Consider the following 45,979-nt stretch of genomic DNA (forward strand, 5'->3'; position numbering starts at 1 on the left):
GGCGGACGCACGGCTGCCTTCGGTCAGGCCATAGCGCTGCAGCCTGCCGGCATCATCATCGATGGCTTCGATGCAGTCGAGCAGGCCCCGGCTCTGGAACAGGCAAAGGCCGCCAAGATCCCGTTGGTCGCCTGGCATGCCGGCCCGGTCATCGGTCCCGATGACAAGAACGGCCTCTTTGCCAATGTCAGCACCGATGCGATGGAAGTCTCGAAAGCGGCTGCCGACTGGGCCTTTGCCGATGCCAAGGGCAAGCCAGGCGTGATCATCTTCACGGACTCCACCTATGCGATCGCCATCGCCAAGGCGGACAGGATGAAGCAGGAGATCGAACGGCTAGGCGGCAAGGTGCTCGAATATGTCGATACGCCGATCGCCGAGACCTCGCAGCGCATGCCCCAGCTAACCACCTCGCTCCTGCAGAAATATGGCGATAGCTGGACCCATTCGCTTGCGATCAACGACCTCTATTTCGACTTCATGGGCCCGTCGCTCGCTTCCGCCGGCAAGAGCGGCACCGATGCGCCGATCAATGTCGCCGCCGGCGACGGCTCGCAATCGGCCTATGAACGCATCCGCGCCGGTCAATTCCAGAAGGTCACGGTGGCCGAACCGCTCAATCTCCAGGGCTGGCAATTGGTCGACGAACTCAATCGTGCTTTCGCCGGTGAAAAATGGTCCGGTTACCTCTCGCCGCTGCATGTGGTGACGGCAGACAATATCCAGTCCGACGGCGGTCCGAAGAATACGTTTGATCCGGATAACGGCTACAAGGATCAATACAAGAAGATCTGGGGCAAATGATCCCTTCTTGAAGTTGAGAACAGCGCGGCCTTCGGGCCGCGCTCAGCCTGCCGATAAGCCCCGGCGTCGACAGCAGAACCAACGGCTCTGCATACGACAAGAGTTTCGAACCCTTTGATGATATCAGCCTTCGATGAAAATGAGCGCCGGTGTTTCGAGCAGTGTGCGGACGCGCTGCACGAAGGTCGCCGCATCCCAGCCGTCAACAATGCGATGATCGAAGCTGGATGACAGATTCATCATCTTGCGCGGCACGAACTGCGTGCCGTCCCAGACCGGCCGTGTGGCGATCTTGTTGACGCCGATAATCGCCACCTCCGGATGATTGATAATAGGCGTGGAGACGATCCCGCCGAGCGCGCCGAGCGAGCTGATGGTGATCGTCGAGCCGGAAAGCTCTTCACGCGTTGCAGTGCCCGAGCGCGCCGCCTCTGCCAGCCGGTTCATCTCAGCGGCGCAATCCCAGATACCGCGTGCTTCCGCATGCCGCATGACAGGCACGGTCAAACCCGCCGGCGTCTGTGTTGCGATACCCATATGGACCGCGCCATAGCGTGTGACGATGCCGGCTTCGTCGTCAAAAGTGGCGTTGACATTGGGCTGCTCGGAAATGGCCTTCACCACGGCCTGTACCAGGAAAGGCAGAACCGTGAGTTTCGGATGATCCGCCTTGCGGTCAGCGTTCATGATGGCACGCAACTCCTCGAGCGAGGTCATGTCCACCTCCTCCACATAGGTAATGTGAGGAATACGCGAGGCGGAAAGTGCCATTTTCTCGGCGATCCGGCGGCGCAGCCCGGTCAACTTGATCTCTTCGGTCGCAGTCTTCTGGGTAAGGCCGCCCATTGACATCGTGGGAGCGGCTCCGTGGTTCAAAAGTTGCTCGATATCCTCTCGCAGGATACGGCCCGCTGGTCCGGTCCCCTGCACTTGTGCGAGGTCGATGCCGCTTTCCTTGGCGAAGAGCCGCACCGGGGGTGCGGCAAGCGGCTTTTCGGTCCGCGGCGTCACAGGATCCGACACTGTTGGAGCAAGCTTCGGAAATTCCGCCGTCGACACTTCGGCAGTCGTCTGTGCGATCTCTGCGGACCGAGCCCCGCCGGCATCTCCGGTCGTTTCGATCCGCACCAGCGGAGCCCTCACCGCGATACGCTCTCCGACCTCACCGGCAAGCCAGGTGACGATGCCGTTGACGGGAGACGGGATTTCTACGGTGGCCTTGTCCGTCATGACGGCGACAATCACCATGTCCTCGCGAACGGGATCTCCTGGCTTCACGAACCACTCGACCAGCTCGGCCTCGGCGACTCCCTCCCCCACATCAGGCATCTCGATGACAAATTCGCTCATGGCTCAAGCCCCCATGACTTCGGCAAGCGCCCGCCCGAGACGGCCAGGACCTGGGAAGTAATCCCACTCCTGCGCATGCGGATAGGGCGTGTCCCAGCCGGCAACGCGCACGACTGGCGCCTCCAGATGGTAAAAGCAATATTCCTGCACCAGCGCGACGACCTCGGCGCCAAAGCCCGAAGTCAGCGTTGCCTCATGCACGACGACACATCGCCCTGTCTTCCGGACCGAATTGATGATCGTATCCAGATCAAGCGGCAGCAGACTTCGGAGGTCGATCACTTCGGCATCAATGTCGACATCCTCGGCCGCGGCGAGCGCCACATGCACCATCGTACCATAGGCGATCACAGTCACCGCCGAGCCTGCGCGCCGGATCTCAGCCTTGCCGATAGGTATCGTATAGTGGCCGTCAGGCACCTCTCCGAGATCATGTTTAGACCAAGGCGTCACAGGCCGCTCGTGATGGCCGTCAAAGGGGCCGTTATAGAGCCGCTTCGGCTCCAGGAACATTACCGGATCCGGATCTTCGATCGCAGCAATCAGCAGGCCTTTGGCGTCATAGGGATTGGATGGCACGATCACCTTTAGCCCGGAGACATGGGTGAAGAGCGCCTCCGGGCTCTGACTGTGCGTCTGGCCGCCAAAGATGCCGCCGCCTGTCGGCATGCGCACGACGATCGGACAGGTAAAATCGCCGTTGGAACGGTAGCGGATACGAGCCGCCTCCTGGGTTAGCTGGTCATAGGCCGGATACATGTAATCGGCGAACTGGATCTCGACACAGGGCTTCAGGCCATAGGCGGCCATACCGATCGCCGTGCCGACGATGCCCGACTCGCTTATCGGCGTGTCGAAGCAGCGCGTCTTGCCATATTTTGCCTGAAGCCCCTGCGTGCATCGGAAAACGCCACCGAAATAGCCTACATCCTCACCAAAAACGACGACATTGTCATCCTGCGCCATCGAAACGTCCATGGCGCTACGCACCGCCTCGATCATCGTCATCCTGGCCATTCTCAGTACCCTGCCTTCTGCCGCTGGCGCCGGATGTGCGGCGGCATCTCGGCATAGACGCCTTCGAAAATGTCCCGAACCGAAGGCTTGCCGCCGGCATGCAATGTGCCGTGCTGCTCCGCCTGGCGCTGCGCCTCCATTACCTCGTCCATGATTTCAGCTTCTGCCTGCACATGCCGCTCCTCAGACCATTTGCCCCGGACGATCAGATGTTTCTTCAACCTCAGTACGGGATCGCCAAGTGGCCAGGCCTCCGATTCCGTCTTCGGACGATAAGCATTCGGATCGTCCGAGGTCGAATGCGCCCCGACACGATACGTCACATATTCGATCAGCGTCGGCCCGAGATTGCGCCGGGCACGCTCAGCTGCCCAGCAGGCAACGGCATGGACGGCGAGATAGTCGTTTCCATCGACCCGCAGCGCGGGAATGCCGAAGCCGAGGCCGCGGGCGGCGAATGTGCCGGAGCCGCCGCGCGCGATACCCTGAAAGGTAGAGATCGCCCACTGATTGTTGACGATGTTGAGAATGACAGGTGCCTTATAAGTCGAGGCGAAGACGAGCGCTGAATGGAAATCCGATTCCGCCGTCGAGCCATCGCCGATCCAGCCCGCGGCGATGCGACTGTCATTCTTGATTGCCGAGGCCATGGCCCAGCCCACGGCCTGCACATACTGAGTGGCGAGGTTGCCGGAGATGGTAAAGAATCCGTGCTCCTTGGAGGAATACATGATCGGTAGCTGCCGCCCGTGCAGGGGATCGCTCTCGTTCGAGTAGATCTGATTCATCATTTCGACCATCGGATAATCGTCGGCAATCAGAAGGCCTGCCTGACGATAGGTCGGAAAATTCATGTCTCCCTTCTTGAGCGCCTTGCGGAAAGCACAACTGACAGCCTCCTCGCCGAGATGCTGCATGTAGAAGGACGTCTTGCCCTGCCGCTGAGCCATCAGCATGCGGGCGTCGAATGCGCGCAGCTTCATCATGTTGCGAAGGCCGGTCAGCAACTCCTCATCGGAGAGCGTGCCAGCCCAGGGACCGACCGCCTCGCCCTCGCGGTTCAGTACGCGGATGATGGAATAGGCAAGATCACGGATCTCCTCGGATGCGACATCTACTTCCGGCCGCGGCACGGAACCGGCTTTGGCGATCTTGACGTTGGAAAAGTCTGGCTGGCCGCCCGGGCGGACGGCGGGTTCGGGGACATGCAGAGCCAATTGAGAAGAATCCACCATATCTAGTCTTTCCTCCTGCGCCGACCTTGCTCCTCTCCTCCAGAAGCGGGGCCGCATGTGGTTCTCACAGATTGCGGGCGATCACCATGCGCTGCACGTCGCTCGTTCCTTCATAGATTTGACAGATGCGCACATCGCGATAGATGCGCTCGACCGGGTAATCGGCCATGTAGCCATAGCCGCCATGTATCTGGATGGCGTCGGAGCAGACGCGCTCCGCCATTTCCGAGGCAAAGAGCTTCGCCATCGAGGCTTCCGACAGGCAGGGCAGCCCGGCTTCCCTTAAGGAGGCGGCGTGAAAAACGAGTTGCCGGGCCGCCTCGATCCGCACCTTCATGTCGGCAAGGCGGAATGCGACAGCCTGATGTTCGATGATCGCCTTGCCGAAGGCCGTGCGCTCGCGAGCATAGTCGCGCGCCGCCTCAAAGGCCGCCCGCGCCATGCCGACGGCCTGAGCCGCAATGCCGATCCGGCCGCCCTCGAGATTGGCGAGTGCTATGCGGTAGCCTTCGCCTTCTGAACCGAGCCTCAACTCGATCGGAACGTGTACGCCATTGAATGCGATCTGGCAGGTGTCAGATGAATGCAGCCCAAGCTTTTCCTCTACGCGGATCACCTCATAGCCTGCGATGTCCGTCGGAACGATGAAGGCAGTGATGCCTTTTTTGCCGGCATCAGGGTCGGTAACGGCAAAGACGATGATGACATGGCCGTTCTTGCCCGAGGTGATGAATTGCTTGGCCCCATCAAGTACATAGTGATCGCCATCGCGCCTTGCCCGGGTCTTCAGGTTCGAGGCATCAGAGCCAGCCTGAGGCTCGGTGAGCGCAAAGCCGCCAATCCATTCGCCGCTCGCCAGTTTCGGCAGGAAGCGCTGCCGTTGCTCCTCGGTACCGAACTTCAAGATCGGCACGCAGCCGACCGAGCTATGCACGCTCATGATCGTGGAGCACGTGCCGTCACCTGCGGCAATCTCCTCAAGCGCCATGGCATAGGCGACGACACCCGCATCCGACCCGCCATAGGCTTCCGGTACCAGCATGCCGAGCAAACCCAGTTCGCCCATCTCCTTCAGTTCTTCGCGCGGGAAGAGATGCTCCCGATCACGCTTGGCTGCGCCTGGCGCCAGGCGCTCGCGGGCAAAGTCGCGGGCAAGATCGCGAATCTGCTGCTGGAGTTCGGAAAAGATCATCTGTTCCTTCCCTTTCCGCTCGCGCTGCTTGGTTGCGACAGCGGTCGCCTGTTGTAGCCGCCACGGGTCTTATCAAGGAGATAGGGCGCTTTCGTCGTGCTTTCCATGCCCCCGCAACGACAACCGAGGCGAACATTTCGTTGACCTTGGTGGCTCACGTGGATTGCCAAGAGTTCCGGAATCCTCCGGCGGGAGGGAGCAGTTCTTCCCCAAACGGATTGGGACCGCAATCGATTGCGTGCAATTCAACGGTTCCGCAATACCTTCAGGCGTTGCTCTTTTTCGGCGAGCCTATCAGCAAGAATTTATCGGCTGCTGTCGCGTACAATCAGTTCGGGCGAGATCCTGACATCGACGCCCTCGTTGCCATCAAGGATATCGAGGATCAAACGTGCGGTCTTTTCTCCGATTTCCCGTGCGAAGGCATTGATCGTGGTCAGCGTGGGTACGCAGACTTCGCCGATCTCGTAATTGCCGAACCCGCCAATCGCAAAACGTTCCGGGACGGGAACGCCCAAACGACGACACTCGGTCAGCGCGCCATAGGCCGCAAGGTCGGACACGCAGACGACCGCCTCAGTATCCGGATAGGTTTCGATCAATTTCGCCATAGCATTGGCGCCTTCGCGCATCGAAATGGGCGGCAGGCCGGCGGCGATCAGGCGCGATGCATCAAGCCCATGCGCTTGCATGGCGGCAGAGAAGCCGATCCGTCGTTCGCTACCACGCGTATCGCGCCCGACATCACCGCCGATGAAAGCGATGCGGCGATAGCCGACGCGGACGAAATGATCCACCATATCGCGAACGGCACCGGCGTTGGAAAATCCGACGTAATGGTCGATCGGTTCGGCGGGAATATCCCAGGTCTCGATCACGGGGATATTGATCGTTTCCAACAGACGTCGCCCGCGTTCCGTATGCTTGCCGCCGGTTACGACAATCGCCTGTGGCTTGCGGCGCAAGAGCTGCTCGATGAGCCGCTCCTCCTCCTGCGTGTTGTAGTTCGTATACCCCAGCAGGATCTGCATATCGCGCGCGGCCAGCGTATCGGAAAGTCCGCCGACGGTATCGGCGAAATTGGCGTTGTTGATCGAAGGAATCGTAACCGCGACGAAACCGGACTTCTGTGAGCGCAGGTTGGAGGCTGTGCTGTCGAAAACGTAACCGAGATCCTCGGCAGCCTGGAGGATAGCCTCTCTTCTCTCCTTACTGATCAGACTGTCGGCCTTGAATGCACGCGACACCGTCATCGGGGAAACCCCCGTCACGCGGGCTACGTCTGCCATGGTCGGCGGTTTGCGATTTTTGCTCATCTATGGCCCGTGTTATCGTTACCATGAGAGTAATATGCCTTTACTTCGGATGGCAAGAGGAACCCTTCGCCATCCTGAAATGAAAATGCGGAGCCTTTCGGCTCCGCACCCAACATCGTCAGCGCAGAATGAGTTCAGAGCACGAATTCGTGGGCGACCGTGACATGGTGATGAATACGCCCTTCAAAGAAACGGGACAGGACGGCTTCCGTCGCCGCGCGGGCTTCCGCACGAACAGGGCTCGCGAGCGCGGCTTCCACCGTAGCCAAGTCCGGATAGTTGACCGCGAGAATCATCGGGTATTCCGGTGCACCTTCGTCTCGTGCTTCGGCGAAGGTCACCCGCACATCGAGAGCACCGGGAAATTGCTTCCATTTCGGCAGGATGGTCTCCATCACCGCGTCGCGAAATGCGGCCGCCTCTCCGTCCTTAACCTTGCCTTCGAATAATGCGTATCGGGTAATCATTCGGCGATCTCCTTGTTCGGCCCCTTGAAAAATTCCATCAATGCGGCCTGGTCCTCGCCGCCGAGGCCGGCTGCCGTCAGCATGCGGTGCACTTCAGCGCAGACGGCCGTCAGCGGCATGGCGGTGTTGGTGCGCCGGGCGAGATCCTGCGCACCGTTCAGATCCTTGACCATGTTGTCGATGCGGCCTGTCCGGCGGTAGTCCTTGGCGACGTAACGCGGCATGTATTCCTGGAGAATGGCGCTGTCGGCTCGTCCCCCTTTCAGCGCCTGCGGGATCTTGGCAGCATCAACGCCGGCATCGAGCGCCAGTTGGGTTGCTTCCGCGACAGCGAGAAAGTTCAGGGCGCAGAGCACCTGGTTAATCAGTTTCGTGGTCTGGCCGGCGCCGGGCGGGCCCATATGGGTGTAGTTCGAGGCGACATGCCGAAGCACCTCATGCGCATCCTTAACGTCCTCATCACGGCCGCCGGCCATCAGTGTCAATTCGCCGATCAGAGCCTTTGGCGCACCGCCGGAGAGCGGGCTATCCACCCATCGCAGACCCTTTTCTTGCGCGTCCGCGGCCAGCGCCTTGGTCGCATCGGGATCGATGGAGGACATGTCGATAATCAGCGTTCCGGGCTTGGCGCCCTCGGCAACGCCGCCGGGGCCGAAGACCGCGGCACGCACGATCCGTGGCGAGTTCAAGCTGAGAATGACATAGTCCGATACCGAAGCCGCTATGGCAGCGCTCACCGCGGCACTGGCTCCCTTGGCAGTGAGTGCGGCCACCTTTTCCTTGTCGAGATCGAAGACCGTCAGATGATTTCCCGTCTCCACAAGTCGCGCACCGATGGCTCCGCCCATCGCGCCTGCGCCGATCAGCGCAATTTTGCTACTCATAGCTCTTCCTCCTCCAACGCGGCGATAATAGCCGCTATGACCGCATCAAACGGTTGATCGATATCGACGGTGATTGCCTGCTCAGCCGGTCCAGGCGGCTCAAGTGCAGCGAACTGGCTTTCGAGCAAGGCGGCCGGCATAAAATGCCCCTGCCGCGCTTGCAGGCGAGCGGCAATTACTTCCTTTTTTCCAGCAAGATGAATGAAGCGCACAGGCCCTTCGACCGCCGCACGGATCTTGTCGCGATAAGTCTGCTTCAGTGCTGAACACCCAATCAGCACCGTTTCCTCCGCTTGCGCAAGACAGTCCCCGACACTGTTCAGCCAAGGCCATCGATCCGCATCGGTGAGCGGCACACCCGCGCTCATCTTGGCGACGTTTGCCGCCGGATGAAGGTCGTCGCCATCGATGTAGATGCCGGACAGACGATAGGCGAGCGCTGCGCCAACAGACGACTTGCCGCAGCCGGAAACTCCCATGATGACGAACCGTCGCGGCCGCACGGCCTCAGAGTGACGCTGTGATACCGCCGTCGACATAAAGCACGTGCCCGTTGACAAAAGAGGATGCTTCGGAGGCAAGGAAGATACAGGCGCCGACCAGTTCTTCGACCCGTCCCCAGCGCCCGGCCGGCGTACGCTTCTGAAGCCATGCCGAGAAATCGGCATCGGCGACTAGCGCCGCATTTAATGGCGTGTCGAAGTAGCCTGGTGCGATGGCATTGCATTGCAGTCCGTATTTCGCCCAATCCGTCGCCATGCCCTTGGTGAGATTGCCGACTGCGCCTTTGGTTGCGGTATAGGGTGCGATCGAGGGCCGCGCCAGCGCAGTCTGGACGCTGGCAATATTGATGATCTTGCCGGCGCCACGTTTGATCATGTGGCGAGCAACAGCCTGACCGACGTTGAAAACGCTCGATATATTGGTTCGAAGAAGCCGTTCGAATGCATCTGCGGGAAAATCTTCGAGCGGCGTGCGGTACTGCATGCCTGCATTGTTGACCAATATGTCGATGGCGCCGGTTTTGGCTTCGAAATCATCGATGGCATGCCGCGCAGCCTCGTGATCCGTCGCGTCGAAGGGCAGGATGTGGACGGTGCCGTCAAACAGAGCTGAGGCTTTCTTCAGCTTTTCCACGTCGCGGCCATTGAGCACCAGCTCGGCTCCCGCGGCCGCCAGTCCTTGGGCAAGAGCCAGGCCGATGCCTTGCGACGAACCCGTCACAAGCGCGCGCCGCCCTTTTAGATCGAAGAGGCCAAGAGACACGATTTTCTCCTTTTTTCATCTCGACAAATGCCGGTGTCGTTGTTTATGTTATCGATAACATCCGGTGTCAAGGCCAGTATCAAGGGAGGAAACGAAAAGATGGAAAAGCCCACTATCCTGCAGGTAGGCCCCTATCCGCAATGGGATCAGGAACCCCTCGACGCGGCGTTTCATGTCCACCGCTATTTCGCGGCCGAGGACAAAGCTGCGCTTCTGACGGAGGTCGGGCCATCGGTAAGGGCAATTGCCACGCGCGGCGAACTCGGTGCTAACAGGGCCATGATCGAAGCCTGCCCTAACCTTGAAGTGATTTCGGTCTACGGCGTCGGCTTCGACGCGGTCGATCTTGGGGCCTGCCGCGAACGAGGCATTCGCGTCACGAACACTCCCGATGTCTTGACCAACGATGTTGCCGATTTAGGTGTCGCCATGATGCTCTGCCAATCGCGCGGCATGCTCGGCGCCGAGACATGGGTGCGAGATGGAAGCTGGGTCGGCAAGGGCCTTTATCCGTTGAAGCGGCGTGTATGGGGACGGCGGGCCGGCGTTCTGGGCCTTGGCCGGATTGGCTTCGAGGTCGCCAAGCGGCTGAAAGGCTTCGACATGCAGATCGCCTACTCCGACGTCGAAGCGAAACCTTACGCAAACGACATGGAATTCGTCGCCGATCCGGTTAAACTTGCAGAGCAATCCGATTTTCTTTTCGTGACGCTGGCGGCCTCTGCCGCGACACGCCATATCGTGGGACGGCAGGTCATTGAAGCGCTCGGTCCGGAAGGCATGCTGATCAACATATCTCGCGCCTCCAACATCGATGAGGAAGCGTTGCTGGATGCTCTGGAGACGGGCAAGCTCGGTTCGGCGGCGCTCGATGTCTTCGAAGGCGAGCCGAAGCTCAATCCGCGTTTTCTGGCGCTGGACAATGTGCTTCTGCAGCCCCACCATGCCTCGGGCACGATCGAGACACGCAAGGCCATGGGCCAGCTTGTCCGCGATAATCTGACCGCCCATTTTGCCGGTCAGCCGCTGCCCACCCCCGTTCTTTGAGGAGAAAGACATGAAGGCCATCGTCGCTCACGCCGCCAAGGATTTGCGGATCGAGGAGTATCCGGACGAAGAGCCGGGTGCGGGCGAGGTCAAGCTGCGGCTCGCCACGGGCGGTATCTGCGGCAGTGACCTGCATTACTATAACCACGGCGGCTTCGGCACCGTGCGCCTGAAGCAGCCGATGATCCTGGGACATGAGGTCAGTGCTACGGTCCTGGCCCTTGGCGCCGGCGTTCAAGGGCTCGAAGTCGGCCAACTCGTCGCCGTTTCCCCGTCGCGCCCCTGCCGGACCTGCCGCTATTGCCAGCAGGGCCTGCACAATCAGTGCCTGAATATGCGCTTCTACGGCAGCGCCATGCCTTTCCCGCATATTCAGGGCGCATTCCGCGAAATACTGGTTGCCGATGCCATTCAATGCGTCCCTGCCGACGGCCTCACGGCTGGCGAGGCGGCGATGGCCGAACCGCTGGCCGTCACCCTGCACGCGACGAAGCGCGCCGGCGAGATGCTGGGCAAGCGAGTTCTCGTGACCGGCTGCGGGCCGATCGGTGTCTTGTCCATCCTGGCCGCCCGCCGGGCCGGTGCAGCGGAAATCGTTGCAACCGATCTCTCAGACTTCACACTTTCGCTTGCCAAGGAGGCCGGCGCGGACCGGGTCATCAATACGAAGGAAGAACCGGAGGCGCTTAGCGCCTATTCGGCCGACAAGGGAACCTTCGATGTTCTCTACGAATGCTCGGGGGCTGCCGCCGCTCTTACCAGCGGGATCGCGGCGCTCAGGCCGCGCGGGATCATCATACAACTGGGTCTTGGAGGCGACATGACGTTGCCGATGCAGACTATCACCGCCAAGGAACTGGATCTGCGCGGCTCATTCCGCTTCCATGAGGAATTTGCCACGGGCGTTGAATTGGTGCGCAAGCGCCTGATCGATGTCAGGCCGCTGATCACCCATTCCGTGCCGCTCGCGGACGCCATCGGCGCTTTCGAGATCGCCTCGGACCGCAGCCGGGCCATGAAGGCGCAGATCGTCTTTTCCTGAGACACGGCTCGCCGGTCGATCAATGCCTTGATGCAGCATGATGAGAGGTAATGTAAGAGATGTCGTTTTTCGAAATCATCGATCCGGCTTTCGGCCGGTTCGTCCTTGGCAATGCGCCCGTCAAACAAATCGCCAGCGGATTTGATTGGGTTGAGGGGCCCGTCTGGTTCGGCGACCTGAATTGCCTCCTCTTTTCCGACATCCCGAACAATCGCATCATGCGGTGGATCCCGGGTGTCGGTAGCAGCGTTTTCCGCGAACCATCGAACTTCGCCAACGGCCACACACGCGACCGGCAGGGCCGTCTTGTAAGCTGCGAGCACGGCAGCCGAAGCGTGACGCGAACGGAGTTTGACGGTTCGATCACCCTGATCGCCGAGCGCTATCAGGGCAAGCGGCTGAATTCGCCGAACGACGTCATCGTGGCTTCCGACGGCGCCATCTGGTTTACCGACCCGCATTACGGCATCGCCACGGATTACGAAGGATACAAAAGCGAGCAGGAATTGCCTTGCAATGTCTATCGCGTCGATCCTTCAGGTTCGATCGCAGCCGTGCTCACCGATTTCAATTGCCCGAACGGGCTGGCGTTCAGCCCGGATGAAAAGAAGCTTTATGTTGCAGACACCGGCCGTATGCACACCGACGATCCACGTCATATTCGCGTCTTTGACGTCGCAGAAAACTGGCGCCTGACCGGCGGCGATGTCTTTCATGCAATCTCGCCAGGGTGTGCGGACGGGATGCGGATAGACAGCGACGGCAATCTTTGGTCCTCGGCCGGCGACGGCGTCCATTGCATCGCGCCGGACGGGCATCTCATGGGTAAGCTCCTGGTCCCCGAAACCGCCTCCAATCTTTGCTTTGGCGGACGCGGCAAACACAAGCTCTTCATCACGGCAACCACGAGCGTTTACGCGATTTCGCTCAACAGACGCGGAGCGTTTTGATTGAGACGCCCATGAGGGCGTGGGGAAGGCGGTCGAGGTGGAGGAATAGCAACTGCTCCTGACCATCCTTCCTGCTCGAAACAGCATTTAGAGAGTGTCGCGGACATCGAAGACACCGAGCGGCTTTGAACCAACGCCGAGCGCGGGGCACCGTTGGGCGGGCGAATGCGTGTCTGCTCCTTCATCCCAGCTCTTCCACACCAAATCTTCGCTGCGATCCGCTGAGGGTACAGCCTGCCCTGTCCTCAGGTGTAGCCTTCCCTCTCCCTTGACCCGATCGATTGCCAATTCGCTTCAACATAGAGTTCGCGACGTGGCTCGTAGCCGACACGTCTCGTTCACGCAAAATAGGAGCGCATCATGTCGCAGGCAGAAACAAAACCCCGCAGGATTGGTCAGCAGGAAACAAAGATGAGATTGGATAACGCATCTCAACCCGTCAAATCGGGCCCCGATGATCTGGTTCCGTCGCGCTATGCGGTGCGGATCGGCGAGATTGACGTACTGGTGGTCAGCGACGGGGTGCTACCGCTCCCGACCACGATGCTGGGACATAATGCCGAGGCGGCCGACCGCGCGGCCTGGCTGAACGATATGTTCCTGCCGCCGGACGCTTTCGACTGGTCGCTGAACGTGGTCCTGGTACGCAGCGGTGGGAAGACCATCCTCATCGACGCCGGGCTCGGGTTGGACCCGAACTTGAACCTGCCGCGGGCCGGTCAGTTGATCAAGCGATTGGAGTCCGCCGGTATCGATCTTGCGTCCGTGACCGACGTGGTGCTGACCCATATGCACATGGACCACATTGGCGGCCTCCTCGTCGAGGGGGTGAAGGATCGCCTGCGTCCGGACCTGCGAATCCACGTGGCTGCCGCCGAGGTCAAGTTTTGGGAGGCGCCCGACTTCAGCCATGTCGCCATGCCGCCAGGCTTCCCGGACGCGCTTCGGGCGACCGCCAAGCGCTTTGCAGAAGAGTACCGCAGCCATTTCCGGCTGTTTGATGATGAATACGAGGTGGCACCAGGGGTGATCGTCCGTCGCACCGGCGGCCACACCCCCGGCCACAGTGTAGTCCGCCTGGCATCCGGCGGAGATCGGCTGACCTTTGCCGGCGACGCCGTGTTCGCGGTCGGCTTCGAACATCCCGACTGGTACAACGGCTTCGAACATGACCCCGAAGAGGCCGCCCGCGTCCGCGTCCGTCTTTTGACAGAGCTGGCGACGACCGGCGAACAGTTGGTCGCTACGCATTTGCCCTTCCCGTCCGTCGGCCGGGTGGCAATCGACGGCGATCACTTTCGCTGGGTACCGGTCTTCTGGGACTACTGACCCGCTTGCCGGGTTGGGGCCAAACTAGACGGCCGCATGCGTTTGAATATCCGGCGATCGCTGCCTCGCAGAGATCGCCGCCAGCTTCGGCTTCGGCGACCCAACAATTGGGTCGCCTTCGGAGAGCAAAGCGTACATTCAGCGAACCTCGCGTCAGCCGGCAGTTCTCGCCCAGAGCGCACGCACCTCCTGCATCAGAAGAAGAGATTCCTCCCATCGGTCCGTGGTGTCCTCGCCATCCCTTCCCGTGATCGCATAGGGCTTCGGTCCTAACTCGCAGGTGAAAGCGAGGACATCGTCGCTGCCTGCGCGTTTTCGCCAGCTTCTGAAGCCGTATTCCCACCAGCCGAGAAAGAGATCGACCCAGGGCCGGTGATGCGGAAAGGAGATTTCGATCTGGACCTGCTCACGCGAGGCGACCCGGCCGTGGAAGGCCCAGGAATTATCGAGTATCCGGTGGATGAGCGCATGATTTTCGTCGGATACCGGCCAGGCGAATTCCCGGCCGACGAGAAAATGAGAGACATCCCCCAAAAGCCGCAAATCCGGAAAGCGATCGAGCAGATCGAGCGTGAAGAATAGATCGGTCGTCATACGGTCGCGGTGGGTCTCGATGAGGACATCGATGCCGGCCTCCTCGCCCAGCCGCTGCCAGCCCTCAAGTAGGGGAAGGCAATCCTCCAGGCGCCGTAACCGCACGTCGGGCTGCAGGCAGAGGTGATGCACGTTGCATTCGGCGGCGATCTCAAGCACCGGCTTCAGATCGTCGATAGTCTTCGGAAAGCATTGCCCTTCGGCCTGTAAACCATGATGCCTGAGCAGGCCGGCAATTCGGCGCACAGCGTCGCGATCGGACCAATGGGCACTGATGCCATCGAAGCCAGCGGCGGCGATCTTTTCCAAATTCTCTTCGAGAGTGAGCTCCGGATATTTCGCGCTGCGTCGCTCCATGGCCCAAAGCGACTGGAATATGAGCATGTCCTGCATGGCGCCTCCCCTCCATGGGCTGCACAGATCACGAATTCCATGCCTTTGCGAGACCGTCCGGTGATGGGTTTTGATCATAGCGATATTTCATTGCAAAGCGGATGTGCTTGCGCGCGGCGAGCCGCGAGCCTTGAGGTTTTTTCATCAAAATACTCTCGGACGTTAACAGGCGCTGTCGGTAACTTTTTCCAGCGACTGATTGGGTCGTTGTTTCCTGGGAGGAGAACATGCTGAAATTTCTTGGCGCAAGTGCGCTGGTGCTCGTGCTGTCGTCGCAAGCCTATGCCGCCGATCGGATCGGCGTTTCGATGGGCTATCTGACGACCAATTTTCAAACCCTGATCGCCAACGGCATGCAGGACTACGCCAAGACCAAAGGCATCGATCTGCAGGTGGAAGACGCCGCCAACGACGTCAACAAGCAGTTGGATCAGGTGCGGAACTTCGCGGCTGGCGGCGTCTCGGCCATCATCGTTGATCCTGTGGATTCCGACGGTACACCGGCAATGAGCAAGATCGCAGAAGCGGCAGGCATTCCGCTGATCTATGTCAATATACAGCCGACCGATTTGACGAGCCTTGGCAAGAAGCAGGCCTTCGTGGGATCGAACGAAACAGAATCTGGAACGCTGCAGACCAAGGAAGTCTGTCGCATGCTGGGTGGAAAGGGCGACATCGTCATCATGATCGGCGACCTCACCAGCCAAGCGGCCCGACAGAGGACTGCGGACGTGCATGACGTCTTGAAGTCCGGTGAGTGCGGCGGCATCAAGGTCCTTCGCGAGCAGGTCGGCAACTGGAGCCGTGTCGACGGCGCCGACCTTGTTTCGAACTGGCTGACCAGCGGCCTGAAATTCGATGCCGTGATCGCCAACAATGACGAGATGGCGCTTGGCGCGATTGCCGCAATCAAGAACGCCGGCGGCTCGACGGACAAGACCCTCGTTGCGGGCATCGACGCCACGCCAGACGCCCTTCAGGCGATGAAGGCCGGCGACCTCAAGGTCACCGTGTTCCAGGATGCCAAGGCGCAGGGTCGAGGCGCTGTCGACACCGCGGTGAAGGCTATCAAGGGTGACCAGATCGACAGGGAAGTCTGGATCCCTTTCAAGCTGGTGACGAACCAGAACATGGTCCAGTTCGAGCATCTCAACTGAGCTGAACCTTACGACATTCTATCAGTGGCAACACTAGGGTGACGCACATGGGAGGCCGGCGGCCTCCCTTCTCATCCGCCGCCACCTGATAGAGCAAAGTCCTCACGGTTGGCCTGAGTAATTTTCATCAAAACTCTGCTGTCGTTTCGAACCGGCGTCGGTGAGACTGATTGCATGCATTCCGGTAATTGGGAGGAACACGATGGATGACACGCTCTACGGCACGCGCGACAAACGAGGGGACTGGAAGCCTAACAAGCTTCTCAAATATCCTCCTGTCTTCATCTGGCCGGCCCAGCCGGCCGCCTTCCTGAAATGGTTCTTTGGATATCCGGGGTATCTCATGCCTTGGAACGCCGTCTATGCTGTCGTCGCAACGCTACTGTGGTTCTATGCGACACCCTCGATGGAGACGATGAAGACCCTTGAGCCGGGCTGGATCGCCTATCTTCTCGCGCGCAATGCCACCCTCGTCTTCCTGTTCTTCGGTGCGTTTCATTTGCGGCTTTACATGCAGAAGAAGCAGGGCACGAGTTTCAAATATAACGGCAAGTGGCCGTCCAAAAACAATTCGGCATTTCTCTTCAGCAATCAGACCATCGACAATGTGATCTGGACATTCGCAAGCGCGGTCCCGCTTTGGACTGCCTTCGAAGTCCTGACCCTATGGGCTTTCGCGAACGGCATCATTCCCTATGTCGATTTCGCCGAACATCCGGTTTACTGCACTGTGATCATGCTTTTGATCCCGGCATTCCGCGACCTGCATTTCTATCTGGTCCATCGCCTCATTCACTGGCCGCCGCTCTATCATGCCGTTCACAAGCTGCATCATAACAATGTCAACCCCGGCCCGTGGTCTGGCCTTGCGATGCACCCCGTAGAGCATCTGCTGTATTTCTCGGGCGCGCTCATCCATTGGATCGTACCCTCCAATCCGATCCATGCCCTCTTCCATCTGACCCATGCAGCCCTCGCGCCAGCCCCTGGCCATGCGGGCTTCGATAAGATCGTGATCGCAGACGATGCCGCCATCGACACCCACGCCTACGACCACTACCTGCATCACAAGTTCTTCGAGTGCAATTACGCCGACGGTGTCATCCCGCTCGACAAGTGGTTCGGCACGTTCCATGACGGCTCGAAAGAGGCCGAAGACCGCATGAACAGACGCTTTATGGAGCGGGCGCGAAAATACGCCGAAAAGCAAGCGCGCAGCTCTGAAACCCCGAGCTAGCTTAAGGCCCAAGCCCGCGTCCGGGCTTGCTGGCGCGCCATGCTTCATAGGCGCAATTTGGTTCTCCCCCCGCCCGAGCGGCCTGTTGACGGCGGGACATGCCGGAGCCTGCGATCCCTCCTTCGCAGGCTCCGGCATGTCCGTTCAGGCTGGCGGCGAAAAATGCCCGATATTTTCCGTAGATAGCACCGCCACCAATCAGATTCACCCGCGTTCGGGTCGCCACACGCACCATGGGCAGGGCGTTCACCCAAAGGTCCATCGATAATAACAGGTACTTTGTCGGCCCCGTTGTCGAGTAATTAAGTTACTATACTATGTGCTGGGCTGTGCGCCTGTTGGAAGGGCGCAGACAGTCTCCAGAAGCTCAACTGTCATTGCCTGCGCCTCTGCCGGAATCTCAGAGAAGCTCTCGCGGTACAGTAGCTTCTTCATGATGGCCTCCGCGAACTGCGGGTTCATCTGGCGAGCGACGTTCAGAGCCTTCTCGCATCCATCTCTAAAGGGTGACAGGGTCTTGACGACATAGTCTGTTCCGAGGGCCTTCACCACGCAGGCGAGATCGAACATGTCACGTGGCTGCATAGACGCCCCGCGATAATATATCTTCTTTGCGATAATTTCCGCGGGAGTTTCGAGCAGGACGTCTCGCCCGCGCACCCGTGCCTCTATCGTTGGGTTATCGGTCAAACTTGGGGCGCAGATAAAGTCGAGCTCGCCGACACCTTCGAAGACGATCTTTAATGCTCTCGATCCGTCGGATTCGTATCCGTCCGGGCTGATATCGAGTTCATATCCCTGTGTCTGCGGATTGAGATACGGCAAAAGTTGCGGATCTTGAACGAAGATGTCGACGTCAAAGCTTTCGCGGTGATCGATCTGGAGCATCAGCGCCGTACCGCCCCAAAGGTCCAACTGTCGATTAAGTTGAATTCGCGGTTTGCTTGGTCGATGATGCTGGTGGCCTGGTCAAAGAGATCGGCCCATTTGCTTTCAGCGTATTTAATCAACTATGCCACCCGCGCCAGAGGCAGCGTATAACCAGCGAGTACCGAGAACTTCCGGGCAAGATCGGAGGCTATCACTCGATCGATATGCATTTCGTCCAGAAACAAGTTTTGCAGGCCCTCATCCACTTCTGAAAAGAAGGAGAAGGCCGACGGATCGAAATAGTCGGCGCTGGCAGGATCTGAAATCTTTGATGCCAACTGCTCAGCCGAAAGCGCCGTCCCATAAGGGGCGTTGACAGTGGATAGAACCTTTACTGCAACAATCGACATCTTCCACACTACCGAACTTCCCTCTAACGAATGTAGCGTCGTAGTGCTTGAGAAACAAGGATCGCTGGTGGACACGTAGGGGGAACGATTGAACTACATTCTCAACGAACCCTGTTGATAGCGTTTTCGGCTTTGTCAAAGAGAGCGGTAGTTCATCTTCCAGAGATCGTGACTTCAATCCTGGGCAGTGCGCGCTATTTGACTACGATATTTTCCGCCGTATACGTCAGGAACGGAACCGGATCCCGGCTAACAGGCACGTCGATGACACCCAATCTCGAAAGAACGGTGTCCAATGCGCGTCTCGCCTGGGTTTCCGGAGCTTGATCCAAAACAAGCGTCATCAGCCCTGAAACGATGAAGCGGCGCGTTTCGTCGTTGAGTTCATGTGTGATCCAGATGAACTCCCTCTTTTCTTGCTGCTGATAGCGCTGAAGAACCGATCCAACACCGAGATTGGCGCCGCCGGCATTGTAGATGCCGGCGATATCCGTCCCGCGACGTAACGCCTGTCTCAGCAATTCGGCGGATCTCACATCGTCATCCAGGCCGAATATAACCTCCGAAAACTGATGCGCCGGGTTGCCGTGGGCGGCGAGGTAATCGGAAAAACCGCGAATGCGCTCCTTATGAATTTGATAGGCCCAGCTATGACAGATGGCGACGATGCTTCCCGCCGCCGGTCGAAGCATTCGGGACATATAGAAGCCCGCGGTTCGTCCGGCCGCGTAATTATCGATGCCCACGAACACATCGTCCCTGCCGGACGTGTAGGAAACGATCTGGACGACTTCTATGCCGGCACTACGGGCGTGATCCAGGCTCTGCCTGATTTTCGGATGGTCGAGGCCGACAACAATCAGGGCGTGGCGGCGGATAGCGCTGTTGGATATATGGGCGGCAAACTTCTCGGGATCGTTCTCCTCGACGAAGGTTCTGTGAACGGCAATCGAGCTGTCCAATGAGGCGGCAATCCGTTCAAATGCGCGATTGAGCCTGCTGAAGAACGGCGACTCAGGTCTCACAAGGATGACCTCGATGCGGATCGTTCCGCGATAGAGATTCGGGATCACTCCCTTATACCCCAGCCGCTTGGCGGCCAGCACCACCTTCTCTGCCGTCTGAGGCTTGACCCCTCCTCGCTCATTAAGAACGCGCTCGACGGTTGCAATGCCGACGCCTGCGGCGGCCGCAATATCGACCAAGCGAGCTTTCTTCATTCTGTTTCTCCCCTGATCAAAAATGATCATAATCGGCGTGGAATGTGAAGCGCTATTTCGCGCATGGTCGATGTTGCTCGGGGAGGAAAAGCTGAGCGAGATCAAGGCTCAAGGACAGCGCCCCTGAGTCCCAGCGCGACGCTCCTCCCGCAAGACAACATCTTTTGCGCAGGCGACAAGCCGCCGGCGGACGATAGCGAGGAGAGAAGAAATGACGACATGGATCGACGCGTGTGCACCCGACGACATCGACCAGGAAGACGTCCTCCGGTTTGATCACGCCGGACGAACATTCGCGATCTACCGAAGCCCGGACGACGAATATTTCGCGACCGACGGGCTTTGCACCCATGAGAAGATTCACCTGGCCGACGGGCTTGTCATGGACGACATCATCGAGTGTCCAAAGCACAATGGACGCTTCAGCTACAAGACAGGAGAGGCTCGGGGTGCGCCGGTATGCATCAATCTGAGAACCTATCCGGTCAAGCTGGAAGGCGATCGCATCATGATCGAAATCGGTGGATGAGCGATGACGCGGGCATCGTCAGCGCGGCGAACGCGGCGCCGCGGCGCGCTAAGCTTGCGAGAACGGCTGCCGTCATCACATCACGGTCAGGCCGTGTATTGTTTTCGTATTACTCGCGGGTCCCGATGGATGCTGGCTAAAAACAGAACCAAAACCAGTGCGCTGTTGGAAACATCAAATTGAACTAGATGTTTTCTTTCATCTCGATGCTATCTTCGGTTGCCATCGCGGATCTCCTTTTCGGCTGTGCGATGAACGTCATCGTGGAGCGTGCAAGGCCGTCACTAATCCTTTTGCCCGAGGTGACGAGCCGATTCATTCTACTTTAGGTGAAATTGTTCTGCGGATTGTGAAGCATTAGCGTGCCGCGTTAGGTCCGCGCCTCCACCTTCAATCAGGTGGCGATCGTGCCAAGACCGATCCGCAGTGCCGCCAGGGGACGGAAAGGTGATTGCGGCTACTACCATAAGGACATTGCTCGAGCGTTGGGGGCGAAAATGTTTGCGGGTCCAGAGGTGTTTCAGCACGGCTTTGACGTGTGCGTTGTAGGAGCAGGCCCGGTCGGAATTGCCGCTGCACTGGAATTGAGCAGGCGCGGCATGCGAACGCTGCTTATCGAAGCCGGCTCGAAACAATCGAAGCGACCCGAACGAAACGAAACAGGTTTCGATATAGACGACGACATCCATCACGCCGCGGACCAGGTTACCTCGGCCACCGGACTTGGCGGCACGTCCGAACGATGGGGTGGGCAATGCGTTGAGCTGGACGATATAGACTTCGAAGCAAGGGATTATGTCGCACACTCCGGCTGGCCTATTGCTCACGAAAAGATTTCGCCGTTCTATCAGCGCGCGCGGTCTCTTTTGAGTAGCAACGTCACCGGCGAGCGATCGGAGCCGGAATCGGAGACTGACTTTCCGGCATCCCGGGAAAGCTGGACACGTATACGCAACACAGCGAAGGCTAACAGGGCTGAGCTCACCTCTTCGCAGAACCTCTTCGTCATCCTGGATGCAAGGGTCAAAGCTCTGGGGTTCGACCCCGTGCAAGGACGACTACATTCCATATCGATTGGCTGCCGTGGTGGCTCGTACAAGGTATGCGCCGAGCATTATGTGCTGGCCTGTGGCGGCAGGGGCAATACCCGGCTGCTGCTGAACCTTCAGGTCGCCTATCCGCAATTGTTCGGCGGAAGCGACGGGCCGCTCGGGCGCTTCTACATGGGACACCTCGCCGGACAGATCGCGCAGATCGAATTCACCACCAAGGAGCATGCCGAACGGTATCTTTTTAAGCGCACATCCACCGGAACCTTCGTGTGTAACCGGTTTCAACCTGGCCCCAAATTGCAACGGACACTCAAACTGCCGAATATCGCCTTTTGGCCGACGAACCGGAGGGCCGCTTTCGGTGAGGCCGACCCAGCACTCTCGCTGCTATATCTCTGGAACAGTAAGAAGGCGGTCGTCCACAAAGCGACGTGGGGCGAGGCCGATCGATCCCGTTACTATAACGTGCTGCACAATGTCCTGCGCCATCCGATTGGCGCGACCTTTTCTGCGTTGGAGTTGCTTCGCCAAAAATACGGCGTCGCTGAGCCATATCTTGTGCTCCGCAGACCTGACCTCAAATACGGGCTTCGCTACCACGGAGAGCAAATTCCAAGCAGTTCAAACCGCGCCTTCCTCAAGCCCGAGCAAGATGCGGATGGCCAGTTCAAGCTCGAGGTCTCGTTCCGATATTTACCTCAGGATATCAGCGGCACGCTCAACGCGCATCTTGCCCTCGATCGATGGCTCAAGGAGCGCAAAATAGGCAAGTTGATCTTCGACACAGCACCCGAACACCTTGAAGAGCATATCGATGCGCAAGCCAAGGATGGCTACCATCAGATCGGGTTGACCAAGATGGGCGTCGACCGCAAACACGCCGTCGTCAATCACAACTGTCGCATCATCGACATCGTCAACCTCTATATCGCCGGAAGCTGCATTTTTCCCACGTCCGGACAAGCTAACCCCACGCTTCCAGCCGTCGCCTTCGCCGTCAGGCTCGCTGACCATCTCGTTACCGAGATCCGCTGTCAAAGCACGCCGGCGGCTTTGTCGATGAGCAGCCGCCTGGAGCCCAAAGTGGCATCGTCCCTAAGCGTCCCGCGAAGCATTTGCTGACAGGGCTGCCAAAGACATGAAGTTGAGCGAGATGCTGATCGCAAAGCCGATCACCCCGCCAATCGAGGTTCCGATCGCCGCACGAACCTGAAATCTCTAGCGCCAAAGAACCGTATAACGGCTGCTATTCCTTAGTGATCCATCGCAGGTACGGCGCTCCGGCCCTAGAATGGGTCTTCTCCTCTCAGACCCGCTCGCAGTCGATGAAAGCGGCTGATATGATCACCACCTCCTTGTTCGGCTGCTGAGCCCGCTCGCGCGGCTAGCTGCGGCGAATACCCCCTGATCTTCATCCAATTTTCGCACAAATATCCGGAATCGGCACAAAAATGGAAACACCCGGGAAGAGAGCGAGCCAGCAGACAAGACGATCAAGCTCTCGTTAAGCTTTTAGAAGCTTGCTGGATCGCGTTTGATGCCGGCAAGCCGCTCAACAACCAGGCCAGGATTGGTGACAGCCTAACTGGTTTGAGGTGGCCGCGGGTGTCCCACTTTCTTGCTCAACTACGGATGCGGGCAAACTGGATAGCAGAATGCAAAGTCTCACAACAAAGCTTCGCGCCACTATCGCCTTGCTGCTAGTCGCCCTCGCCCAGACTGTCGCTCTCGCCCACCATCGCATCCCAAATTACGAAGACGTCGCACTGATCGGTACGCTGGGCCTGGGCATCGCAATGATTTTAGCGATGCTCGTCAACAGCACGCAATTATCTGAAGGCCCACTCCCTGTTCACCGTGCGGATGCGGGGGATCCTGCGTTAACGACAGCGATCATGTCTGAAGTGGGAAAGGAGGGAACGGATACCGCTTCATTCGTCAACGGAGAGAGCGCCTTTGCCGTTGACATTGAAACGATGACCACAGCGGTTATTTAAGGTGATCTTACCGCTCGCATGGCTGAGGGTTACGACGATCCCAACCTCGACCGCATAGCAATTGCCGTTAACAGAATGGTCTGGACGTTAGAAGAGGGCGTGCTTGAGATCAATCGAGTAACCGAGGCGCTGGCCAATGGCGATTTATCGGCATCCATGCGTGGCCAGTTTCGAGGTTCCATTGGACAGATTCAAAGAAACGTCAATCTCGCAATGGCAACGATCCGGTCCACGCTCAACGTATTCGGAGCAGCGCAGCGCAATTCGAGCAAAGCGCCTCCCGAGCCGCAAGGATGATTGCTCGTTTCAAGCGGCGAACTGCGTTACCAAAGATTGCTGTTAGCGACGGCTCGTCAACGCCGGTAGCTTCGCCGGCGCGCGCGCTCCGCCGCAAAGTCACACGAGCTTTTGGGGAGCCAACCAACGCGGTCTTGCGTCAATCAAAAGACTCCTCGGATCGGCTTAACGGACATTCTGAGGTTGCGGAAGTGCTAGCTCATCCACGCAAAGCAACCGGACCACTCGATGAGATTTAACCGAGAAGCGCTCGTCTGAGGCCTGCGACCTGGGATCGTTCTCTCAAGGATCTTGCCGACGATCTCGGCAGTCATCGGTGGTCTCGGCGCGACGGGGTCTTGTGAACACAGGCGCTTTCGGAAAAGCCTGCTAGCGGCGCCTATGATGCCCTGATAAGGACCGGTGTTTCACGCAATTGGGAAGCAACTGCCATCTGACTTTGGTCGGTTGCTACCTCCTGGACACCGAGTTGGCGGGAGAGCTGTAAGATGCTCTTGCTCTGGACCGAGGTCATGTAGAACCGCAGTCCAATACGAACGAGCCCATCTTACGAAAGATTAAGACCGACTCCGTTGTCGCCAGGCATTCGCGGTAGCGTCCTAACTGTCCCCGCCGGCTTTCCGTGGGATGAGCTTCCTAAGCGTGACTGTGGGCAGTTCGTCGTCGCGGAACGGTTCCTCTCCGTATCGGATGGCACTGCGTGCGATGATTTCTATAGCATCGTCGGGCAGTGCTAGGATGCCGCGCAGCACGAAGTTCCGTCGTTTCGCCTTGTGGCGCCATAATTCTGACCAGGCCTGCGCAAGTTCACTAGTGCGGCCGGCGTGTCTGATGGCCCTTACCAGTTCGGCAGCCTGCATGCGGTCCTTGGTGTCTTTGCCCGCTTCACCCGATAGGCCTCGCATCTGGCTGATGGCCACCTTGTGAAGCGCATAGCGGACCGGATCGGGCACCACCACAGCCACACCATCTTCGTATAAGAGCGCTGACCGGATCGGGTTCCTGATGAGGAACTCCATCAGGTCGAGCGGTTGAAGCGCCGTGCCAGGCATGATCGGGATCGCTACTGGCGCTCTACGGTCCCGGTCTGAATTCTTGTGAGCCGTCAGAAGGTCGACTTTGTAGTTGCTGGCGTTCTCATAGCGCGTCGGCCCAGCATTCGGATAACTCGGATTGAGCCGCGGTGTGAACGATTCATCGACGGATTTGAGAATATCCTGAAAGTCTTCTAGCTTTTGGCCGGTGTGGCCCACGTGAAGCGCGATTTCGCGATCGTGGGCAAGATCGATGTCCTGCGTGCGATGGAGCTCGCCACTCAGCTTGACACCGAGGATGCCGCCGTAGGCCTGGTATGCCACGGAGCCAACGAGAACCGCACCGGCTTGAAACAAGCCGGCTCTCTGGAATGCCTGTGTGAGTTTCCCTTCCATGGGATCGGGTGCCGGAAGGCCCGACCGACGCAGCATGGAAGCTGTCTCCTTTTGAAGCTTATGACGCGCGTGTTCGTGACCCTGGCGTTCGACTAGCGCGTCTACATCAGTGTCGCCGACTAATCCGGCGTAGCTCGTTCGTCGGCCACTAGGCGCGGTCGAGTCGCGCATGACGTGATACCAATACTCCTTTCCTCCGCGCCTCAGCTTGTGAAAGGTCCCTTTCGCAGGAAAGCGGGCGTTGAATGCTTCTTCATGTGCCCTTTCAACGAGATCGGCGAACGCGATAGTCAACGAGGGAGCTAGAGGTTGCATGTTGTTCCTTGCTAGTCATTTGCCATACGTTTAGCAAGCTTATTGCTAGACTTCTGGCAAATGTTTAGCAAGTTGAATCATGTTACCCGCCCAGAATTAACCGCCTCACTTTCCGAACGGGTTCTCACCGACAGCGCCGATCTCGGATCTCTAATGGCCGGCAGCGTCGCTCCTCTACCGGCTTTCCGTTCCTTGCTGACCTTGAAGGATTGAGCGTTGACCGAAGAATTTCGGCATGGAGAGGTCAGTCTTCATGATAGCGGTTACCAGCTAATGGCGGTGTTGTTTAACCGGCACCTCCAGAGCTCATTTGCTCTGGATCAGACGACCCAGCGGGGCGAGCGGGCCGATGGGGATGAACTCAAAGGTCATCAGCCCGGTTTCGGTCAGGGGCAGTTTGTCTACCTCCGCCTTAACCGCTTCGACCGTCTCTGCCTGCATGTAGAAGATCACGTCGGGCCGGTCTTGGCGGAACCAGAACTGCTCGATCTTGCCGTCGAGCTCGACATGGCGCTTTGGCTGATCCGCAAGACCAGTCCGGAGCTAGCCACCCTCGTCTCGCGCTACCTGCTCGCGGACATCCGCTCCTCGCAAGCGCCCTACATCATCCCCATCATTTGGCGCTGGCCGATCCCCTCATCCTGCGCTTCGAGCGATGGGCGCGGGAGCGTCTGCAGGACGGCTTCTCCTTGCGGGAAGCCGCCGCCGCGCTGGCGACAAGCCCTCGTTTCCTGCAACGCCGTTGCCAGGAAGTGCTCGGCAAATCACCTTTATCTTACTTTCAGGACCTTCGGGTCGAACGAGCACAAAACCTGATCCATGGCAGCGGGCTCGACCTCGACGCCATCGCCGCCGAGGTAGGATATGTCGATGGGGCGACCTTGCGCACGCTCTTGTGCCAACGTCTCGGACGCGGCGTACGTGAGCTTCGCGAAGACCTACGCTGAAAGGCGCAAGTCTTCTTCGGCCAGCCTATGGCGAACTGCGAGTTGACCAGCAAATCGCGTCAACAGCATGTCGACAAAATCAAATGAAAAAACTACATTGCTGACATGCTGCCTTTTTTGACCCAATGCGGCATCTGCGAATGAAAGGTACCTAAGTGTCTGACGAGGCTGAAGTGAAACGAATCCGGGGAACCGGCTGGAAGAGCGTCTACGATACGCTGCGAAGCGAGATTCTTTCTCTCACCTTGCCGCCGGGTCAGCTTCTCGATGAAATGACCCTGGCCGAGCGTTTTGACATGTCGCGTTCGCCGGTGCGCGAAGCCCTGATCCGCTTGGGCGGAGACGAGCTCGTCGTCACGCTCTCCAACCGCAGCACAATCGTTGCGCCAATCGAAGTGGCGACCTTTCCGAAATATGTGGAGGCGCTCGACATCGCCCAGAGGATGAACACGCGCCTGGCCGCGGCACTGCGAACCGAAGCCGACCTGAAGCTGATTGCCAAACGGGAAAAGGCATTTGCCGCCGCCGTCAAAACCGGAAATCATCTGGCGATGTCGGAGGCGAACAAAGAGTTCCACATGGCGATCGCCTATGCCGGCAAGAACCAGTATCTGGCATCCTTCTATCACAAGCTTCTGTCTCAGGGTCAGCGCATGCTGCACCTGCATTTCGAATATCTCGAGCGCACCCATGAGGGATATCTCCTCACCGATGAGCACAGTCTGATGCTGGAGGCGATCCGGGACAAGAACGTCGATCTGGCGGATGAACTCGCCCATGCTCATACCCGACAGTTCCAGCACAACTTCATCAACTTCATGCGCGAGAACTACACGACCGATGTCCCGCTCGGACCCGCGCGGGCGGCGGAATAGGTGGCGAGGATGAAGGCTATTGGTTTCGTCGGAACCGGCGCGATCACGGAGGCCATGGTGCGGGGCCTACTGGCTGAGCCGGCGCATGTATCCGAAATCCATGTCTCGCCTCGCAATGCGGAGATCGCAGCAAATCTTGCCGCCAAGTACGACAGCGTAACTGTAGCGGCTGACAACCAGACGGTCGTCGAACATAGCGATATCGTCGTCCTTGCCATACGCCCGCAGATTGCCGAAGACGTTATACGTGAGCTTCGTTTCAAAGATGGGCAACGCGTTGTCAGCGTCGTGGCTACGGTGGAGCGTCAAAGTCTGCTCGACTGGATCCGCGCGGACATCGACCTTGTGCAGGCGATCCCTTTGCCATTCGTGGCAGATCGCCAAGGTGTGACGGCCATCTATCCTCCCGATCCCGAAATAGCCGGCCTCTTCGATGCCCTTGGCACCGCCGTTCAATGCGAATCCCGAAAAGAATATGACCTTCTTGCCGCTGCCAGCGCCATGATGTCGACCTTCTTCGGCATCATGGAGTTCACGACCGACTGGCTGGAAAAGAATGGGCTCGATCGATCGAAGGGCCAGGCCTATATCGCGCCACTATTTGCGAGTTTGGCGCAAAGGGCCAACGAGCCGGGCGTCACGTCCTTCAGTTCTCTGAGCTCTGAATTCGCCACCAAGGGCGGCCTGAACGAACAGGTTTTCTCGGACTTTGAGACGAAGGGCGGACGACAGGCGCTGACGGCCGCACTCGACCGGGTACTCGCTCGCATTGAGGGCCGCAGTAACTAATCAGAACGTCGGCGGCGTGCAGGCGCTGATGACCTCGCAAGCTACCGGCCCGACGCATCGGAACCGATGCGGGCGTCGACTTTCGAAATAATAGGCATCGCCAGGGCCGAGGATTCGCCGCTCGTCGTCGACCGTGACCTCGAGCCTTCCCGAGAGAACGATCCCGCCTTCTTCTCCATCGTGGACGAGAGGTACCTTTCCAGTATCGGCGCCGGGCTGGTAGCGCTCCTTCAGGATCTGCAAACTGCGCCCGAACAGGTTCTCTCCAACCTGCCTATATGAGATAGCGCCCTTGCCGATCTCGACCAATTCTTCCGCGGCATAAAACGCCTTCTTTGGCCGAGCGGGCTCGAATGCGAAAAACTCCGCCAGGCCGATCGGGATGCCATCCAGAATTCTCTTCAACGCGCCCACCGACGGGTTCGAGGCGTTCGACTCGATGAGAGAGATCGTCGAATTCGGCACGCCAGTGCGTTTGGCAAGCTCGCGCTGCGAAAGGTTGTGCGCAATGCGCAGGTGGCGGAGACGATTGCCGATGTCGACGGACATGATGTGGTGGCGTTCCTGTTGTTCAGAATAGGCAAAAACCTATATGCTGCTACCATAAATTTCAATTGGTTAGAGCCATAAAGAAAAGGACTTGTTTGAAGAAGGGAAATCGTCGATCTGATTGCCATTCCAAAGAGGAGGCCAATCATGGATCAGGTCAGTAAGCCGAACACCCCCGTTCTCGACAATTTCTGGATGCCGTTTACGGCGAACCGGCAGTTCAAGGCAGCACCGCGCCTATTGGCCGCTGCAGACGGTATGTACTACACCGATGTCGATGGGAACCAGGTTCTCGATGGCACCGCGGGCCTCTGGTGCGTGAATGCCGGTCACGGCCGCAAGAAGATTGCGGAGGCCGTCGAACGACAGCTCGCCACCTTGGACTACGCGCCGACCTTTCAGATGGGCCACCCGATCGCTTTCGATTTCGCCACGAAGCTGGCCGCGAATGCGCCTGGTGGTGGCGAAGCCAAACTCGACCGCGTGTTCTTCACCGGTTCCGGCTCCGAATCCGTCGATACCGCTCTTAAGATTGCCATTGCCTACCAGCGTGCCATTGGTCAGGGCACCCGCACGCGGATCATCGGGCGCGAAAAGGGCTACCACGGCGTCGGATTCGGCGGCATCTCGGTCGGCGGCCTCGTCAACAATCGCCGCGTCTTCCCGCAGATTCCGGCAGATCATATGCGCCATACGCTGGATATCGAGCGCAATGCTTTTTCGAAAGGGCTTCCGCAGCATGGCGTCGAGCTCGCAGATGACCTGGAACGGCTCGTCGCGCTACATGGCGCCGAAACCATTGCAGCCGTCATCGTCGAACCGATGTCCGGATCGGCAGGCGTCGTCCTGCCTCCCAAAGGCTATCTGGAGAAATTGCGTGCCACGGCGGACAAGTACGGAATTCTGCTGATCTTCGACGAGGTCATCACTGGCTTCGGACGCCTGGGAGCACCCTTTGCCACCGACTATTTTGGGGTCGTGCCGGATCTGGTCACCACCGCCAAGGGCATTACCAACGGCACAATCCCGATGGGCGCCGTCTTTGCCAGCCGCAAGGTCTATGATGGACTTATGGTCGGACCGGAGAACGCGATCGAGCTATTCCACGGCTACACCTATTCCGGCCATCCCGTCGCCTGCGCCGCCGGCCTCGCCACTCTCGAGATCTACCAGGAAGAAGGACTGCTGACGCGAGCGGCCGATCTGGCGGAGCACTGGCAGGAAGCCCTCCATTCGCTCAAGGGTCTTCCGCATGTCGTCGATATCCGAAACCTTGGGCTGGTCGGAGCGGTCGAACTCACTCCTCGCAAAGATGCACCCGGCGCGCGCGCTTACGAGGTGTTCGTTGACTGCTTCGAGAAGGGTCTATTGATCCGCGTCACCGGGGACATCATAGCACTTTCGCCACCCCTGATTATCAGCAAAGCGGAGATCGACACGATTGTCTCCATGCTATCTGATGCGCTGAAGCGCGCAGCCTAAGGTGCTTAGTGGGGGTGCCACTGGCTGGTTCAGTGGCATCGCGATGTCGCGGCCGCCAAGCAAATGATCATGCCTATATGCTGCGCAACGCCATTTATGGGTGCTCATGCCGCCGACATCAGATGGCCGGCTGCTCATTGAGAGAGAGCTGTAAGGGCTGGGTATCCCTCGCCCTTTCGCAATCTTCACTTTCCTCAAAACTCTTCCCAGCCGTCCTTTGACGCTGCCGTCGCAGTTGCGACGCCTCCGTCAAAGGCACCGACGATCTTGGCCCTGAGCGAGCGGGCCGGCGACGCGGCCGGCTGGTGACGCTCGCTCGCCACGGCCAGACGCGGTTGCCTATAGCCTTCCTCGACGCTGAACTGGCTCAGCAGACTGTTGAGCGATGCGACTTCCTTGGCAAGGCTATGGCTTGCTGCGTTCGACTGCTCGACCATCGCCGCATTCTGCTGCGTCCCCTGGTCGATTGCGTTCACGGCCGTGTTGATCTCGGCGAGCCCCGTTGCTTGCTCCCTTGCCGCCTCGACGATCGCCTTCACATTGGCATCGATCTCTTCGACTTCCTGGACAATCTGGCTTAGGGACTGGCCGGTCCGCGCCACGAGTTCGACGCCATTGCGCACCTGATTGCTGGAAGTCGAGATCAGCGCCTTGATCTCCTTGGCGGCCTGTGCCGAGCGCTGCGCCAGTTCACGGACCTCCTGGGCAACGACCGCAAAGCCCTTGCCCGCTTCGCCAGCGCGCGCCGCCTCGACGCCGGCATTGAGAGCCAACAGGTTCGTTTGGAAGGCGATTTCGTCGATAACGCCGATGATGTTCGTGATCTCGCTGGAAGATTTTTCGATACCCTCCATGGCGGCGACAGCCTCGCGCATCACGATGCCCGACTTTTCGGCGCCTATACGGGCTTGCGCGACCAACTGGCCAGCCTCCTCGGCGCGCTTCGTGGAGTCTTTAACTGTCGTGGTGATCTGTTCGAGCGCCGCGGCGGTTTCCTCGACGGATGCTGCCTGCTGCTCCGTGCGCTTCGACAGATCGTCGGCGGCCGAACGGATCTCATTGGCACCGGCATCGATGCCGCGGGCATTGTCGCCAACGGCTCGTAGCGCCTGCTGCATCTTTGTCATCGAGCCGTTGAAATCGCTGCGCAACTGGTCGAGATGGCTGACGAACGGCTTGTCGATGCGGTAGTTGAGGTTGCCGTTTGACAGTGCTCCAAGGCCATCAGCCAGCGCCTTGACAGCAAATTCGGTTTCGGCTGCCTCCCTCGCCTTCTGTGCGTCCCGCTCCATACGTTCCCGATCAGAAAGGCTGCGGTTGGCATCCGCGTCACGCTCCAGCCGGATGCGCTCGATCGCATTGTCGCGGAAGACAGCAACGGCTGCGGCCATCTGGCCGACCTCGTCCTTGCGCCCCAGGCCGATGACAGATGTGTCGGTTTCTCCATCGGCAAGAGACACCATGCGTTCCCGCAGTTTCTCGATCGGCGTGGTAATACCCTTGGCCGCGACAAACAGGCCGGCGAAGATTGCAGCGACGAAGACGATGCCGAGCGTCGTCAATGTATAGAGGATCGTGCCATTTGCCTGGCTAGTTAAAGTGTCGCTTTGCGTCCCGACGCTCTTGCTGGCGTTCTCGATCCAATGCCGGACACTCAGGATCTCGTCTTCAATCATCGGATCTGCTTGTTTCAGCAACCCTTTGGCACTCTCGTTGTCGTCCTTCGCCCCGGCTTCGACGGCCTTATCCATGATGGCGGTCATTGCTCTGGCTTTGTCCGCCAGCACATCAACTGACGCTGCCTGTTCCGGGACCAGACGTTTTATGGAGTCAAACCAGTCCAGCAAGGCTTTCTTGTTTTCGCCGTAGTCTTTGACAAAGCCCGGCATCTCCGCATCCTTGGCGCTATAGGCAAGGATCTGATAGGCATTATAGCTGAGTGCGACCACTCGCTGGCTCGCTCGCGCCATCTGGATCGTAGCGGTCCCCTCGTTTGTAAGAAGACCCGCATAGGCATCATTTGTCGCTTTATAACTCTCCGACATCGCGATGATGCCGGCAATTCCAACAACGCAGATCGGGATGATGACGGAAAGAATCTTCGTGCGGATCTTGGTGTTCTGAAGAAACGACATGGGGGCTCATCGTGCAATTTTCAGGCAACCGCTCTGCCGCCAGATGAAATCATCGGCGCAAAACGCGCGTTGCCGACCAGTGACCGGGCATCACAGTCAAGGAGCATCATGCTCGACGCAAAATGCGCTGTATTCGAATTTAAGCAAAACATGCTGACAAATCGGTTAATGGGTAAATTTCGACTTAAACTGAATAATAGGTCTCATCCCCGCGGGAAGCAGCTCCTTTATGCGGAGACTGCAGCGATACAACGGACACCCCATCCGCCAGGCTTTTCTGAAAGGCGCTATTGTAAGCAGAACGCTTCGCGATCTCATCGCACAGTTCAAGCTCGGACCGGCGATGGCGCCGTGTCTGGTCGTAAGGGCAGCAATGCCAGCCGGGCGCGATGCCCTGCTGCGCAGCCGAAATCGCTCCGGACCTCCCCCCGCCGCTACCGCCGACTACAGCAATCCAAAACCGCCGGAGCGAACAGAATAGGATAAAACCTGGTGATACGTGTCATCACAGTAGTTTGAGTGGGCCGTTAGCGAATGCCTTGAGTGCCGGCGGCCACGATGCCGTGTCACGACGAGCCGTACTCGGACCATGAAGCTTTCCGCAAGCTCCGTCTGTGTAGAACCTCTCTGGGTATATCTCATCTTGCTGGTAATGATATTTTCAATTACCTTATAGATGATATTACAGAAAGGATCATCGATGACGTCCCTAGCGGTCACAATGAAAGGTCAGGTCACACTAAAGCGGGATTTGCTGCAGCACTTGGGCATCAAACCTGGCGAACGGATTGACTTTGACAAGCTGCCGGGCGGTGAGCTTCGAGTGAGAGCCGCGCGGCCGACAGGCACCATTGATAATTTCATCGGCCGGCACGCCGGGAAAGTCAAAAAGCCGATGACAATCGAAGAAATGAACGAGATCGCCGCTTCCGGTTGGGCGGGTGAAGAGTGAAAATTTCCGTCGATACGAATGTCCTGGCTCGCGCTGTTCTGCAGGACGATCCGGGGCAAGGAAATGCCGCTAGCAAACTGCTAAGAGAAGCATCATTGATCGCGGTTTCCTTGCCCTGCCTGTGTGAACTGGTCTGGATACTGCGCAGGGGCGCCAAGCTACCAAAAGAAGACGTCGCCATGACGATCCGTGACCTACTAAATGCCGGGAATGTCGTGATGAACCGCCCCGCGGTCGAGGCGGGGCTTACAATCCTCGAAGCCGGAGGTGATTTCGCAGATGGTATCATCGCCTATGAGGGCAATTGGTTGGGCGGAGAAACCTTTGTATCGTTCGACAAACAAGCAGTGGAACTCTTGACCCAGAAGGGAGAGACCGCACGGCTCTTGCTTTAACACCGGATTAAATCGCGCGTTCTGCGCAACTCTGGAACAAACTTCCAAAAAATCCGGGAATAATCCACAAAGGAAGATCGCATCGTCGAGATGATGAAGAAGAAGGCTGAAAACTCCCCATCTCATTCAAATACCTGAAGCGATCTTTTGCAGTGGATATGGCAGGAAAACCGATTTTCTACCCATTCTTACAACTCTAAATATCGAGCATTTTTTCAAGAGCGCGTTAGGTATTTTAAATGCTGCGCGGCTCGCGATTCGGCGTTGTTCAATTGGCCACAGGGTCAGCTGATGCTGCACAGTCCGTTGATTTGAGGATCGGCAGCGAATGGCTTTTTTGCACAAAACAATGATGCGACGGATGGGGCGCCATACCCTGCGATGAGATCCAGTTTTCCAAATCGTAACGGACGTGCGCTTTGCCCTTGGTCAAGATTCCGCACCACGACTTTGACGATGCTGGCTGGAAGGCGCGTCCATTCCAAGAAGAGTTTTCACCCAATATCTTTGGCAAAGTAAAAGGGCGATAGCCGCAGGTCGCGGTCAATCGCACCTCCCTAAAGGCAATATTAAGGATGCATATAAATCGACTTGAGGCGGAAAGCATAACAATCATTCGCGAAGCGGTTGCCGAGGCTGACAGGCCGGTCCTTCTCTATTCAATCGGCAAAGACAGCTCAGTTCTGCTTCATCTTGTCAGGAAGGCATTCTTTCCAGCTAAGCCGCCATTGCCCCTATTGCATGTGGATACAAGATGGAAATTCCAGGACATGTACCGGTTTCGCGATCTTATCTCGCACCAAACTGGAATGGATCTAGTGGTTCACGTCAATCCTGAAGCGATCGAAAAGGACATAAATCCCTTTGACCACGGCGCGGCGCTTCACACCAACATTACCAAAACGGAAGGGTTGAAGCAGGCACTCGATCATCATCGCTTTGATATGATTTTCGGGGGAGCCCGACGCGATGAGGAGAAGTCGCGATCTAAAGAGCGGGTATTTTCCTTTCGCACGCGCCATCATTGTTGGGACCCGAAGAATCAGCGGCCAGAACTTTGGAGCCTCTACAATACCCGCAAAGCCCCCGGTGAAAGCATGAGGGTCTTTCCGCTCTCCAATTGGACGGAATTGGACGTGTGGCAATATATCTTCCAGGAGGGCATTCCGGTTGTGCCGTTGTATTTCGCCAAGGAGCGTCCGGTCGTTCTACGTGACGGTATGATTCTTGCCGTTGACGATGATCGCATGAGGTTATTGCCCGGCGAGGAAATCACTCGTCGCAAAGTTCGTTTCCGAACACTAGGTTGCTATCCACTGACGGGTGCTATCGAATCCGAGGCCGATACCATTGAAGGAATAATCGCTGAACTCATCCAGGCGCCCGTGTCCGAGCGACAAGGCCGGCTGATCGACACTGGTTCGTCGGCGAGCATGGAAAAAAAGAAATTAGAGGGTTATTTCTGATGCTCAGCCTGGATCAGAACAGCAACCAAGATCTCTTATCATCCGAAGAGGTATTTGCGCGTTTTCAGCATCAGGAACAGTCTCGGGATCTCTTGCGCCTTATTACATGCGGCAGCGTAGACGACGGCAAGAGCACCCTTATCGGTCGCCTTCTTTGGGAATCGCAGCAGCTACTTGACGATCAATTGGCGGCACTCAAAGCTGAATCGAAACGCCATGGCACGCAGGGCGATGAAATCGATCTCGCATTGCTGGTCGATGGCCTATCCGCCGAACGCGAACAAGGCATCACCATAGATGTCGCCTACCGCTATTTTTCCACGCCAAAGCGAAAGTTCATCCTCGCCGATTGCCCCGGCCATGAGCAATACACGCGTAACATGGCCACCGCAGCGTCGTCCGCCGACGTCGCAATCCTGCTCGTTGATGCTCGCAAGGGCGTTCTGACGCAGACACGCCGGCATGCTTATCTCGCCTCGCTGCTCGGCGTTCGGCACGTGGTCGCCGCGATAAACAAGATGGATTCGGTCGGATACGAGGAGCAAATATTCGATCAGATATGCGAGGAAATCTCGACGTTCACCGCCACACTTGGATTTGAGAGCATCACCCAGCTCCCGATCAGCGCTCTTCACGGCGACAACATAGTGAGCCGCGCCGCACATACCCCATGGTATCTCGGACCGACCTTGATGGAGTTCTTGGAGACCATCAAGATAAGGCACACGCCCTCCGACCGACTTGTTATTCCGGTACAGTGGATCAATAGACCGAATGCTGATTTCCGAGGTATCTCGGCGACGATCGCCGAGGGCAAATTGGAGGTTGGGGACGAAATACGCGTGACGGCTTCAGGTCAAGTCGCGCACGTGGCTGAAATCCTCACGATGGATGGAACCACTAGGCGGGCCGGCGAAGGGGCAGCCGTCACATTCAGACTCGATCGAGACATCGACGTTTCCCGCGGCGATGTTCTGTCTTACGCGCAAAAGCCCTTGGAGATGTCCGATCACATTGAAGCCACCCTGATCTGGATGAGCGCAGATGTGGGTCTGATTGGCCGTCAATACGATATCAAGCTTGCGACCCAATGGGCGTCCGCATCGATCACCAGCATTAAATATCACGTCGATGTCGATACGTTTGCCCATACCGCCGGTCGAACCCTGGCGCTCAACGACATAGCCGTCTGCAACGTATCCCTGAGCCGCCCTCTTGTTTTCGACAGCTACGCCACGTCGAAAACACTCGGCGCCTTCATTCTCGTGGACCGGCTGACGAACGCGACCGTAGCCGCCGGCATGATCCGCCACAATCTTCGACGCGCCGAGAACGTGCACCGCCAGATGCTGTCGATCACCCGGCAAGATCGAGAGCGTTTGAATGAGCATCGGGGCAAAGTGATCTGGTTCACGGGCTTGTCAGGCTCCGGAAAATCAACACTGGCCAATGCCCTAGAGATGGAGCTGCACAAACAAGGCAAGCGCACATATATCCTGGATGGCGACAACATCAGGCAAGGCCTCAACAAAGACTTGGGCTTTACCGATGCGGATCGTGTGGAGAACATCAGGCGAATTGCCGAAGTGGCCAAACTGATGATGGATGCTGGTCTCATCGTACTCACCGCCTTCATTTCCCCTTTCCGTCGAGAAAGAGAGATGGCGCGCGAACTGATCGGCCCCGGCAACTTCCTGGAGGTTTTTGTTGATACACCGCTCGATATCTGTGAACAGCGCGATCCGAAAGGGCTCTACCGGAAGGCGCGGGATGGGAAATTGCCGAACATGACGGGTATTAATAGCCCGTATGAAGCGCCAACGTCACCTGATCTCATCATTCAAAGTGCAAGCATACCGCTTGTTGATAGTGTCAAATGCTTGGCCGATCGCATTACCTCTGTATAGCGCAATTGCCGACCGTTCGCCGTCACCTCAAGGACCGCTTTACAAATCCGCGGCCCTACTCGGATGGATAGCGTGACTGGCTACATCCATTCCTTCATCCAAGACTTCAAGCATTGCATCAGCGCATCTTTCACCATCCCAGCTCCGCTCCCGTCGATGTAAAAGCTCATCTCGAGGCCTCGATCGTCAAGGGAAAGTGGCGTTCGTCGCGCTCGCGGCAAAATATCGTCGCGTCGCGCCATAACCGAAACGCTGACGTCGGCGCAAACGCTTTTGCAATATCGACAGCTTGAACCCCGTGGACATCGACACTGTCGCTCCGTACCCGTAGGATCTCAACTGTGGCCGTCAAAACCTTGTTGCGTCATCAATGAATCATCTTTGACATAGCTTGCACTGTTCAGGGCCGTCATTAAAAATCGCTTACCGGACTCGCCGTGGCTTGCGGAGTTGACACAAAAGCGAGCAAACTCAAAGTCATACCCGCGAAAGCGACTTTATCTGCGAAAGCGACGCGCTCAAACCGGATTTTTCTATGCTCGCGTCAACAGCAACTGATCCGAACTGGCCTCGTAGGTGCGTGATATATTCATACACCCATTTGGAGAATGCAGCCCCCGCGTTCGGTGCATTGACGAGATAACTGTGGTTGCGATTAAATATGCCGATCACGCGCTCTGCAAAATCTTCTGGTCGACGCGCCATATGATGATTCAGTCCATGAATTTTCCAAAAATATAACGGCCCTTTCACAAAAGTTTGGCGTTTGCAATACTGTGCCACTTGTAGATTAAATTCGTAATCTTCACCATACCCGGGGACGAAGCGAATTCCATTTGCTTTTATAAGGCGAGTGTCGAATAGCGAATTCCAGATGAATATACCAAAAAAAGCATAATAGTCCGGAGACAGGTCTGGATAGCAAATTTCGACATGCTCTTTGGAGCATTTCGCAAACCCACAGCGGGCGACATCAGCGTCTGCTCGAGCTGCGGAGGCCAAAAGATCCCTATAAATGGATGGCGAAATGACGTCGTCATGGTCAATGAAGCTAATCCAGGGCCGATCGACAAGATCCAATCCTCTGTTGCGTGCTTCCGCCACCCCTCCCAGAGTCTCGACCGAAGTCGTAATCTCGTATTCAATCGACGAAGCGTTAAGCTCACGCCACTCCTTGAACACAGCTATAGACCGATCGGTGCAGCTGTCGAAAATTATGACTAATTGATCTCCCGCTCCGAGCGCCTCGTTAATGGAATATAACGTCGCTATAAGAAAGTTTTCCGCATTGTGTACGGGCAATATCAAGCTAATAGCCATTATTTGCCACCTTCTGCCGTTTCCAAGATCGTATCCACAATCTCTTCGACATCGCTTTGCGATACACCTGAATGCATCGGCAAACACAATACATTTTGCGCTGCCTTGGTTGCTATCGGATAACTGCCGACATTTCCGTCCGCATTGTAAGGGAAGCAATCTGAAAGGAGGGGATAAAAATATTTTCGCGCGAAGATGTTCCTAGCCCGCAACGCAGACCAGACTGAATCTCGGCGCAAACCGCTGCCTTGACGGAACATAACCGGAAAATATTGAAAATTTCTGATGGTCGTCTGCCTGAAACGCGGGAAATATATACCTCGTATTTCACTGAGGAGACGCGTGTAATGATCGCCTATTGCTCTTCTTTTTGCAATTTCGGCCGTAACTTGCGGAAGCACCGCCAGTCCGATGGCCGCATTAATCTCGCTCAGTTTCCCGTTCAGACCAAGGCCGTGAACGATGTCCTCGCCTTGAATACCGAAATTCATGCACGACCGCGCCCGCTCGAATATGGCGCTGTCTGAAAAAAAGAGGGCTCCTCCCTCGCCCGTATGCATCAGTTTGGTTGCGTGCAAACTCGCTACACTTATCAGGCCGCTTTTATAGACCGATCGCCCATCTTCGAAAACATCAAAGCAGTGCGCGGCGTCATATATTTCATACAAGTTTCTTCTTTGGCATACATCGTGTATGGCTGAAATGTCACAGGGATTTCCGTAGACATGAACTGCCAGAATTCCCACGGTGTTGTCGTCGCATGCCTCCTCCAGCTTCTGGGCATCAATATTCAAGGTCTCTTCATTAACATCAACAAAGCTAACCTGATATCCAGCCAGCTTAATGCAATGCACAGTTGCGGGAAATGTAAAAGGGCTTGTCAAGAAAGTGCCGCCCTTTCGCGGCAAAGATAAAAGCGCCGTTAGCAAAGCTATTGTTCCATTATTGAACAACAATACCTTGTCGCAGTCATACCTTTCCCGAATTTTTGATGTAAGAGCCTGTTCTTTAGGCCCGAAATTCGAGTATATACCGCTTTTGAATATCGAATCATTGTGTTTATTCACAACAACTGCGTCCGGAGTAATTGGTCGAGTAACATACAGAGGGTTAATTCTTGGAACACGCATGAAAAGCTCTCGAATTTCGAATTATAGTATAGCTTCCAACATCTCGATCGATTCTGGAGGTAAGCAAATTACACCTGGCAAAGAACCTACCTCCTTGCGTTCACTGAAAGCGTCATCAATAAACACCGCACCGTCTGGATTGATATATGATGATTTTTTTTCACCATTCTTTAAATGGACGACATCATCAAACAGCCCTATCAAACCCATTCGTCGAAGCTGAGCATCAATCTCGCCGTTATGCCTCGTTACCAGCGTTAGGGGTACGCCCTTGGTTATTTTAAAGGCATACAACAGGCCAATTAGGCGATGGTGTACAGCTGCGCCTTTGTTGAAAATCAACGTATCGTCGAAGTCAACATATATGTTTTTTACCTTACGTTGCAACTTCATGCGAGCGTAAAGCGCTCGGTCATATATTAAAGTATCTATCAGTGGCTTTATAAATGAGACCTCTCGCCCTGATATTTGATGCAACCATGCATCCATCAAGTTAATGCCAATTGCCCTTTGAAAGCCTGAGGATCCTGCAATTCGATTTGCGACCTCAAGGAGCTTGTAAACCCCGTATGCGTCCTGCTTCACTTGGAAAAACCAAGCTCCCGATATCTTTAGCTCTCTTGAGATAATTGCCGCGTACTCCAGAAACAGCGGTTCTTCAACCATCTGCATCCTCGTCGCGATCCCAGATGAAACACGGTCTCGCTTGCGGGCCGTGCAATAAATGACTTCGTGATTGGGCGACGAAAAGCAGTCGATTGTCAATTCCGGGCCAGGTAGAAATTCCTGAAGAAGCATCGGTTCTTCTGCTTTACGCACCAGTGTCAGCTCTTGCTCATTTCTGACAATTCGCGCACCTCTGGAGCCCTGCCCTCGGTCGGGCTTGGCGAAAATTGGAAACGTCGGCCGATCACCAACACCCGCCGGAACTGGGATATAGTCTCGAAGACTCATCAGAATCTTTGATTTAAAGCGAAGAAGCTCTGACAATTCCAAGTGCGGCCCGACGAAGACAGCCCCAGTCAGTTGCCCGGACAGTTTGAATATAGCCTCATCATGTGCAGGAACGACGAATTCAATATTTTGTTCTTTTACAAGGCTCTGAACTGCGTGGACAAAATTATTGTGATCCACAAACGGCAAACCAAAATGCATCTTTGGGAAAGTTACTTCACTGTGATCTCTGACGGCATTCGCGCCGACCAACTCCCAATGCTTGGAATACCGTAGGCTTTCATAAACCTCATGACCAATTTCCGTGCCTGCGGGAACTACAAGAACTCGGCTGCTCATGGCGTATTCACCGGTACCCAATCGAAACGGTTCAAGGAAAACTCTTTCAACTTTCGACGGTATATATTCTTGTCGTATATCTGCCTCAGCAAATTAAAGTTCATCAAGAAAACTTCTTGGCGAAAATCTTCATCCAATTCCAGATCTCGCATTAGACTGGAAATTTTTTCCTTCATCTCAACGAGACTCCCAAAGACATTAGGGAGAGACTTCATGGAAATTGGCATAAAAACTGGATTATAAACTGCAAAAGGAATCCCTCCTGTAAATACAGTTTCAATAAAGTAGTTATCTAATCCTTCTCCAAAGGTAATACAAAACTTCGTCCATCCAATGCAAAACTTATAAAATTCATAATGTAGCGCTGCAACCCGATATATGTAGTACCCATGAAAACTTGACTGCAATTGATCCAATACAACCTCGTCGCCAATCATTCGATCGGGGGACAACAAGATAATGTTCTTCTTTGCTGGAAAATTTCGTATTTGATAATCGTCAAAGGACATATATGTCGATATGTGCTTTATCGGAACGCCCCAACGTTCGGCATGAAGAGCGGTTGAATAGCGCTCATGTGCGGTGGTCATTGTTATCTCCCGAAATTGTTCGGAAAACCGTTGGTAACTATGCCGTTCCGGCATGAGCTCACCATTTTGATTGAGAATATTGAGCCCAATTTCTTTCAACTCATCGCCATGAAAGATCTCTGCCAAGTGGCCAATCAAGGTGGGAAGAAGAACCTCAGGAACGTGAATTGTACGAATTTTTTTTAGGCGTGCAGCAGATATCAAATCGCCGAACGGCAGGATTAACTCGTCGTTGTTGAAACGCTTATATCGAACAATCGGATCGCCTCCAGGTAACGAGAAGAGGGCGGTTTCTCTGCCTAGTTCTCGTAGCTCTTTTACGATCGAGAAAATAGAGAAGATTCCACCTGAGATCGCATCAACATTGAACGTCAAGAACGCATCAATCCGGTGATATTTTGAGATTTCGCTGCGCCGTTTCGATAACGTCGTCTCTTCATCTACCGAAATTTTAGGGACCTCAAATTTCAGATGTCTCTTCTCAAGAGCAAAGATGAGCGGATGTTTATCTTTGGGCATCGCTTCACCCATCTCTCTTCGGTATTCCTTCGTGGGGAAAAGGACATGCGGAGTCGCATCAATATGCAGACCGACTGAAATAAAATGCACCAGTGGATTGTCGGTGGTAGGCAGCCCGTCCATGTATTTGCTGCGATACCACTTGCTATCAAAACTTGGATGGGGGTCTCGTCCTTCTGACGCGCCTCGGGCAATATAGTGAGAGAGTGGGTTTGTCTCCGGGTCGATATCGTTGTAGCGAGCACGATAATAAGGCGTGGAAAACAGAGGATGAGGATCAAATCCTAATCTCGCTCCAAAACAAATAAAGTGAAGGAGAGGGTCCATGCCCCTCGGCACGTCACTGGAATAATGCTCCATATACCACTTGGAGTCGAAAAGCGGATGGGGGGATACCAGGCTCCCGTCGCGAGCTTTTGTCAGATATGACAGCAACGGGTTCTGCGTGGTGCCCATTTGCTCGGCCACGTGTTGGCTTGAAAATATTGGATGTGGATCGAACCCCAAAGCCGAACCAATACGAATATAATGTATTAGGGGGTTCATCCCTGAATCAGAAACTCCGGGATACCGGGTCGTGTAAAAGGATGTTGAGAACAAGGGATGAGGATCTCGCCCCTCAAATGCACCATACCGAAGGTAGTGATACCTGGGGTCCATTTTTGATGCTCTGACATCGGGGTAACGACTGAAATACCATTCAACATCGACAAGTTCAGTTACGTCCGATTCCCGAGCTCTGAGTGCTGTCATATTTCGTTGAAATAATTTGCTAAAGTTTATCGCTGCCAATTACATAGCTCCAGATCAACCATCGACGGCAGTTGGACATACCAAATTCGATTTTTAAATCATCCTTAAATTTCACCTATTACCGCGAATATTATTTGCAGATTCGGCTAGGCAGTCGGCTCATAAACTCTGGCACCAGATCGTTGCGGCTATGAGTTTGAAAGCAAGAAGATAGTCTTCTGGGCTCCTCTCGTAGCGTAGCGATATCTCGAAACTATTTGATCTTGTTGGAGAATCGCTCCATGAATTCGTGGCCTGCAAACCCATCGGGAAAATGAGAAGGAGCCCTTGCGGTTTGCCTCGGGCGGGACGTTGGCCAGGCTTGCGTTCGGCCTCCTTGGATGGAGTTGCCGCCCATCACCCTTATCGACAGGACATCCCCTTCTCCAAGGCTGTCCACAAGCGCGTGCGCCTCAGTCAAGCCGGCAATCGCTGCACCCTACGGCGTCGACTCATAAACTCTGGCACCATATTCTTGTTGCGACGAGCTTTACGGCGGCGAGGTAGTTTTCCGGGCGCTTGTCATATCGGGTTGCGATGCCTCGGAACTGCTTGATCCTGTTGAAGAACCGTTCCACGAGATTGCGTTGCCGATAGACCCAGCGCGAAAATACGAAAGAGCCCTTGCGATTACTCTTCGGCGGGATGTTGGCCCAGGCCTTTCGCTCGGCGGCCTTAGCCCGTATGGCATTCGTGTCATAACCCTTGTCGGCCAGGAGGATATCTCCTTGGCCGAGTTCGTCCGTCAGCGCGTCGGCTTCGGCACAATCGGCGATCTGTCCACCAGTCAGACGCAGATTGACCGGGCGACCTTCGGCATCGACGAGCGCATGGATTTTGCTCGTAAGTCCGCCGCGGGAACGTCCCATGCCACCATCGTCTCCATCCCTTTTTTTCCCGTGGCCGCGTGCTGGTGAACGCGGACACAGGTCGAGTCGATCATGACGATGTCGCCATCGTAGGCCTTGGACACCGCTTCAAGAAGCCGATCCCATACCCCGGCTTTGCGCCAGCGGACGAAGCGGTTGTAACAGGTCGTCGGCGGGCCATAGCGTTCCGGAACTTCCGCCCAAGGCGAGCCCGTTCGAAACCGCCAGAGGATGCCATTCAGTACCCGCCGATCATCAACGCGGGCAACGCCGCGTGGCTTGTTGGGTAACAACGGCGATATAATCGACCATTCGTGGTCAGTCAGTTCGTAGCGACGACGCGTCATCAAATGCTTCCCTATTTCGAACCCTTGAATCACGGCGGTCGATAAATGCCAAGAAATTTTATGAGTTTACGCCGTAAGGAACAAGGGCCACGCCAGGACATTCCACCGTCTTGTAGCCAGGAGAACTGACTAAATCGACAGCTGAACGCAGCATCTCCTCCGAGGGAGTGAGGTTGCAAAGCGTTGCGAATTCATGCACGAATATTTCCGGTTTGGCCAAAATCTGTTCGTATTCACAGATTGCAAAAGCCCCTTTGACCATGCCGATGTCGCGAAAGCAGTCCGCATACATGGCGATAGCGTGGGAATATCCATGAAAATAATCAAGCATACTCCTCCCATATGTTTCGTCGCGGTTGACCAGGCTGCGCGCGACGCTAAATGGATTTCTCACTACTATAACGTATAGAGGGTTTGGCATTGCATTTTCAAAGGCATGCAACATCGTAAGCGCGGCCGGGAGCTTAAGGCTCCAGCCTGCGCATTTTGAAGCTTTGTCCTCGATCAGACTATACCAGCGATTGTAATCGGTAACGGTGTAATTGGCAAGATTTGCAAAATCGAAGTCTTCATGAGTGGTGGGGTGGAGGTTGGCTCCCATGTTCAGGCCAAAGGCCCGCATGACCGCCGCCACCGCAGATGTGCCGCCCCGGCTGGATCCCGCAGTGATAACGTTGAACGGTTTCTTTGAGAGCTGATCTAGTCTGTCGACCCCGAATATCGTTAGAGTTTTTCTCTGTTCAACTTGCATGCAAAATGACCCCATGAATAGTCGGCCACATTTCGATTAAAATGTCGATGGGCGTCAAGCCAGCACAAGGAACAATCGCTAAAAGCACGCAAATTCTTCGCCGCTTTGGGCTGATTCGGCGGCCGCCGTCAAAAATTCGCTGAATGAATGGAAGGCGATCACTGGAGCATTTTACCGCGGAACACCCTTTCAAGTAAAAGGCCGAGGCAGAGACTACCCGCTCCAACCGCTATAAGATATTCTTTGCTCAAAAGCCTGGTGTCGTACCCTAGAAAATATGCCGATCGCATCCATTCCGTGCATTGGAAAATCGGATTCCATGAAAGGGGGATCGCTAGTTGATCTGGCAGCGCAGTTCCTAGGAACAGAGTTCCAGATGACACATAGACCAAAATCATCAGCAGAGCGTAGATCGTGACAAAGAACTCGAAAAACATGACAAGAACACTGACAAGGCTACCGATGCCGATGGCAAGCAACAGCGTTGCTAAATAAGCGAGAACAGCTTGATCAAAATCGTATGGCGCTGGATTGTCACCGACAGTGTAAATAATAGCTACCATAAAGGTCATGGTGATCACCGCCGCAATGATCTCTAGGAATGCGCGTGCCATCATCACGTCGACCACCTTCACCACCGGAAACGAGAGCAAGTTTCGGTTAAGAACCAAGGACAACGACATGAAACGCGAAACGTACATGAAGGCCAAAGTTGGAATGAGACCTGTCGCAAAGAAAATGTTGATGCTATTTCCGACGGGCGCAGTGCGGCCAGCATAATGATACATCGCCAGCAGCACTCCCATATGCGCAAGGGGCCAAATTGAGACCACAAGAAAACCAAGCCCGTGATTGAAGAAGCGTGTGCGCATATCGCGAAGCATGACAGCGCTCATGACGTTTTTCTTGCTGATCAAGGCTTCTGTTAGAGGGTGCCTGCGTAGTTCGCTGGGATGGGATCGTGACATGGACCAAGGCATTCTGGAAAGGAAATTTCGTAGGTGAACCGTTCTAGCAAATCTGGCTGTTATTTTATATCTACGCAAACTGCCATGTGATAGTCGTGTGGTTTCAAATCCGCTAACAGGACGACCTTACTCGGACCCCATTAGGCAGGTCGCGGGCTCCATTTTTAATTGAACTAATTTCACGACTACTTATTTTGGAAACCCGAAAGCAAGCAATTTGTGCAATCCTGTGTTGGACACAGTGATTTGGAACATTCTGAAGCCGGCAAACATCTTCGTTCAGTTGGTAGCCTACCGGATCAGACGCTGAGTTGGACGAATACTGTCTATGAATTCTTCGATCTTATTCCACAGACGCCACTGGCACGGGATGAAATCGTCAAACTCTATACGCCAGAAAGCCGCAAACTTCTCAACATGGCCCGAGAAAAGGCAATTCGTGCCGGGGAAGGCTTCACGTTGGACGCCCAAATAGTTACCTCTTTATGCCGCGCGCGGCATAA

General features: G+C 56.2%; 44 protein-coding genes and 1 pseudogene (1 of these 45 only partly in view). 21 read left to right on the plus strand and 24 right to left on the minus strand.

From position 1 onward, the window contains the following. Nucleotides 1-804, plus strand: the 3' portion of a protein-coding gene (locus tag PH547_RS27875) for an ABC transporter substrate-binding protein (protein WP_260304047.1). It extends 291 nt beyond the left edge of the window; the window shows 804 of its 1,095 coding nt (coding positions 292-1,095); its start codon lies off the left edge, out of view; its stop codon occupies nucleotides 802-804. Nucleotides 805-927: 123 nt separating this feature from the next. On the opposite strand, the gene PH547_RS27880 is transcribed toward PH547_RS27875, so the two are convergent. The 9 genes from PH547_RS27880 to PH547_RS27920 all read right to left on the minus strand — a co-directional run bounded on the left by PH547_RS27880 (nucleotide 928) and on the right by PH547_RS27920 (nucleotide 9,531). After that, nucleotides 928-2,154: a dihydrolipoamide acetyltransferase family protein gene (locus PH547_RS27880; protein WP_260304048.1), complete on the minus strand. Its 1,227-nt coding sequence runs from the start codon at nucleotides 2,152-2,154 to the stop codon at nucleotides 928-930. Nucleotides 2,155-2,157: 3 nt separating this feature from the next. Next, nucleotides 2,158-3,171: an alpha-ketoacid dehydrogenase subunit beta gene (locus PH547_RS27885; protein WP_260304049.1), complete on the minus strand. Its 1,014-nt coding sequence runs from the start codon at nucleotides 3,169-3,171 to the stop codon at nucleotides 2,158-2,160. Between the two features lie 2 nt (nucleotides 3,172-3,173). Beyond that, nucleotides 3,174-4,406 carry a 3-methyl-2-oxobutanoate dehydrogenase (2-methylpropanoyl-transferring) subunit alpha gene (locus PH547_RS27890; protein ID WP_260304050.1) on the minus strand — a complete coding sequence of 411 codons (1,233 nt, stop codon included), beginning with the start codon at nucleotides 4,404-4,406 and terminating at the stop codon, nucleotides 3,174-3,176. A 64-nt stretch (nucleotides 4,407-4,470) separates the two neighbouring features. Then, a complete protein-coding gene (locus tag PH547_RS27895; protein WP_285169992.1) occupies nucleotides 4,471-5,598 on the minus strand; it encodes an acyl-CoA dehydrogenase family protein in 1,128 nt (375 codons plus the stop codon). A 305-nt stretch (nucleotides 5,599-5,903) separates the two neighbouring features. Next, complete coding sequence (locus PH547_RS27900) at nucleotides 5,904-6,914, minus strand: LacI family DNA-binding transcriptional regulator (RefSeq protein ID WP_285169993.1); 1,011 nt, start codon at nucleotides 6,912-6,914, stop codon at nucleotides 5,904-5,906. 134 nt (nucleotides 6,915-7,048) lie between these two features. Continuing rightward, a complete protein-coding gene (locus PH547_RS27905; RefSeq protein WP_104827008.1) occupies nucleotides 7,049-7,381 on the minus strand; it encodes a hypothetical protein in 333 nt (110 codons plus the stop codon). Next, entirely contained in the window at nucleotides 7,378-8,265 is an 888-nt protein-coding gene (locus PH547_RS27910; RefSeq protein ID WP_285169994.1) for an NAD(P)-dependent oxidoreductase, read from the minus strand. The genes PH547_RS27905 and PH547_RS27910 overlap by 4 nt, the downstream gene beginning before the upstream one ends. Next, nucleotides 8,262-8,744 (minus strand): gluconokinase, encoded by a 483-nt coding sequence (locus tag PH547_RS27915; RefSeq protein ID WP_285169995.1) that lies wholly within the window; start codon nucleotides 8,742-8,744, stop codon nucleotides 8,262-8,264. The genes PH547_RS27910 and PH547_RS27915 overlap by 4 nt, the downstream gene beginning before the upstream one ends. 28 nt (nucleotides 8,745-8,772) lie before the next feature. Continuing rightward, nucleotides 8,773-9,531, minus strand: coding sequence for an SDR family oxidoreductase (locus PH547_RS27920; protein ID WP_285169996.1), 759 nt, complete (start codon nucleotides 9,529-9,531; stop codon nucleotides 8,773-8,775). A gap of 99 nt (nucleotides 9,532-9,630) precedes the next feature. On the opposite strand from PH547_RS27920, the gene PH547_RS27925 reads away from it, so the two are divergent. The 4 genes from PH547_RS27925 to PH547_RS27940 all read left to right on the plus strand — a co-directional run bounded on the left by PH547_RS27925 (nucleotide 9,631) and on the right by PH547_RS27940 (nucleotide 13,899). Continuing rightward, nucleotides 9,631-10,578, plus strand: coding sequence for a 2-hydroxyacid dehydrogenase (locus PH547_RS27925; RefSeq protein WP_285169997.1), 948 nt, complete (start codon nucleotides 9,631-9,633; stop codon nucleotides 10,576-10,578). A gap of 10 nt (nucleotides 10,579-10,588) precedes the next feature. Further along, nucleotides 10,589-11,620 (plus strand): L-idonate 5-dehydrogenase, encoded by a 1,032-nt coding sequence (locus PH547_RS27930; RefSeq protein ID WP_260304056.1) that lies wholly within the window; start codon nucleotides 10,589-10,591, stop codon nucleotides 11,618-11,620. Nucleotides 11,621-11,679: 59 nt separating this feature from the next. Beyond that, a complete protein-coding gene (locus tag PH547_RS27935; RefSeq protein WP_285169998.1) occupies nucleotides 11,680-12,570 on the plus strand; it encodes an SMP-30/gluconolactonase/LRE family protein in 891 nt (296 codons plus the stop codon). Between the two features lie 360 nt (nucleotides 12,571-12,930). Next, a complete protein-coding gene (locus PH547_RS27940; RefSeq protein ID WP_285169999.1) occupies nucleotides 12,931-13,899 on the plus strand; it encodes an MBL fold metallo-hydrolase in 969 nt (322 codons plus the stop codon). Nucleotides 13,900-14,052: 153 nt separating this feature from the next. Here the strand turns inward: PH547_RS27940 and PH547_RS27945 are convergent, their stop codons facing one another. Then, nucleotides 14,053-14,886: a sugar phosphate isomerase/epimerase family protein gene (locus PH547_RS27945; protein WP_285170000.1), complete on the minus strand. Its 834-nt coding sequence runs from the start codon at nucleotides 14,884-14,886 to the stop codon at nucleotides 14,053-14,055. Between the two features lie 227 nt (nucleotides 14,887-15,113). Between PH547_RS27945 and PH547_RS27950 the strand changes: the two genes are divergently transcribed. Continuing rightward, nucleotides 15,114-16,043, plus strand: a complete 930-nt coding sequence (locus tag PH547_RS27950; protein ID WP_260304060.1) for a sugar ABC transporter substrate-binding protein — start codon at nucleotides 15,114-15,116, stop codon at nucleotides 16,041-16,043. A 202-nt stretch (nucleotides 16,044-16,245) separates the two neighbouring features. After that, nucleotides 16,246-17,280, plus strand: coding sequence for a sterol desaturase family protein (locus tag PH547_RS27955; protein WP_285170001.1), 1,035 nt, complete (start codon nucleotides 16,246-16,248; stop codon nucleotides 17,278-17,280). Between the two features lie 315 nt (nucleotides 17,281-17,595). On the opposite strand, the gene PH547_RS27960 is transcribed toward PH547_RS27955, so the two are convergent. From PH547_RS27960 to PH547_RS27970, 3 genes are all read right to left on the minus strand, one after another. Beyond that, a complete protein-coding gene (locus PH547_RS27960; RefSeq protein WP_283053806.1) occupies nucleotides 17,596-18,168 on the minus strand; it encodes a nucleotidyl transferase AbiEii/AbiGii toxin family protein in 573 nt (190 codons plus the stop codon). A 122-nt stretch (nucleotides 18,169-18,290) separates the two neighbouring features. Next, on the minus strand, nucleotides 18,291-18,560 hold the full coding sequence (locus PH547_RS27965) for a hypothetical protein (protein ID WP_104827035.1): 270 nt from the start codon (nucleotides 18,558-18,560) through the stop codon (nucleotides 18,291-18,293). 194 nt (nucleotides 18,561-18,754) lie between these two features. Next, nucleotides 18,755-19,780 carry a LacI family DNA-binding transcriptional regulator gene (locus tag PH547_RS27970; RefSeq protein ID WP_104827036.1) on the minus strand — a complete coding sequence of 342 codons (1,026 nt, stop codon included), beginning with the start codon at nucleotides 19,778-19,780 and terminating at the stop codon, nucleotides 18,755-18,757. Between the two features lie 211 nt (nucleotides 19,781-19,991). Between PH547_RS27970 and PH547_RS27975 the strand changes: the two genes are divergently transcribed. The 4 genes from PH547_RS27975 to PH547_RS27990 all read left to right on the plus strand — a co-directional run bounded on the left by PH547_RS27975 (nucleotide 19,992) and on the right by PH547_RS27990 (nucleotide 23,655). After that, nucleotides 19,992-20,309: a MocE family 2Fe-2S type ferredoxin gene (locus PH547_RS27975; RefSeq protein WP_283053804.1), complete on the plus strand. Its 318-nt coding sequence runs from the start codon at nucleotides 19,992-19,994 to the stop codon at nucleotides 20,307-20,309. 407 nt (nucleotides 20,310-20,716) lie between these two features. Further along, nucleotides 20,717-22,483 (plus strand): FAD-dependent oxidoreductase, encoded by a 1,767-nt coding sequence (locus PH547_RS27980; RefSeq protein WP_285170002.1) that lies wholly within the window; start codon nucleotides 20,717-20,719, stop codon nucleotides 22,481-22,483. Between the two features lie 533 nt (nucleotides 22,484-23,016). After that, nucleotides 23,017-23,358: a hypothetical protein gene (locus PH547_RS27985; RefSeq protein WP_285170003.1), complete on the plus strand. Its 342-nt coding sequence runs from the start codon at nucleotides 23,017-23,019 to the stop codon at nucleotides 23,356-23,358. An 18-nt stretch (nucleotides 23,359-23,376) separates the two neighbouring features. Continuing rightward, complete coding sequence (locus PH547_RS27990) at nucleotides 23,377-23,655, plus strand: hypothetical protein (protein ID WP_285170004.1); 279 nt, start codon at nucleotides 23,377-23,379, stop codon at nucleotides 23,653-23,655. A 599-nt stretch (nucleotides 23,656-24,254) separates the two neighbouring features. On the opposite strand, the gene PH547_RS27995 is transcribed toward PH547_RS27990, so the two are convergent. Then, nucleotides 24,255-25,121: a GSU2403 family nucleotidyltransferase fold protein gene (locus tag PH547_RS27995; RefSeq protein WP_285170005.1), complete on the minus strand. Its 867-nt coding sequence runs from the start codon at nucleotides 25,119-25,121 to the stop codon at nucleotides 24,255-24,257. Nucleotides 25,122-25,616: 495 nt separating this feature from the next. On the opposite strand from PH547_RS27995, the gene PH547_RS28000 reads away from it, so the two are divergent. From PH547_RS28000 to PH547_RS28015, 4 genes are all read left to right on the plus strand, one after another. Next, nucleotides 25,617-26,216 (plus strand): hypothetical protein, encoded by a 600-nt coding sequence (locus PH547_RS28000; protein ID WP_285170021.1) that lies wholly within the window; start codon nucleotides 25,617-25,619, stop codon nucleotides 26,214-26,216. Next, a complete protein-coding gene (locus PH547_RS28005) occupies nucleotides 26,153-26,347 on the plus strand; it encodes a helix-turn-helix domain-containing protein (RefSeq protein ID WP_285170019.1) in 195 nt (64 codons plus the stop codon). The genes PH547_RS28000 and PH547_RS28005 overlap by 64 nt, the downstream gene beginning before the upstream one ends. A 155-nt stretch (nucleotides 26,348-26,502) precedes the next feature. After that, nucleotides 26,503-27,222 carry a GntR family transcriptional regulator gene (locus PH547_RS28010; protein ID WP_260304067.1) on the plus strand — a complete coding sequence of 240 codons (720 nt, stop codon included), beginning with the start codon at nucleotides 26,503-26,505 and terminating at the stop codon, nucleotides 27,220-27,222. A gap of 9 nt (nucleotides 27,223-27,231) precedes the next feature. After that, the gene (locus PH547_RS28015) at nucleotides 27,232-28,011 is read left to right on the plus strand and encodes a pyrroline-5-carboxylate reductase (RefSeq protein WP_260304068.1); all 780 of its coding nucleotides are present in this window, start codon (nucleotides 27,232-27,234) and stop codon (nucleotides 28,009-28,011) included. Here PH547_RS28015 and PH547_RS28020 read toward each other — a convergent pair whose 3' ends face one another. Next, nucleotides 28,012-28,560: a cupin domain-containing protein gene (locus PH547_RS28020; RefSeq protein WP_260304069.1), complete on the minus strand. Its 549-nt coding sequence runs from the start codon at nucleotides 28,558-28,560 to the stop codon at nucleotides 28,012-28,014. 147 nt (nucleotides 28,561-28,707) lie between these two features. Between PH547_RS28020 and aptA the strand changes: the two genes are divergently transcribed. Beyond that, nucleotides 28,708-30,042 carry an omega-aminotransferase AptA gene (aptA, locus tag PH547_RS28025; RefSeq protein ID WP_283053798.1) on the plus strand — a complete coding sequence of 445 codons (1,335 nt, stop codon included), beginning with the start codon at nucleotides 28,708-28,710 and terminating at the stop codon, nucleotides 30,040-30,042. Between the two features lie 194 nt (nucleotides 30,043-30,236). Here aptA and PH547_RS28030 read toward each other — a convergent pair whose 3' ends face one another. Then, nucleotides 30,237-32,177, minus strand: a complete 1,941-nt coding sequence (locus PH547_RS28030) for a methyl-accepting chemotaxis protein (RefSeq protein ID WP_285170006.1) — start codon at nucleotides 32,175-32,177, stop codon at nucleotides 30,237-30,239. A gap of 700 nt (nucleotides 32,178-32,877) precedes the next feature. Between PH547_RS28030 and PH547_RS28035 the strand changes: the two genes are divergently transcribed. Then, nucleotides 32,878-33,129 carry an AbrB/MazE/SpoVT family DNA-binding domain-containing protein gene (locus PH547_RS28035; RefSeq protein WP_104827046.1) on the plus strand — a complete coding sequence of 84 codons (252 nt, stop codon included), beginning with the start codon at nucleotides 32,878-32,880 and terminating at the stop codon, nucleotides 33,127-33,129. Next, nucleotides 33,126-33,524 (plus strand): type II toxin-antitoxin system VapC family toxin, encoded by a 399-nt coding sequence (locus tag PH547_RS28040; protein WP_285170007.1) that lies wholly within the window; start codon nucleotides 33,126-33,128, stop codon nucleotides 33,522-33,524. The genes PH547_RS28035 and PH547_RS28040 overlap by 4 nt, the downstream gene beginning before the upstream one ends. A gap of 268 nt (nucleotides 33,525-33,792) precedes the next feature. On the opposite strand, the gene PH547_RS28045 is transcribed toward PH547_RS28040, so the two are convergent. Continuing rightward, nucleotides 33,793-34,071, minus strand: coding sequence for a hypothetical protein (locus PH547_RS28045; protein ID WP_285170008.1), 279 nt, complete (start codon nucleotides 34,069-34,071; stop codon nucleotides 33,793-33,795). Nucleotides 34,072-34,099: 28 nt separating this feature from the next. On the opposite strand from PH547_RS28045, the gene cysD reads away from it, so the two are divergent. Beyond that, nucleotides 34,100-34,990 (plus strand): sulfate adenylyltransferase subunit CysD, encoded by an 891-nt coding sequence (gene cysD / locus PH547_RS28050; protein ID WP_285170009.1) that lies wholly within the window; start codon nucleotides 34,100-34,102, stop codon nucleotides 34,988-34,990. Next, complete coding sequence (cysN, locus tag PH547_RS28055; protein WP_285170010.1) at nucleotides 34,990-36,897, plus strand: sulfate adenylyltransferase subunit CysN; 1,908 nt, start codon at nucleotides 34,990-34,992, stop codon at nucleotides 36,895-36,897. The genes cysD and cysN overlap by 1 nt, the downstream gene beginning before the upstream one ends. A gap of 477 nt (nucleotides 36,898-37,374) precedes the next feature. Here cysN and PH547_RS28060 read toward each other — a convergent pair whose 3' ends face one another. The 7 genes from PH547_RS28060 to PH547_RS28095 all read right to left on the minus strand — a co-directional run bounded on the left by PH547_RS28060 (nucleotide 37,375) and on the right by PH547_RS28095 (nucleotide 45,404). Further along, nucleotides 37,375-38,217: a glycosyltransferase family 2 protein gene (locus PH547_RS28060; RefSeq protein ID WP_285170011.1), complete on the minus strand. Its 843-nt coding sequence runs from the start codon at nucleotides 38,215-38,217 to the stop codon at nucleotides 37,375-37,377. Further along, nucleotides 38,217-39,347, minus strand: a complete 1,131-nt coding sequence (locus tag PH547_RS28065) for a DegT/DnrJ/EryC1/StrS family aminotransferase (protein ID WP_285170012.1) — start codon at nucleotides 39,345-39,347, stop codon at nucleotides 38,217-38,219. The genes PH547_RS28060 and PH547_RS28065 overlap by 1 nt, the downstream gene beginning before the upstream one ends. A 21-nt stretch (nucleotides 39,348-39,368) precedes the next feature. After that, on the minus strand, nucleotides 39,369-40,640 hold the full coding sequence (locus PH547_RS28070) for an ATP-grasp domain-containing protein (RefSeq protein WP_285170013.1): 1,272 nt from the start codon (nucleotides 40,638-40,640) through the stop codon (nucleotides 39,369-39,371). Then, nucleotides 40,637-42,541: a hypothetical protein gene (locus PH547_RS28075; RefSeq protein ID WP_285170014.1), complete on the minus strand. Its 1,905-nt coding sequence runs from the start codon at nucleotides 42,539-42,541 to the stop codon at nucleotides 40,637-40,639. Before PH547_RS28075 ends, PH547_RS28070 begins: the two co-directional genes overlap by 4 nt. A 452-nt stretch (nucleotides 42,542-42,993) precedes the next feature. Next, a protein-coding gene (locus PH547_RS28085) for an IS5 family transposase (RefSeq protein ID WP_285170015.1) occupies nucleotides 42,994-43,757 on the minus strand; the annotation gives its coding sequence in 2 pieces (ribosomal slippage) (nucleotides 42,994-43,430 and nucleotides 43,430-43,757; 765 coding nt in all). A gap of 58 nt (nucleotides 43,758-43,815) precedes the next feature. Next, nucleotides 43,816-44,508, minus strand: a complete 693-nt coding sequence (locus PH547_RS28090) for a hypothetical protein (protein ID WP_285170016.1) — start codon at nucleotides 44,506-44,508, stop codon at nucleotides 43,816-43,818. A gap of 158 nt (nucleotides 44,509-44,666) precedes the next feature. Next, nucleotides 44,667-45,404 (minus strand): ABC transporter permease, encoded by a 738-nt coding sequence (locus tag PH547_RS28095; protein ID WP_285170017.1) that lies wholly within the window; start codon nucleotides 45,402-45,404, stop codon nucleotides 44,667-44,669. Between the two features lie 318 nt (nucleotides 45,405-45,722). On the opposite strand from PH547_RS28095, the pseudogene PH547_RS28100 reads away from it, so the two are divergent. Further along, nucleotides 45,723-45,979 (plus strand): annotated as a pseudogene (locus PH547_RS28100) (hypothetical protein); the annotation flags it as partial.

Origin of the sequence: Rhizobium cerradonense (assembly GCF_030182455.1) — a bacterium.
GTDB lineage: Bacteria > Pseudomonadota > Alphaproteobacteria > Rhizobiales > Rhizobiaceae > Rhizobium.

Excerpts from the sequence above, each read along its gene's own strand:
- PH547_RS27975 (WP_283053804.1), top strand. The coding sequence starts at position 19,992 with ATGACGACATGGATCGACGCGTGTGCACCCGACGACATCGACCAGGAA.
- PH547_RS27935 (WP_285169998.1), top strand. The coding sequence starts at position 11,680 with ATGTCGTTTTTCGAAATCATCGATCCGGCTTTCGGCCGGTTCGTCCTT.
- PH547_RS28035 (WP_104827046.1), top strand. The coding sequence starts at position 32,878 with ATGACGTCCCTAGCGGTCACAATGAAAGGTCAGGTCACACTAAAGCGG.
- PH547_RS28060 (WP_285170011.1), bottom strand. The coding sequence starts at position 38,217 with ATGGCTATTAGCTTGATATTGCCCGTACACAATGCGGAAAACTTTCTT.
- PH547_RS27910 (WP_285169994.1), bottom strand. The coding sequence starts at position 8,265 with ATGAGTAGCAAAATTGCGCTGATCGGCGCAGGCGCGATGGGCGGAGCC.
- PH547_RS27950 (WP_260304060.1), top strand. The coding sequence starts at position 15,114 with ATGCTGAAATTTCTTGGCGCAAGTGCGCTGGTGCTCGTGCTGTCGTCG.
- PH547_RS27965 (WP_104827035.1), bottom strand. The coding sequence starts at position 18,560 with ATGTCGATTGTTGCAGTAAAGGTTCTATCCACTGTCAACGCCCCTTAT.
- PH547_RS27970 (WP_104827036.1), bottom strand. The coding sequence starts at position 19,780 with ATGAAGAAAGCTCGCTTGGTCGATATTGCGGCCGCCGCAGGCGTCGGC.
- PH547_RS27900 (WP_285169993.1), bottom strand. The coding sequence starts at position 6,914 with ATGAGCAAAAATCGCAAACCGCCGACCATGGCAGACGTAGCCCGCGTG.
- PH547_RS27995 (WP_285170005.1), bottom strand. The coding sequence starts at position 25,121 with ATGCTGCGTCGGTCGGGCCTTCCGGCACCCGATCCCATGGAAGGGAAA.
- cysN (WP_285170010.1), top strand. The coding sequence starts at position 34,990 with ATGCTCAGCCTGGATCAGAACAGCAACCAAGATCTCTTATCATCCGAA.
- PH547_RS27915 (WP_285169995.1), bottom strand. The coding sequence starts at position 8,744 with ATGGGAGTTTCCGGCTGCGGCAAGTCGTCTGTTGGCGCAGCGCTCGCC.
- PH547_RS28065 (WP_285170012.1), bottom strand. The coding sequence starts at position 39,347 with ATGCGTGTTCCAAGAATTAACCCTCTGTATGTTACTCGACCAATTACT.
- PH547_RS27985 (WP_285170003.1), top strand. The coding sequence starts at position 23,017 with ATGCAAAGTCTCACAACAAAGCTTCGCGCCACTATCGCCTTGCTGCTA.
- PH547_RS28090 (WP_285170016.1), bottom strand. The coding sequence starts at position 44,508 with ATGCAAGTTGAACAGAGAAAAACTCTAACGATATTCGGGGTCGACAGA.
- PH547_RS27955 (WP_285170001.1), top strand. The coding sequence starts at position 16,246 with ATGGATGACACGCTCTACGGCACGCGCGACAAACGAGGGGACTGGAAG.
- PH547_RS27940 (WP_285169999.1), top strand. The coding sequence starts at position 12,931 with ATGTCGCAGGCAGAAACAAAACCCCGCAGGATTGGTCAGCAGGAAACA.
- PH547_RS27925 (WP_285169997.1), top strand. The coding sequence starts at position 9,631 with ATGGAAAAGCCCACTATCCTGCAGGTAGGCCCCTATCCGCAATGGGAT.
- PH547_RS28030 (WP_285170006.1), bottom strand. The coding sequence starts at position 32,177 with ATGTCGTTTCTTCAGAACACCAAGATCCGCACGAAGATTCTTTCCGTC.
- PH547_RS27890 (WP_260304050.1), bottom strand. The coding sequence starts at position 4,406 with ATGGTGGATTCTTCTCAATTGGCTCTGCATGTCCCCGAACCCGCCGTC.
- PH547_RS28095 (WP_285170017.1), bottom strand. The coding sequence starts at position 45,404 with ATGAGCGCTGTCATGCTTCGCGATATGCGCACACGCTTCTTCAATCAC.
- PH547_RS27990 (WP_285170004.1), top strand. The coding sequence starts at position 23,377 with ATGGCTGAGGGTTACGACGATCCCAACCTCGACCGCATAGCAATTGCC.
- PH547_RS27895 (WP_285169992.1), bottom strand. The coding sequence starts at position 5,598 with ATGATCTTTTCCGAACTCCAGCAGCAGATTCGCGATCTTGCCCGCGAC.
- PH547_RS28020 (WP_260304069.1), bottom strand. The coding sequence starts at position 28,560 with ATGTCCGTCGACATCGGCAATCGTCTCCGCCACCTGCGCATTGCGCAC.
- cysD (WP_285170009.1), top strand. The coding sequence starts at position 34,100 with ATGCATATAAATCGACTTGAGGCGGAAAGCATAACAATCATTCGCGAA.
- PH547_RS28015 (WP_260304068.1), top strand. The coding sequence starts at position 27,232 with ATGAAGGCTATTGGTTTCGTCGGAACCGGCGCGATCACGGAGGCCATG.
- aptA (WP_283053798.1), top strand. The coding sequence starts at position 28,708 with ATGGATCAGGTCAGTAAGCCGAACACCCCCGTTCTCGACAATTTCTGG.
- PH547_RS27885 (WP_260304049.1), bottom strand. The coding sequence starts at position 3,171 with ATGGCCAGGATGACGATGATCGAGGCGGTGCGTAGCGCCATGGACGTT.
- PH547_RS27905 (WP_104827008.1), bottom strand. The coding sequence starts at position 7,381 with ATGATTACCCGATACGCATTATTCGAAGGCAAGGTTAAGGACGGAGAG.
- PH547_RS28070 (WP_285170013.1), bottom strand. The coding sequence starts at position 40,640 with ATGAGCAGCCGAGTTCTTGTAGTTCCCGCAGGCACGGAAATTGGTCAT.
- PH547_RS27930 (WP_260304056.1), top strand. The coding sequence starts at position 10,589 with ATGAAGGCCATCGTCGCTCACGCCGCCAAGGATTTGCGGATCGAGGAG.
- PH547_RS27880 (WP_260304048.1), bottom strand. The coding sequence starts at position 2,154 with ATGAGCGAATTTGTCATCGAGATGCCTGATGTGGGGGAGGGAGTCGCC.
- PH547_RS27945 (WP_285170000.1), bottom strand. The coding sequence starts at position 14,886 with ATGCAGGACATGCTCATATTCCAGTCGCTTTGGGCCATGGAGCGACGC.
- PH547_RS27960 (WP_283053806.1), bottom strand. The coding sequence starts at position 18,168 with ATGCTCCAGATCGATCACCGCGAAAGCTTTGACGTCGACATCTTCGTT.